This window comes from Streptomyces sp. NPDC026538 (genome assembly GCF_055567535.1).
The window spans coordinates 112,020-169,032 of sequence record NZ_JBVHQG010000013.1 but is presented as its reverse complement, the minus strand read 5'-3'; the positions used below and the strand labels follow the sequence as shown (position 1 = coordinate 169,032).

Genomic DNA, 57,013 nt, shown 5'->3' with positions numbered 1-57,013 from the left:
TTCGACATCGCCACGCTGCGCCGGGCCGTAGAGGGGAACACGGGGAACACCCTGCTGGCGCTCTACGCGGACGACGCGGAGATCCGTATCGTCGACCGCACCACCCAGCCCAGCCACCCCAAGGTCCTGCACGGCCGCAGGGACATAGCCGCGATGCTGGACGACGTCTACAGCCGGGACATGACGCACAAGCTGGACCAGTGCATCGTGCAGGGCGACCAGGCCGCCTACAGCGAGTCCTGCGAGTACGCGGACGGCGTCCGGGTACTCGCCGAGTCGATGATCACGCTGCGCGACGGCAAGATCGCCGAACAGATCATGATCCAGGCATGGGACGAGTAGCCGGACCGCGAGGGTTCAGGTCAGCGCGCGGCTGACCTGGACCTTCTCGGCACGGGCCGGGCTGGGGCACAGGCACCGCACGCCTCGGCGCGCGTCGGTCGTGCTGCTGCGGACGGCCCTGCGGGCGGCGCACCGCCGTGGGAAACGCTGAGCACCTCGGTTACGCTGGGCGCGGGCCGTGACTGGCGCTGAGGTGGAGCACCACCGTGGAGCGGCCCACACTGTCGATGCCGTGCGCCTGGGCGATCAAGGTCTGACCAGCTCAGGAGTGTGCCACATGACCCATGCCCGTCTCATGGACGGAACCGCCGTCGCCCGCCGGATCGTCGAGCAGACCGCGCGGCGGGCCGCCGAGTTCACCGCACGCACCGGCACCACGCCGTGCCTGGCGACCGTGCTGGTCGGCGAGGACCCGGCCTCCGTCACCTACGTCCGGATGAAGCAGAACCGCAGCCGCAAGGCCGGCATCGCCTCCCGGCACGTGGCGCTGCCCGCCACCACGACCACCGGGGAACTCGTCGGCACGCTGCGGGAGTTGTCGGCCGACCCGGCGGTGCACGGCATCCTGCTCCAGCACCCGGTCGGCGAACACATCGACGAGCGGGCCGCGTTCGAGGCGATCGCGCCGGAGAAGGACGTCGACGGCGTGACCTTCGCGTCGTTCGCGACGATGAGCTTCGGCCTGCCGGGCTTCGTCTCCTGCACGCCCGGCGGCATCCTGCGGCTGCTCGACGCCTACGACGTCGACCCTGCCGGGAAGCGGGCGGTGGTCGTCGGCCGCAGCGCGATCCTGGGCAAGCCGGCCGGCATGCTGCTGCTCGCCCGCGACGCCACCGTCACCTACTGCCACTCCCGCACCCGGGACCTGTCGGCGGCCGTTCGCGAGGCCGACATCGTGGTCGCCGCCGTCGGCCGCCCCCGGCTGATCCGGGGCCAGGACATCAAGCCGGGTGCGGTCGTGCTCGACGCGGGCTACAACGAGGGCAACGTCGGTGACGTCGACTTCGACACCGCCGTGGAGAGGGCCTCGCTGATCACGCCGGTGCCGGGCGGGGTCGGCCCGATGACCATCGCCGTGCTTCTGGAGCAGACGGTCACCGCGGCCGCCCGGCAGCTCGGGGTGTGATCAGCGCATCCAGGCGCTGTACTCCATGACGTCACCGGCCCGCACGCCGTACTCGGGGTCGTCGCGGGTGAACGTGGTCTCCAGGCCGAGTACGGCACCGGTGGCCGGGTCCAGGATCAGCATCTGCCGGGCGCCCGAGGCCTCGTCGTGGACGTAGGCCTGCCCGGTGCGGCCGAGCCGGTCGGTGACCTGGCCGGCCGGGCGCAGCCCCTTGGCGTCGGCGAGGAGGCGGGCCAGGGCGGCCGACTCCCGCGCGCCGAGCGTCCAGTTGTCGAGCAGCTCGCCGGTGGCGTCCAGGAGCTCCGACGTGGTGAGGGTGTGGGTGTGGCTGTAGATCAGCTCGGTCAGGTAGGTGCGCAGCTTCGCCGGGTCGTGCGGGGGTGTGCCGAGCGGCGGGCCGTCGCCCCACATCGGCGGGAAGGTGCGACGGCTGAGCACGTGGCCGTCCTCGACCAGCCCCGGCCGGTCACCGTCGTCGGTGAGGACCGGGCGGCCGGGGTGGGACGGGTCGGTGGCCACGACCACTTCGGTGTGGCTGCCGTCCGCCGCCCAGCGCTCCACCCGCTCCTCGGGCAGCGTGACCGGCGGTTTGCCGTCGCTCATGCCGAGGCTCCAGGACTGCACGTGGGTGCCCTGGCGCAGGGTCGGGGACCCGTCCTGGGCCGCCACGGCGGCCAGTTTCGCGACGTCGGCGAGCGGCACGGGCGTGGAGTGGGCGCGGACCGCCAGCGGCCGGGGCGCGGCGACCGCGGGAGTGCCGGCGGGACCGCCCGGCAGCACGGCCAGCGCGGTGGCGACGGCGACGAGGGTCGCGGCGAGCGACCACACCAGTCGCGGCCGGGTCCGGCGCCGGGGGGTCGGAGTGTCGTGCAGCAACCGGGCGAGGTGCCGTTCGGCGGTGTGGTCCAGGGGGCCGTCGCCGAAGTGGGGGCCGTCGGCGGGTACCGGGTCGGCGGCGCGCAGCAGGTCGAGTTCGTCAGCCATGGCGGTGTTCCTCGGAAAGAGCCTCGGCGGCAGGGGGTCGCAGTCGGTCGATCTCGGCTCTGAGCCGGCGGCGGGCGCGGTGCAGCCGCATCGCGGCCGCCCGGCTGCCGCAGCCCAGGGAGACGGCGACCTCGTCGACACCGAGTTCCTCCCACGCGGTCAGCCGCAGCACCTCCTGGTCGGCCGGGGAGAGCCGGCTCAGCGCCTCGTGCACCCAGGAGCCGGGGCGTTCGGTGTCCGGGCCGGCCACGGTCTGCCGCCCGTGGGCACTCTCGTCGTTGCCCAGCCGGTCCACCAGCCGGCGCCGGCGCCCGTATCCGCGTACCGCGTTGGCGAGGCAGTTGCGGGCCACGCCGTACAGCCAGGGCAGCGGGGTGGCCGGCAGGTCGGCGCGCCGGCGCCAGGCCACCGTGAACACCTCTGCCACCACTTCCTCCACCTCGCCGGTCCGCCCGTCCAGTCGCCGCGCGACATAACGGCTGACCGCCCAGTAGTGCTCGCGATAGGCAGCGGCGAAGATCTCGTCGTTGCTCATGTTCGGTTCTTGTCCGGCACCTTCCCGATCGTCACACCCCTTTCCGTGACGCTCGTCGCATCCCTCGAGTGTGACCGGCGCACCTCGCCCGGACACAGGCGGGGCATGAGGAACCTCAAGTGGCTCACGACCACGGATCACAAGACGATCGGCACGCTGTACCTGGTCACAGCGTTCTCGTTCTTCTGCCTCGGTGGCGTGATGGCCCTGTTCATGCGCGCCGAACTGGCTCGGCCGGGCCTGCAGATCATGTCGAACGAGCAGTTCAACCAGGCGTTCACGATGCACGGCACGATCATGCTGCTGATGTTCGCGACCCCGTTGTTCGCGGGCTTCGCGAACTGGATCATGCCGCTCCAGATCGGCGCACCCGATGTCGCCTTCCCGCGCCTGAACATGCTGGCCTACTGGCTCTACCTGCTCGGCTCGACCATCGCGGTGGGCGGTTTCCTGACCCCGCAGGGCGCGGCCGACTTCGGCTGGTTCGCCTACGCCCCGCTCTCGGACGCGGTGCGGACCCCGGGCGTGGGCGCCGACATGTGGATCATGGGTCTGGCCTTCTCCGGCTTCGGCACCATCCTCGGCGCGGTCAACTTCATCACCACGATCATCTGCATGCGTGCCCCCGGCATGACCATGTTCCGGATGCCGATCTTCGTGTGGAACGTCCTGCTGACCGCCGTCCTGGTCCTGCTCGCCTTCCCGGTCCTGGCGGCGGCCCTGTTCGCGCTGGAGGCGGACCGCAAGTTCGGCGCCCACGTCTTCGACGCGGCCAACGGCGGAGCCCTGCTCTGGCAACACCTCTTCTGGTTCTTCGGCCATCCGGAGGTGTACATCATCGCCCTGCCGTTCTTCGGCATCATCAGCGAGGTCATTCCCGTCTTCGCCCGCAAGCCGATGTTCGGCTACATGGGCCTGGTGGCCGCGACCATCGCGATCGCCGGCCTGTCGGTGACCGTGTGGGCACACCACATGTACGTCACCGGCGGTGTGCTCCTCCCCTTCTTCTCCTTCATGACCTTCCTCATCGCGGTCCCGACGGGCGTGAAGTTCTTCAACTGGATCGGCACGATGTGGCAGGGCTCGCTGTCGTTCGAGACGCCCATGCTCTGGACCATGGGCTTCCTGGTGACGTTCGTCTTCGGCGGCCTGACCGGCGTGATGCTCGCGTCGCCCCCGATCGACTTCAGCGTCTCCGACTCGTACTTCGTGGTGGCCCACTTCCACTACGTGGTCTTCGGTACGGTCGTCTTCGCGATGTTCGCCGGCTTCCACTTCTGGTGGCCCAAGTTCACCGGCAAGATGCTCGACGAACGGCTCGGCAAGATCACCTTCTGGACGCTGTTCGTCGGCTTCCACGGCACGTTCCTGGTCCAGCACTGGCTGGGCGCGGGTGGCATGCAGCGCCGGATCCCCGACTACCTGGCGGTGGAGGGTCTCACCACGCTCAACACGGTCTCGACGATCTTCTCCTTCCTGCTGGGATCGTCACTGCTCCCGTTCTTCTACAACGTGTGGAAGACCGCGAGGTACGGCGAGAAGGTCGAGGTGGACGACCCATGGGGGTACGGGCGTTCCCTGGAGTGGGCGACGTCGTGCCCGCCGCCGCGCCACAACTTCGTGTCACTCCCCCAGATACGGAGCGAGTCTCCGGCGTTCGACTTGCACCATCCCGGAGAGCCGCTGAAGGAACGGGAGTTGAGCGCGCGATGACGGCGCGGGAGGAGGAACGGGCGCTGGTCGCCCAGATCGAGGGACATCTGCTGCTGGCGGCGGCACGCGAGGAGTGCCGTGCCGCGGCGACTCGGGCGGCGGACCGTCTGGGCTGGCTGACGGACAGCCAACGGGAGGATGTGGAGGGCCAGTTCAGGATTGAGTACCTGGCGCTGAGCCGCGCATCGTGGCACCGCACGGCCGAACGCGGCGAGGAGTTGAGGCGTGAGTACGAGCAGAGGTACCGGAACTTGCGCCAACGACTCGTGGCCGGCTTCCTGCTCGCCTGCGCCCTGTGGGCGGCGGCCACCCTGATCTCACTGTCGGCCTGAGGGTGGACGCGCCCCAAAGGGGCGCGGGCTGGGTCTGACATGCGGCTGCCGCCGCGTGTGCGCGACCAGCCACAACCCACCCGCGCCCGGACAACTACCGCGTCAACTCCGGCTCCACTGCTGGTTGGTGCCCCCGTTGCAGGCCCAGAGCACCAGCGAAGCCCCGTTACCGGTCGCCGCGCCGTACACGTCCAGGCACAACCCGGCGTTGACGTTCGTGATCGTTCCGTCCGAGTTGACGTTCCACTTCTGGTTGTTCTGCCCGTTGCAGTCCCAGATCACGACCTTGGTGCCGTTGGTGGTGCCCAGGTTGTAGGCGTCCAGGCACTTGTTGCCGTACACCACCAGCTCCTTGCGGGAGGTGTACGTCCAGGCCTGGTTCTGGCCGCCGCCGCAGTCCCAGATCTCCGCCTGGGTGCCGTTGGTGATGGTGTTGTCGTAGACGTCCGCGCACCTGCCGGACTGCTTGCCGACGAGCAGCGTCCCGCTGGTGCCCGGCACCGGACTCACCGCGACGGTACCGAGCGTCGGCAGCGAACTCCCGGTGATGGCGATCGAGTTGCCGGACCCCTTGCGGAGGTCGACCTGCACCGACACGGTTCCCTGCGCGGACCCGGTCGGCGGGAAGGAGACCGTCGTCGAGGTCTGGCCGTTGACCTGGAGCGTGCCGGTGACGGCGGCGGAGCCCGTGTTGGTGTAGGCCACGTCGACCACGTTCAGGCCGGTGCTCGCGGCGCTGACGCCGGTGTACCTGCCGGTGGCGGTGGCGCTGTAGGCGGTGCTCGCCGCCTCCGTGCCGCCGCTCACCTTGAGCATCACCGAACCGCCCGCCGGGACGGATGCGGTGTAACTCGTGGCGTAGGAGCCGAGGTTCTGCTGTGCCCACAGGTCGCGCACGGTCGCCGCGGCGCCGGTCAGGCCGAGGTCGGACCAGCGTACGGTGATGTTCTGGGCGGCGGAGGTGCGGTTGAGCAGCACGACCGCGCGGTTGCCGGTTCCGGAGAGCACCCTGCCGTAGACCTGGAGGCCGGTGGTGTCCTCGGCGACCTTGACGCCCTGCAGACCGCGCGGGTCCTGGTCGACGGCGATCACGTCGGAGTTCTTGAGGATGGCGGCCGTCTCACTGGTCATCGTGGTGAGGTCGTTGCCGGCCAGCAGCGGGGCGCCGGAGATCGCCCAGAGGGCCATGTGGGTGCGGTTCTGGGCCGCCGTGAGGCCGGTCATGCCGACCGTCAGCATGTCGGGGTCGTTGTAGTAGCCGGTGTGCTGGGCGGCCGGGTGCAGGGTCTGGTCGAAGTTGGACAGCACGCTCGCCGGCGACGCCGTGCCGCCGTAGTAGTAGATGTCGGTGCTGGCCGCCACATGGTGCCGACGCCCGGCGCCCAGTTCCACGGGTTCTGGTAGCCCCAGTCGCAGATGGACAGGGTCAGCGGCCGGCCGGTGGCGGCGGTGGCCTGGGTGACCGCCGAGCTCAGCGACTTGTAGGCGGTGGCCGCGTCCAGGCCCTCGGCGTCGCCGCCGCACCAGTCGACCTTCACGAAGTCGAAGCCCCACTCGGAGAACTGGAGCATGTCCTGGTCGTAGTGGCCCTCGCTGCCGGTGTTCGCGGCGGCGGGACGGCCGGTCGGGTAGTAGTAGCCGCAGCCGTTCGCACCCGCGTCGGTGTAGATGCCGGCCTTCAGCCCCTTGCTGTGGATGTAGTCGGCGATGGCGCTCATCCCGCCGGGCCACTCACCGGTGTCGACGGTGATGTTGCCGGCGCTGTCCCGGGTGCCCTGCCACCAGCCCTCGTCGATGTCGATGTACTTGTATCCGGCGGCCGGCAGCCCGGCCGCGACGAACGCGTCGACCTGCTGCTTGATGAGGTCGTAGTCGATCTTCGCGGCGAAGCTGTTCCATGAGGCCCAGCCCATCGGGGCGGTGGGCACGGAGATCTGCCGGGCCGTGGCCGCCTGGGCCGGTCCGGGGGCGGCGAAGAGGAGCGCGGCGGCGGCCGTCAGGGCCAGGGCGAGTGCGCGTACGGCGGGGGCCCACAGGTGTCGTACGAGACCGCTGACGGGCGGTCTGGGCGGGGGGTACATGCGGCTCCTCCACGGGATGCGACGCGAATTCGTTCGTAATCCCGAACAGAGATCGAGGTTCCGAACGTTCTGCGCGCCGAACGTAGAGCCGCCGGAGGGTGAAGTCAACGGATGTGACGGGCGTGAAGTCGCCACTCCCCTACGGGCGTTCACCCCATGCCGGCCCGCACGCCGCCATACTGCCGGTCGTGCGGGTAACGATCACGATCGCGGGTTCGCGGGGCGATGTGGGCCCCTCCACCAGTCTCGGGCTTGGGCTGAGCCGGGCCGGGCCGGGCACGAGGTCACCCTGGCCACCCACGGCTGCTTCGCGGGGCTCGTCGAAGGTTCCGGGGTGGCTTTCCCCCCGGTGGATCCCCCGGACCGAGCTGGAGTCCTCGCGGGGGCGCGGGCCGCGTCGCGGCGTCAGCGGGCCCGGCAAGCCGCTGAGGATGGTGGAGATGGCCCGGCGGCCGGTCGGGCGGATGGCGGACGACCTGGTCGCGGCGGCGCGGTCGAGCGATGTGCTGCCGCTGTCCGGCTCACTGGCCCCGATCGGGCACACTCTCGCCGAGGGTCTGCGACTGCCCAGCATGGGTGTACATCTCCAACCCCTCACCCCGACAAGGGAGTTCGCGCCACCGCTCCTCGGCGGCGGCGCCTGGGGCGCCACCGGGAACCGGATCGTCGGGCACGGGGTGAACCTGGCGGTGGAGCAGGTCTTCGCGTCCACCGTCCCCGCTCTCCGGCTGCCGTGCCCTTGCGGGGGCTCAGCATCGACGCACTGGCGCCGGCGCCGCGTCAAGCGACCCGCGATTTCGAATTCAGCGGGCAGGCACGGGAGTCGGGCGAGCGAATCCGAGTGGAGGACGGCGTCGCTCCGGTCATCGAGGCCATGGACGAGCCGGCCGGCTGAGTACCGGGCGGTCATGCGCCCCTTCAGGGTGCGGGGCTGTGCCAGTTTGCGGCTCCACGCATGGGCGCGACCGGTCACCCACACCCGCGGACGAGCAGCTACCGGGAGCCCCCCGACACCCACCCCTCCGGCCGCAACATCCCCACCAGCAACCGCACCAGCTCCTCCACGACCTCATCCAGACTGGCGTCCACCCACCCCGCGCTCCAGTCGTGCAGCAACCCGTTCACGCTGCCGATGAAGGCCGTCGCCGCCAACCGATAGCCCCGGGGCGCCGCGTCCCCCCGCGCGACGGCCGCGCTCGCCTCCCCGCATATCAGCTCCACCCACCGCGCCCGCCGCGCCAGCCGCTGCTCCTCCAGCCGCGGACTGACGCCGATGATCTCGACGAAGGCGATGCGGATGCGGCGTGGATCGGAGGTGACGTCACGGGCATACGCGCGGAACAGCACCGTCACCCGCTCCACCAGCGGCAGCAGCTGCGCCTCCGCGAACGCGTCCCGCACCGCCTCCTCGGCCCATGCGTTGACCTCCAGATGCAGCGCGGCGAGCACGTCCTCCAGGGTGTGGAACTCCTCGTAGAACTGACGGGTCGACAGCCCCGCCGCCTGGCTGAGCGCGGCGACGGTCGTGGCACCAAATCCCGGCGTGTCACCGAAGAGCTGAAGGGCCGCGTCCAGGAAGCGCCGACGCCGTTCGGCCTTGCGTTCCTCGGCGGACCGGCCGCCGTAGCGTCCCGTCGGTGCCTTGAGCCTGCCCGCCACGGTTGCCCCCTCCGTCATTCGCCCGGTGACCAATTTTGTCGTGTACGCCTCTTGTGGAGTAAGGCGCCCCCTCCTTACTTTTCAGTAAGTTCACTTTGAACGCAGCCGTGTTCAGATTCCAAGACCCCTGGCCTGCGCGCGCCCCCACACCCCCTCAGAGGAGAGAGCAGTCATGCCTGCTTTCAGACCCAGGCACCTTTGCTCCGTAGCCGCCGCCCTCGTCCTGACCGTCGCCGCACCCGCGACAGCCGCCACCGCCGCGGCCGACGCCTCCCTGCGCGAAGTGCTGTTCGTCGGCAACAACTGGGACGGCACCGCGACCGTACTGAACTCGTCCGGAGACTTCGCCAAGGTCGGCCAGATCAACGTCATTCCCGACAAGGACCAGCGAATCGCCGAGATCAACGCCGACCCGATCAAGTGGATCTACTACACGTCCATCCGCAACGAGGTCGGTCAGGGACACGACCAGTACGCCGACGACATGTACTCCACGCCGGACGGCAGGTCCGTGGTCGTCTCCCGTCCGAGCTTCGCCGACGTCGTCTCCATCGACCTGGCCACCGACACGGTCAACTGGCGTTTCCCGGTGGCAGGTTACCGCGCCGACCACATGGCCGTCTCCCCCGACGGCACCAAGGTCGCGGTCTCGGCGTCCACGGCGAACAAGGTGCAGGTGCTGGACATCAACACCGGTAAGGAACTCGGCGAGTTCGACACCGGTGACAAGCCGCACGAGAACGTCTTCACGAACGGCGGCAAGTACATCTGGAACATGTCGATCGGCGAGGTCACGACCTCGCTCGACGACCCGATATGGGACTGGACGAAGGGCGACCGGCACATCACCGTCGTCGACGCCACCACCTACAAGACGGTCCGGACGATCGACATGCGCCAGCGGCTGGACGCGATCGGTCTGACGAACTTCTCCGACGCGGTGCGGCCCGCCGCGTTCACCCCGGACTGGTCGAAACTGTACTTCCAGGTGTCGTTCTTCAACGGCTTCCTGGAGTACGACGTCGCCACCGACAAGATCACCCGGGTGAAGACACTGCCGGCGAACCCGGCGACCAGCACCGACCGCACCACCTGGCTGCTGGACTCGCGCCATCACGGCATCTCGATGAGCCCCGACGGGACCAAGTTGTGCGTCGCCGGGACGATGGACAACTACGCGACCGTCGTCGACCGGGCCACCCTGCAGGAGGGTCCGCTCGTGACCGCGTCGACCCCGTACTGGGCCACGGTGAGCGGTGACGGCAAGGACTGCGTCATCTCCGAGAGCGGCGCGGACCAGGTGACGGCCATCGACTTCGCCAGCGGCGAGAAGGTGACCTCGGTCGCGGTCGGCGACCACCCGCAGCGCGTCCGGCTCGGCCATGTGCAGGCCGGCTGGACGGGCCCGTCCTCGAATTGACGGGCTGTCAGGCACTTTCGGCCTCCGGGGTCGCACGGCGTCCCGGAGGCCGAAGCGCGTTGTCAGAACTTCGCCGCCACCCAGGCGGCCAGCTCGGACTTGGCCGCGTTCAGCAGGGTGGAGCCGGGCGAGGTCGCCCCGTTGGTCACCAGCGCGAAGTGCAGTACGCCCGAGTCCGAGTCGCTGAGCAGCAGTCGGCGGCTGCCCGTGCCACCCGGTTCGACCGCCACACCGACCGGGGTCGAGGACGTGTACGACGAGGGTGCGTAGACGGTTCCCAGGTCCGAGACGACCGTGGTGGACGCGGTCGGGAAGGAGGCCGGGAGGTGGAGTTCGGTGGGGGCGGTGGCACTGCCGGAGCGCCAGACCTGGACGGCGTACTGGCCGGAGCCCACCAGCACGGCCACGTTCGGCAGTGAGCTGGGTACCGGGTTCCAGGTCAGGGTCGTGGAGCCGTCCCGGGAACGGTCCTCGTAGGTGAAGGCGAGGGTGGAGCCGGAGGTGGCGCCCGGGTAGATCCGGTCGAGGAGCCTGGCGTCCTGGCGGAGGGTCACCGTGCCGGAGTCGTTCATGGCGACGGCCGAGAGATCCTCGTCGTTCCAGGCGTCACCGGAGGTGAGGACCTTGCCGGGGTTGTCGTTCATCAGCTCGTGGTGGCGGCCGTTGTAGATGTCCCACTGCCACTGGGTACCGGAGAGCACCGGACCGGAGGACGCCGGGGTGGTCCACCAGGTGGACCCGGGGAAGCGGGAGTCGAGGGCCTGGTACATGGCCTTGTCGACGGTAGGCGCCTTGCCCGCGGTGGTCCCGGAGAGCGGATGCCCGAACTCGCTGACGACCGCCGCGGTCCCGGCGGCCGAGGCACGGTCGCGGACGGTGCTGAAGTCGGTGCTGTACTGGCCGTCGGAGGCGTTGCCCCACATCAGGACGCCGGAGATGGCCTTCTGGTCGTAGAAGTGGGTGTTGAAGACGTAGCGCGAGCCGAGCGTGCCCGCGTCCAGCAGGCCGCCCTCCTGCTTCTGGGTGCTGATGTTGGCGTTCCAGAAGAGGTTCGGCTCGACCAGGGCGGGCTTGGCACTCCAGCCGGCCGCGTCCATCCGGGCCCGGAACTTCTGGTAGAAGGGCCACAGCAGGTTCTGCTCCCAGGTGCGGGAGGTCTGGCCGGAGTCGTAGGAGCCGGCGTACGGCTCGTTGTAGGGGTCGAAGCCGACGACGCCCGCGAACTCGTCGGACGTCAGATGCTGGGCCAGGTAGGCCATGGTGGTCTGGGCGGTGGCCAGGAAGGCGTCCTGAAGGCCGTAGTTGTTGTGCCAGAAGTCGTACTGGCCCTTCTGGACGGCCGTGTTCTGGGTGATGTTCTGGCCCCAGAACAGGCAGATTCCGCAGGACTCGGCCGGGTAGTTCCCCAGCGCCACCGCCCATTCGGGGGTGCCGTCGCCCGTGTACCAGCTGCCCGGGTTGAACAGGTAGCGGGAGTACAGGTCCTGGTGGAAGTCGGGGAAGACGCGGATGCCGGCGTCCAGGAACGCCTGCATCTGCGTGGTGGCGGCGGCCAGGTAGGCGGGGTCCACCTGGCCCTTGGCGGGTTCTGCCTGCGCCCAGGAGAGCAGGAAGCGCACGGCGTTGCCGCCGCCGAGGGCGCGCAGCGCGGTGGCGGACTTCTTCGCGTCGGCGACGGAGGCGAACGGCAGGCCGCTGTTCTCCTCCAGCTTGGTCTCGCCGGAGACGTTGTAGCCGCGCAGCACCACCTCACGGCCCTGGCCGTCGACGAAACGGCCGTTCTGCACGGTGAGCGAGGTGCCGTCGAACCAGAGGGAGTCGGACGGGGTGGCGGCGGTGGCGGACGGAGCGCCCGCCACCGCGAGGAATCCGCAGAGGACAACCAGGACAACGATCAAACGCGCCCGGATAGTAGTCATGTCCACTACAGTCCGGTGATTTCCGGACACCGTCAATACTTCTGACTCATGGGTAAGTTGAATACCTGCCTGGCACTTGGGGCTCAGCCACCCGCTCGACCCGTCACGTTCAACAGGTACTCCTTCCGGCTGAGCGGGTTGTGATCGGTCCGTGGGCGTTCGGGGACCGTTCCGTGCGAGACGGGGGCGTAGTGGTCGAACGCGCTCTCCAGTTCACCCTCGCCCCGGGTCAGCCCCGGCAGCAGTTGCTCCAGCCGGTGCACCCGCCCGGCGGGCACCGCGCCCTCCAGCAGGCAGAGCGGCCCCTGCGTCCTGGTCTGCTGGGGCGACGCGCCGAGCCGGGTGAGCACCGGGAGCAGCGCGCCCAGCGTGTCAGCCGGGGCCTCCAGCCGGAACCGGTGCATCGGCTCGTGCACCCGGGTGCCGGCCCGGCGCAGCGCCTCGGTCAGCACGAGCGGGGTCAGCCCCCGGAAGTCGTAGCCCGTGCTCGACATGCTCTTGTCGAAACCCTGGTGGGCATGGCTCTGCCGGGGCGAGTAGCCGGAGTGGGTCATGGTCACCGTGCAGTCGGGGATCCGCCAGCCGTGCAGCCCCTGACCGAGGGTCTCGCGCACGGTGTCCTCGACGGCCTTGAAGAAGGCGTACGGCATCGAGCCCAGCTCCACCTCCAGCCGGAAGCCGATGCCCGTGCCGGGCGGGGCCGGTTCCACCCGCAGGCCGACCGTCGCCAGGAAGGGGTTGCCGTCCTTCTTGTTGAACTCGACCGCGGCCCCGGTGCCCGTGAGCCGTTCGACGCAGATGGTGGTGGTCTCCCGGAAGGTGACGTCGAGGCCGTACTCGTCGGCGAGGGTCGCCTGGACCACCTCCTTCTGCACCTCGCCGTAGAGGGAGACGGAGGTCTCCTGCCGTACCTCGTCGTGCCGGACGTCGATCAGCGGGTCCTGCTCGGCGAGCTGGGTCAGCGCGATGTGCAGGGCGCGGCGGTCGGCGGCCGGTCCGGGGACGACGACGGTCTCCAGGGTCGGAGGCGCGAAGTGGTGCTCGTACCCCCGTCCGGGCACGCCGAGCGCATCGCCGACGCGGATGCCGCCGAGCCCCCACAGCTTGACGATCCGCCCGGCACCGGCACTGTCCTGCCGCAGCTCCGCGCCCCGCTCCGCGACACTCAGCGCGGTGATCCGGCCCTCCGGCCGACCGGCCCGCGCCTCACCGGCAGCCCGGTTCCCCTCGCAGTTTCCGGCCGACCCGTTCACCTCGCGGACGCCGGCCGGTCGGTTCCCCTCGCGGGCGCCGGCCGACCGGCCCTCCCGCGATTCCGGGTCCTCCGCCGCCCCCCGGCCGCCGCTCCCGAAGGGAATGCGGTCGCGGACCCGTAGGACGCCGGTGAAGATGCGCGCGTAGGCGATCTTCTCGCCCGCCGGGCCGCGTTCGACCTTGAAGACCGTGGCCGACAGCGGTCCGGCCGGGTCGCCATCGGCGGCGGGGAGCAGCCGTTCGACGCCCGCGATCAGGTCGGGTACCCCGGCGCCCGTGACGGCGGAGCCGAAGTACACCGGGTGGACCTGGGTCCGCCGGGTCTGCTCGGCGAGCGCGGCGCGCAGCCGGCCGTCGGGGACCCCGCCGTCCAGGTAGGCGGCGAGCAGCGCGTCGTCCTGGTCGGCGAGCACATCCACCGCCCCCGGGGCGAGGCCGGGCTCGAAGCGGGCGGCGCGGGTGCCGAGCGCGACCGGTCGGCCCATCGGGACCAGCGGTACGGCGAGCCTGCGGGCGAGCTGGGCCAGCACGGCCTCGTGCCGGGCGCCGCGCCGGTCGATCTTGTTGACGAAGACCAGGGTGGGGATGCGCAGTCGCCGCAGCGTCCGCATCAGCACGCGGGTCTGGGCCTGGACGCCCTCCACGGCCGAGACGACCAGGACCGCGCCGTCCAGCACCCCGAGGACCCGTTCCACCTCGGCGATGAAGTCCGGGTGACCCGGGGTGTCGATGAGGTTGACGGTCACCCCGTCGAGGGGGAACGACACGACCGCGGACTTGATGGTGATACCGCGCTGCCGCTCCAGGGCGAGGGTGTCGGTCCGGGTGCTGCCGGCGTCGACACTGCCGACCTCGTCGATGACCCCGGCCGCGTGCAGCAGCCGTTCGGTCAGACTGGTCTTACCAGCGTCGACATGCGCGAGAATTCCGAGATTGAGCAGATGCACTGAGCGTGATGTCCTTCGGCATGGGTGGGATTCCTTCCTGGGCGGACATGCACGCAGCGCGCATCGGTGGTCCTCTCGGTGGGCCGTCGGGTCATCAGGTCAGGGAGAAGTGCAGCAGGGCACCTGACCCGACGGCAATGGATTAACGTTCAACGACAGGCCCTGCGCGGCGGACGCCGCCCCACTGGTCCACTCCGGCAGCGGCACCGACCGGGTTCCCGAACCGGTGGGGCGGCGCGGGATGGCGTGCGGCGCGATCGTCGTGCCGCTCCCGGGCGGCTGGGAGCGCGGCGATCCCGAGCCGCTCGGACAGCGGATGCGCCGGCCGGACGCCCTGGCCCACCATGTGGTGTGGGCGGACCCCCGCGAAGCGCGGCCCGGTCACGCAGCGCCGACGGTCTGGACGGCGGCGGCGCTGCCCGGCGTCGACGCCTTCGTCCCAGGTCACCGCCTGGCGGCGCCGGAGCGGCCGGCGGCCGTGGTGCGCGGGACGCCGGCGGACGCGGCTTCGGGGAAGGGAGCGGAACGTGCGTGAGATTCTGCCGACGCTGGCCGGCTGGCACGCGGCCGGGATCCCGTTCGGGCTGGCCACGGTGGTCGCGGTCAGCCGCAGCGCGCCGCGCGGGCCCGGCGCGGCCATGGCCGTGGGGCCGGGCGACGAGGTGGTGGGCAGCGTCTCCGGGGGCTGTGTGGAGGGCGCCGTGTTCGAACTGGCGCAGGAGGTGGTGGCGAGTGGCGAGCCGCGCCTGCAGACCTTCGGCTACAGCGACGAGGACGCCTTCGCGGTGGGGCTGACCTGCGGTGGCGAGATCACCCTGCTGGTGCGTCCGGTGACCGCCGCGTCGGACCCGGCGTTCGGCGCGGTGGCCGCGGCGGTTGCCGCGGGCGAGCCGGTGACCGTGGCCACGGTGGTGGACGGGCCCGCACCGCGCGGTGCCACGCTCGTCGTGTGGCCCGGCCGGGTGGCGGGCACGCTCGGCGCGACCGGTCTCGACGTCGCCGTCACCGCGGACGCGCGCGGTGAACTCGCGCTCGGCGCCTCGGCCTTGCGGCACTACGGCCCGCACGGGGAGCGCCGCGAGGACGCGGTGACGGTGTTCGTGGAGTCGTTCGCGCCGCCGCCGCGGCTGCTGGTCTTCGGGGCGATCGACTACGCGGCGGCGGTGGCCCGCATCGGTGAGTTCCTCGGCTACCGGGTCACCGTCTGCGACGCCCGACCGGCCTTCGCCACGCCCAAGCGCTTTCCGGCCGCCGTCGAGGTGGTCGTGGACTGGCCGCACCGCTATCTGCGCGGCACTGCGACCGACGACCGCACGGTGATCTGTGTCCTCACCCACGATCCGAAGTTCGACGTGCCGCTGCTGGAGGAGGCGCTGCGCCGGCCTGCCGCCTACATCGGGGCGATGGGCAGCCGCAGGACCCACGCGGAGCGGCGCGCCCGCCTGTCCGAGGCCGGGCTCACCGAGGCCGAACTGTCCCGGCTGCGCTCACCGCTCGGCCTCGACCTCGGCGCCCGTACCCCCGAGGAGGTCGCCGTGTCCGTCGCCGCCGAGATCGTCGCCCTGCGCTGGGGCGGCAGCGGAGCGCCCCTGGCGACGACCACCGGGGCCATCCACACGGCCGCCGTGCACTGACCGCCGGGAGGAGTGAGTGCGGTGGAGCGGGATCGACGGGGTGGGGATCGCCCCCTGACGGGTCCCGGGTCGTTCTCCGGCACCGGCGTGGTCCACGGCGTTCCGGCCGCTCAGCCCACGGGAGGGGCATCGGGTGTGCCGGAGTCGGAGATCATCCGCGCGTCCCGTCGGGGTGCCGTCGGCGCGGCGGCAGCCGGTGGAGGGTCACCTCCGTCAACGCGCCGTCGGCGACGGTCGCGGTGAGGTAGGTGCAGTGCGGCTGGCGGCGGCGGTCGGTGGGCGAGCCGGGGTTGAGGAGGCGCAGGCCGGCCGGGGCCGTGGTGTCCCAGGGGATGTGGCTGTGCCCGAAGACCAGGACGTCCAGGTCCGGGAAGCGGGCGGCGCAGCGGGCCTCGCGGCCCTGGGCCGGGCCGGTCTCGTGGATCACCCCGAAGCGCAGGCCGCCCAGGTCGGCGTAGGCGACCTCGGGGAGCCGGGCGCGCAGGCCGGGGCCGTCGTTGTTGCCGTAGACCGCGATCAGCCGGCGGCTGCGGCCCTCCAGCAGGTCGAGGGTGGCCTCGTCGACCCAGTCGCCGGCGTGGAGGACGACGTCAGCCAGCGGAAGTTCGGCGAGGAGTTGGTCCGGGAGCCGCTTGGCGCGCACCGGGAGGTGCGTGTCGGAGGTGAGGAGCAGGCGCACCCGGCCAGCCTACGACCGCACGAAATCTTCAGCCCGAACTTAACAGTTCCGGCTGGACAGTTTTCCCTGACGGTCCTAGGGTGGCCCGCATGGTTCAGATCTCGGACTCCGCGACCCGCACGGCGCGCAATCTGCGCGTGGCGTTCAGCAGGCTGCGTCGCCGTATCCGGGAGGTCGCGCAGGACGCGGACCTCACCCCGTCCCAGGAGTCGGCGCTCACCCTGGTCTCCAAGCACGGTGCCGCCACGGCCAGTGCGCTGGCCTCCGCCGAGGGGGTGCGGCCGCAGTCGATGGCGACCACGCTGGCCGCTCTCGACCAGCAGGGGCTGATCCGCCGCAGCCCCGACCCCACCGACGGCCGCCGCCAGCTGGTCACCCTCACCGAGGCCGGGCAGGCCCGGGTCGAGGGCAACCGGCAGGTGCGCGACGAGTGGCTGGCCCGCGCCTTCCAGGAGCGCTACACCGAGGAGGAACGCCAGACCCTGCTCACCGCGTTCGAACTGCTGGAACGGCTCTCCCGGCCGTGATACCGAAGCTCACCGGACGCACCCCCCAGGACACCCGCCCGGCCCCCGCAGGTTTCGACCGGCGGCTGATCGCGCCGATGATCCTGGGTTCCGTACTGAACCCGATCAACTCCTCGATGATCGCCGTGGCCCTGGTGCCCATCGGCATCGCCTTCGGGGCGCCGCCCGCCGAGACGGTGTGGCTGGTCTCCGCGCTCTACCTGGCGACGGCCGTGGGCCAGCCGGTGATCGGCCGGCTGGTGGACGTGTACGGGCCGCGCCGGCTCTACCTCGTCGCCACCGCCCTGGTGGGGGTGGCCGGCCTGATGGGCGCGCTGGCGCCCTCGCTGGGCGTGCTGATCGCCTCCCGGGTGCTGCTCGGCTTCGGCACCTCGGCGGCGTTCCCGGCGGCGATGCGGCTGACCCGGAGCGAGGCCGAACGCACCGGGCGGGACAGCCCGGCCGGGGTGCTCACCGCGCTCGCCGTGTCCGCGCAGACCGTGGCCGTGATCGGCCCGACGCTGGGCGGGCTGCTGATCGGCGCCGGCGGCTGGCACTTGGTGTTCACCGTGAACGTGCCGCTCTCGGCGGCCTGTCTGGTCCTGGGCCTGCTGTGGCTGCCGAAGGCCGAACCCGCCGAACGACGCCGGCGCATGGATCTCCCCGGCATGGCCCTCTTCGCGGTCCTGCTGGTCTCCCTGATGCTCTTCCTGATGGACCCGCGGCTCGACCACTGGTACCTGCCGGCCCTGACCCTGCTCGCGGCCGTCGCCTTCGGGGCCCGGGAACTGCGCGTCCCCGACCCGTTCGTCGACCTGCGCGTCCTCGGCGGCAACGGCCCGCTCATCGCCACCTACGTACGGCAGTTCCTCGGCAACGTCACCTCCTACTCCGTCCTTTACGGCTACACGCAGTGGCTGGAGCAGGGCCGCGGGCTCAGCGCCTCCACCGCGGGGCTGGTGCTCCTGCCGCTGTCGGTCGCCGCGCTGGTCGTCTCCACGCTCACCGGCCGCCGCGAGGCGATCCGCACCAAGCTGCTGGCCGGTTCCGTGCTGCAGATCGCGGGCTGCGCGGCGCTGCTGGTGTTCGACGCCCACAGCCCGCTCTGGTTGCTGCTCGGCACCGGAGCGCTGCTGGGCGTACCGCAGGGCCTGCTCGGCCTCGCCGCGCAGAACGCGCTGTACCGGCAGGCCGACAAGGAACGGATCGGCTCCGCCGCCGGGCTGCTGCGCACCTTCACGTACCTCGGCGCGCTGGGTGCCTCCGCCGCCACCGCGGCGTTCTTCCCGCACCGCGCCGACACGGGCGGGCTGCACGGCCTGGCCCTGTTCATGCTCGCCGGCTCCGCACTGCTGCTGGCGATCACCCTGCCGGACCGCTCCCTGGCCCGGCTCACCCCCTAACCCCGTCAAGCCCCCCGAAAGGCCTGATCCACCTCATGTCCTTGAGCACCCTCGACCCGCGTACCGCCCTTGTCGTCATCGACCTCCAGCAGGGCATCGTGGGCATGCCCACCCAGCCGTACTCCGGAACCGAGGTCGTGGCCCGCAGCGTCGAGCTCGCCGACGCCTTCCGCGCCCAGAACCTGCCCGTGGTCCTGGTCCGGGTGTCCTTCGCCGCCGACGGCGCCGACGCCGTCCCGGGCCGCACCGAGCGGCAGCCGCGCGGTCTCGCCTTCCCGGAGGGCTGGGACATCGTCGTCGACGAGCTCTCCGGCCACGACGGCGACATCCACATCACCAAGCACAACTGGAGCGCCTTCCACGGCACCGGCCTGGACGTCCAGCTGCGCCGCCGGGGCATCACCCAGATCGTCCTGACCGGCATCGCCACCAGCATCGGCGTGGAGTCCACCGCCCGCGACGCCTACGCGCACGGCTACCACGTGACGCTCGCCACGGACGCCATGGCCGACGCCGACCCCGAGGCGCACCGCGGCAGCGTGGAGCGGGTCTTCCCGCGGCTCGGCGAATCCGGCAGCACGGCCGAGGTCCTGGAGCTGCTCGCCAAGACCCACGGCTGATCAGGGGTTTTGACGCACGGCTGACCCTTCACGACCCGGTCTTGACCAAGGGGTGAGAAACACCTGGGGGCAAGACCGGGTTAGCATTCGGCCACATGTACGTGCCGTCCAGAGGAACGGACGGCTTATCCAGGGGGCTAGGAAGCCGGATGCCGGTCAAGGTCAGTGTTGTCGTCCCTGTCTACAATCCGGGGCCCTATATCGAGGACTGCATCGCGTCGGTGCTGCGGCAGTCGCTGCCGCGCGACGAGTACGAAGTGATCTTCGTGAACGACGGCTCCAGCGACGGGACCCCGGCCCGGCTCGACGCCCTGGCGGCCGAGCACCCGCACATCCACGTCATCCACCAGGAGCCCTCCGGCTGGTCCGGCAAGCCGCGCAACGTCGGCATCGAGGCCTCCAAGGGCGAGTTCGTGATGTTCGTCGACAACGACGACTTCCTCGGCGACGAGGCCCTGGAGCGGATGTACAACTACGGCGTCGAGAACGAGGCCGACCTGATCATCGGCAAGATGGCGGGCAAGGGCCGCCCGGTGCCCGTGGAGCTGTTCCGCCACAACCACCCGCGGGCCACCGTCGAGAACGCCCCGCTGATGGACAGCCTCACCCCGCACAAGATGCTGCGCCGGTCCTTCCTGGACCGCATCGGGCTGCGCTTCCCCGAGGGCCGCCGGCGCCTCGAGGACCATGTCTTCGTGGCCGAGGCATACCTGCGCGCGTCGAACATCTCCGTGCTCGGCGACTACGTCTGCTACTACCACCTCAAGCGCGACGACGCCTCCAACGCCGGCTTCCAGCGCTTCGACCCGGTCGGCTACTTCGCCAACCTCCGTGAGGCCCTCGACGTCGTCGAGCGCTACACCGAGCCCGGCCCCAAGCGGGACAAGATGTTCCGCCGCTGGCTGCGCAGCGAGATGGGCGAGCGGCTGCGCGGCAACCGCTTCCTCAAGCTGCCGGACGACTACCGCAGGGAGCTCTTCGACGAGATCCACAAGGTGATCGCCGAGCGCATGGGCCCCTCCGTGTTCGCCCTGCTGGAGCCGGCCCACCGGGTGGTCACCGAGCTGGCCGGCGCCGGCCGCTACGAGGACGTGCTCGCGCTCGCCGAGTGGGAGGCGTCCATCGGCCCCTCGACGGCCCTGGAGAGCATCACCTGGGACGGCGGCGCGCTGAAGATCGACTTCACGGCCGAGTACGCCGCGAACGGCGCGCCCAAGACCTACCCGGCCGACACCGCCGTCGTCCCGCTCGACGGGCCGCCGGAGACCGTCGCCGACGCCATCGCCTGGCTGGAGCGCGGCACCGCCGCCCGCTTCGGGAAGGCCAACGCCGACCTGATGATGCGGGAGCGCGAGACCCACGCGCAGTTCTTCCAGCCGGTCGAGATCACCCGCGAGACGCTGCCCGTCGAGGGCGAGCCCGGCCGCGTCCGGCTCGTGGTCAGGGCCACCGCCACCGTGGACCCGGCCACCGCCGCCAGCGGCACCCCGCTGCCGGCCGGCCTGTGGGACGCGTTCGTCCGCCTGACCATCGGCGGCTGGACCCGGGAGTACCGGCTGTTCCCGGTGTCCAGGGAGCCGTTCCCGGCGATGCCGTCGCCCGGTGTGGTCGGCGGCCGCCGGGTGCTGCCGTACTGGACGGTCAAGGACAACTTCGCGCTCGACGTCGACATGGCCGGCAAGCGGCTGGGCTTCGGCGCCTTCCAGCCCGAGGACTTCACCGTGGCGGGCGACCGACTGCGCGCGGTGCTGCCGTTCCATGTCGCCGGTGACGTCAAGGCTTCGGTCCGGCTGACCGGCCCGAAGCCCGCCGTGGAGGTGCTCGAGGTGCCGGCCACGCTGTCCCCGGCCGGGGACGGCGGAGCGGTGCTGGACGCCCCGCTGCCGGTGCGGTCGCTCCAGGAGGGCCGCTGGCGGCTCGCGCTGTGCCTGGTCGCGGACGCGCCCGAGCCCCGCTTCTTCACGCTGCCGCTCGCCGTACGCAACTCCCCCGAGGGCCTGAAGGTGGTCAAGCCGGCCCCGAAGAAGCCCGCGGCGGCAGCGCCCAAGCCCGCCGCCAAGCCGAGGCCGAGCGCGGCCCGCCGCCTCGCCCGCAAGCTTCCGCTGCCGGTGCGCCGCGTACTGGTCAGGGCCCTGGGCAAGGGCAAGCCCGCACGACAGGAAGGCAAGTAAGAACCGTGCGACCGCTGGACATCGAAGGCGCCTGGGTCCAGGAACCCAAGGTCTTCCCCGACGACCGGGGCAGCTTCCACGAGTGGTTCAGGGCCGGGGAGTTCCGTGAGGCCCTCGGTTACGACCTCGACCTCGCCCAGGCCAACTGCTCGGTCTCGCGGCGGGGCGTGCTGCGCGGCATCCACTTCGCCGACGTGCCGCCGAGCCAGTCCAAGTACGTCAAGTGCGTGCGCGGGGCCGTGCTGGACGTCGTCGTGGACATCCGGGTCGGCTCCCCCACGTTCGGCCGCTGGGAGGCGGTGCGGCTGGACGAGGAGAACCGGCACGCCGTGTTCCTCTCGGAGGGCCTCGGGCACGCGTTCATGGCGCTGACCGACGACGCCACGGTGGTGTACCTGTGCTCGGCCGGGTACGCCCCGGGTCGTGAGCACGGCATCAACCCGCTCGACCCCGCGCTGGGCATCGAGTGGCCCGAGGGGCTGGAGCCGGTGCTGTCGGAGAAGGACGCCGAGGCACCCACCCTGGCCGAGGCGGAAGCGTCGGGGCTGCTGCCGGCCTACGCGGACTGCCTGGCCTACTACGAGCAGTTGCGGGCCTGAACACACCCCGAGGGGGGCCGAGCCATGGCTCGGCCCCCCTCGGGTGAGTGGTGTCAGGACTTGGCGTAACGCTGCTTCAGCGCGCTGCGCTTGTTGCTGCCTTCGGCATTCCTGCCTTTTTCGATGATCACCAGGTTGTGGTAGAAGTGCACGCCGACCACATTGAGGTCCGTGTACGTCGGCTGATAGTTCTCGACGACGAATTCCTCGTAATTCAGCCCGTCCACCAGCCGCTTGAGCATCCCCATACTGGTGTGCGCGGCGTCGAGATCCTCGCTGCCCTGCCATTCGGGCCAGTACGACGACTGGGTGTCCTCGACGATGTAGATGCCACCGTCCTTGAGCCGGGGGAAGAGCGTGGCGAAGGTCGTGAGGACATGCGGACTACGGTGACTGCCGTCGTCGATGATGACGTCCAGGTCACCGATCTTGTCGGCGACGGCGTTCAGGGACGACGGATCGGACTGGTCTCCGATGAACGTGGTGATGCGGTCCTCGTCGACAAATGACTTGTCCTGGATGTCCATTCCGAAAATCCGCGCCTTCGGGAAGAACTGCTTCCACATGCGCAGCGAGGCACCGCCCTGACCTGGCCTGTTGTAGCCGCCGATGCCGATTTCCAGCAGGTTGAACGAGTCGTTCTTCAGGTGCCCGAGATGGCGCTGGTAGTGCTGGGTGTAGCGGTGTATTCCCCACTTGTCCGTCTTGAAGTGCTGGGCGAGTTTGTTGAGATCGCCGGAGATCGCGTCCAGCCCCGTCGGTTTGGCCGGTTTGGCCGGCTGGGCGGACAGGCGCCGCTTCAGTCGTCGCAGGACCCGCACATTCTTCTCACCCAGTACGGACTTCACGGTCGCTCGCATCGACATCGCGGGGTAAATCCTTTCCCTACCCGACCCACAAGACATTCAAAGCATCATCGTAGTGAACCGGGGCCAACCACAAGGGGCTAACACGAGGGCCCGTGAAAAAGGCACGGCGGCTGCGTTATTTCCATACACCACAGGGCGGCCGACATGCTCGGTGAGCCGTCGGCCGCCCTGCGGCAGGTGGGTGCGTAGTGCCTTATGCGGACATCTCCTTGCGGATGTGCGGCAGCCCCTCCGCCAGGGCCTGACGCCAGTCCCGCGGCGGCTCGAGACCGACCTCGGCCCACCGGTCGTGGCCGAGCACGCTGTACGCGGGGCGGGGTGCCGGCCGGACGAACGCCTCACTCGTGGTGGGGCGCACCCGCTCCGGGTCGGCGCCGAGCAGACGGAACACCTCCCGGGCCAGCTCGCACCAGGTGGCCGCGCCGGAGCTGGTGCCGTGGAAGACGCCGTGCGCGCGGTCGTCCCGCCCGAGGCGGGGGCCGAGGTCGGCGATCCGGGCGGCCAGGTCGGCGCTCCAGGTGGGCTGTCCGCGCTGGTCGTCGACGACGTCGAGGGTGTCCCGGCGGGACTCCAGCTCGATCATCGTGCGCACGAAGTTCTTTCCGTGCGTGCCGTACAGCCAGGCCGTGCGGACCACCGCGCTCGCGCCCGGGAGCTCGGCCAGGACGGCCCGCTCGCCGGCGAGCTTGGTGCGGCCGTAGGCGGTGCGCGGGTCGGTGGGGTGGTCCTCCGGGTACGGGGTGGCGCGGGCCTCGCCGTCGAAGACGTAGTCCGTGGAGACATGGACGAGACGGGCGCCGTGCCGGGCGGCGGCGCGGGCCAGCAGGCGCGGGCCCTCGCCGTTGATCAGCAGGGCCCGCTCCTCGTCGGTCTCGGCGTCGTCGACGGCCGTGTACGCGGCGCAGTTCACCACCAGGTCGGGCCGGTGTCCGGCGAGTGCGGACGCCACCGAGTCGGCGCTGGTGACGTCGAGGTCGGCGTGGCCGAGGGCCACCACCTGCGCACCCCGGCGGGTGAGTTCCTCGACCATGTCGTGGCCGAGCATTCCGCCCGCGCCGGCGACGAGCCACTTCATCAGTGCTTCTCCTGCTCCTTGCGGGATTCGAGAGCGGCGCGTTCCTTCAGCGGCTCCCACCAGCCCCGGTTGTCGCGGTACCAGGCGACGGTGGCGGCGAGGCCGGAGGTGAAGTCGTGCTTGGGGGTGTAGCCCAGCTCGTCGCGGATCTTGCTCCAGTCGACGGAGTAGCGCTGGTCGTGGCCCTTGCGGTCGGCGACACGGTCGACGCGGTCCCAGTCGGCTCCGCAGGCTTCCAGGAGCAGGCCGGTGAGTTCCTTGTTGCTGAGCTCGGTGCCGCCGCCGATGTTGTAGACCTCGCCGGCCCGGCCGCCGGCGCGGACCAGCTCGACGCCCTGGCAGTGGTCCTCGACGTGCAGCCAGTCGCGGACGTTGCTGCCGTCGCCGTAGAGGGGCACGTTCTTGCCGTCGAGGAGGTTGCTCACGAAGAGCGGGATGACCTTCTCGGGGAACTGGTGCGGCCCGTAGTTGTTGGAGCAGCGGGTGACGCGGACGTCCAGGCCGTGGGTGCGGTGGAAGGCCAGCGCGAGCAGGTCCGAGGAGGCCTTGGACGCGGAGTACGGCGAGTTCGGCTGGAGCGGGTGGGTCTCGGGCCAGGAGCCGGTCTCGATGGAGCCGTAGACCTCGTCGGTGGAGACGTGCACGAACGGGCCGACGCCGTGCCGCAGGGCCGCGTCGAGGAGGGTCTGGGTGCCGACCACGTTGGTGCGGACGAACGCGCCGGCGCCGTCGATGGAACGGTCCACGTGCGACTCGGCGGCGAAGTGCACCACCTGGTCGGCCTCGGCCATCAGCCTGTCGACCAGCTCGGCGTCGCATATGTCGCCCTCGACGAAGGTCAGGCGGGGATGCGACTCGGGCAGGTTGGTGAGGGTGCCCGCGTAGGTGAGCTTGTCCAGCACGGTGATGTGCGGCGCGTCGGGGGCGCTGTCGGCGAGCAGGCCGCGGACGTACGTGGAGCCGATGAAGCCGGCGGCGCCGGTGACGAGGAGGTTCATGAACGGATCTGCACCTTGCTGTGGTCTCCGAGGACGAGGCGGTGGGCACTGGGGGTGCCGGCTGCGGGGGTCACCTCGACATGCCGGCCGATCAGCGAGGACTCGATCCTGCCCACCCCGTCGATGGAGGAGTCCCGCAGCACTATGGAGAACTCCAGCTCACTCTCGGTGATCCGGCAGTTCTCGGCGATCGACGTGAAGGGACCCACGTAGGAGTCCCCGACGACGGTCCCGGCGCCGATCACGGCAGGGCCGACGATCCGCGAGTTGGTGACGCGGGCGCCGGCCTCGACGACCACCCGGCCGACGATCTGGCTGGCCTCGTCGACCTCGCCGTCGATGCGCGGCTCCTGAGCCTCCAGGACGGTCCGGTTGACCTCCAGCATGTCGACGACGTTGCCGGTGTCCTTCCAGTAGCCCTTGATCACCGTGGAGCGCACGTCGGCACGCTGGTCGATGAGGTGCTGGATGGCGTGCGTGATCTCCAGCTCGCCGCGCCAGGACGGCTTGATGGCACGCACGGCGTCATGGATGGCCGGCGTGAACAGGTAGACGCCGACCAGGGCGAGGTCGCTCTTGGGCTCCTGCGGCTTCTCCTCCAGGCCGACCACCTGGCCGTCGGCGTCGAGTTCGGCGACACCGAAGGCCCGCGGGTTGGGCACATGGGTGAGCAGGATCTGCGCGTCGGGACGGGTCTCGCGGAACTCGTCGACCAGTCCGGTGATGCCGCCGACGATGAAGTTGTCGCCGAGGTACATGACGAAGTCGTCGTCGCCGAGGAAGTCCCGCGCGATCAGCACCGCGTGGGCCAGACCCAGCGGGCGCTCCTGGGGGATGTAGGTGACGTCCAGCCCGAACTTCGACCCGTCGCCGACCGCTTCCTCGATCTCGGCGGCGGTGTCGCCGACGATCATCCCGACCTGGGTGACGCCGGCGTCGGCAAGGGATTCGAGCCCGTAGAACAGCACTGGTTTGTTCGCCACCGGCACGAGCTGTTTCGCCGATGTGTGGGTGATCGGCCGAAGCCGTGTGCCGGCACCGCCGGAGAGCACCAAAGCCTTCATTCACTACACCTTATAGGTGAACATCCGGTTGAGACGTTCTTCTGTTTTCCTGATGGGTTACGACAGTATGGCCCTGGCGCGGATGTCATGTGACCACGAGGTGCCTCGAAGCGGCCACTCGTCTGTTTTTTGCGATAATTTGGGCGCACGTTTTGAAGCGGCTCAGGAGTCCTCCGGCCAGCCCGCCGCCCGCTCCACCTCCGCCTCCACCTCGGACCGCGGCCGGCCCTCGTCGCGGGCGTATTCGCTCACCGCGGTCAGTTCGTCGCGGGCCAGGTCGCGCCAGGCGCGCAGGGCGGTCTCGTAGGTCTCGGACTGGGCGCCGCCCGGCTGCTGCAGGGCCGGTGGTCCGTAGGCGTCCCGCAGTTCCAGGACCTTGTCGTGGGCCGCGTCGGCCGCGCGGTGCTTCGCCACGAGTTCGTCGAAGGTATGTGCCACATCAAGGACATTAAGGACGGTCGCCGCACCCCGCCTCCCGAGACGGCCGGGTGCCCACCCACGTGACCCCGGTCCGGCGGTCAGTCCTCCAGGACGAGGTCCGCCCAGACCTGTTTGCCGCCGCTGACCGGCACGGTCCCCCAGGCGGCCGACACGGCCTCCACGAGCAGGATGCCGCGCCCGCCGGTGGCCTGCCAGCCGATGTTCGCGGGTTTGACCGGGCTGCGCGGCGAGGCGTCGGCGACGGCGATCCGCAGCCGGTGGTCGACCAGAGTCAGATCCAGCCGGACCGGGCCCTCGGTGTGGATCAGGGCGTTGGTGACGAGTTCGGAGACCACCAGCAGGCCCGCGTCCATGGCCTCGTCGGTGACGCCCCAGGAACGCAGCGTGCGGCGGCTGAAGCGGCGGGCGTGCCGGGCCGCCTCCGGGACCCGCCACACCGTCCAGCTCTCCCGCAGCGGGCGCACGGCCATGCCGTCGTAGCGCATCAGCAGCAGCGCGACGTCGTCGGTGCGGTGGGCGCTGCCGAGCAGGGCGTCGGCGACCAGCCCGAGGTGGCTGGGGTCGCAGGCGCCGAGGTCGCGGGCGAACCGGGCCATGCCGTCGTCGATGTCGGTGTGGGGGGACTCGACCAGACCGTCGGTGGTGAGCGCGAGCAGGGTGCCCGGGCTCAGGCTGAGCTGGGTCAGGGGGAAGTCGGCCCGGGCCACCACGCCCAGCGGAGGGCCGCCCTCCGTCTGGGTGACCTCGGTGGTGCCGTCCGGGTGACGCAGGACCGGCTCCAGGTGTCCGGCGCGCACGCACCAGGCGGTGCCGGCCTCCATGTCGACGTCGACGTAGCAGCAGGTGGCGAAGAGGTCGCTCTCCATGTCCATGAGGAGCCGGTTGGTGTGTGAGACGACCACGTCGGGGGTGTGCCCCTCGGCCGCGTACGCGCGCAGCGCGGTGCGCATCTGGCCCATCAGGGTGGCGGCCGCGGCACTGTGGCCCTGGACGTCGCCGATGACCAGGGCGACGTGGTTGTCGGTCAGCGGGATCACGTCGTACCAGTCGCCGCCCACCTCCAGGCCCTCGGTGGGGGGCAGATAGCGGGCGACGGCGACCGCCCCGGGCAGCCGGGGCAGCCGGCGGGGCAGCAGGGCGCGCTGGAGCATACCGACCAGTTCGTGCTCGGCGTCGAAGGCGTGGGCGCGCATCAGGGCCTGTCCGGCGAGGCCGGCGGCGGCGGTGAGCAGGGCGCGCTCGTCGGGGCCGAACTCGTGCGGGCTGTCCCAGCCGATCAGACAGGCCCCGGCCATCCGGCCGCCGGCGGGCAGCGGGAGGATGGCGAGGCCACCGGGGCCGACCTCGGCGAGGGCGGGTTCCAGGGCGGTCGTGACAGGCCAGATCCGGGGGCGGCCCTCGCGCAGGGCGGCGGCCAGGGTGGGCATCGCGCGCACCGGCGCGTCCGGCCATTCCGTGCGCCATTCGCTGCGCCACAGCTCGGGCCAGGCCTCGGCGTCGGGCGGGTCCAGGACGGTGACGACCAGGCGCTCGTTCTCCAGTTCGGCCAAGGCGATGCGGTCGGCCTTGAGCGGTCCGCGCAGGGCGGTGACGACGGCCTGGCTGACGTCCTTGACCGTGCCGGCGGTGGCCAGCGCGGCCGCGAGCCGCTGCACCCGGGCCACGTCGGTGACGTCGGAGCGGAGCGTGGAGGCGTCGGCGACGGTGCCGGCCAGCCGGGCGGGGCGCCCCTCGGCGCCCGGCACCATGCGGCCACGCAGCCGCAGCCACTTGGGCGAGCCGGAGGGCTCCAGGATCCGGAACTCCAGCTCGCGGTCGCCGATGGACATGTGGTCGGCCTCGACCACGGACATCAGGGCGGGCACGTCCTCGGGCACGGTACGGCCCAGGAGTGTCTCGACCTTGCCGTCGAACTCGTCCCGGCCCATGCCGAAGAGGCCGAGGATGGCGTCACCGACCTCGATCCGGCCGGTGTCCATGGCGAGGCTGAACGCGTCGGCGGGCAGTTCACCGGTGTCGGAGACGGCGGGGAGCGGGGCGGGCAGGGCGATCGCGTCGGCGATCAGTTCCAGGCAGGCGCGGTCCTCGGGGCCGAACCCGCCGTCCCGTTCGCTGACCACGACCAGGAGTCCGGCACGGCCGGGCACCGGCAGGACCGCCAGCGAGAACTCCTGGGACGGGGTCCGCCGCGCCTCCGGGCAGTCGGCCAGTTCCTCGGGTGCCAGCCAGACGGGCCGCCCGGTGCCGTAGGCCTCGGCGGCCGGGGACCGCCCCACGGCCGGGTAGGAGTCACGCAGGCCGAAGATGGTGCGGGGCACTCCGGCCGACTCGGCCAGTCGCAGCACGGTTCCGTCGTCGCCGGGTGTGTACACCCCGGCGAACGCGGCGCAGGCGAACACCAGCGCCTGTTCGAGGACACGCCGGAGCCGGTCGGGTGCGCCGGGCTCGCCCGTGAGCGTTTCGAGGGCTATTTCGGCGCGCTCCGTTCTGATTCCGCGTACCGCAGCGCCCTCACTGACCACGCCGCCATTACAGCGCTTATGAGCCGTCTGCGCAGCCCCTGTGACCGTTCCGTGGAGGCGGGGGCCCGTTGCGCTCGAAAGGCACCGAACATGACTTGACCCGTGCGTTCCGCACGGTGACCTCGTGACAGACATGACTGTCCGCGACCGTGCGGCGCCTGCGAGTGTCGGGGCCGGGCCACGGAGGAGGAGGCGGATGGACAGGCGGTACGAGGTGTACGCGCTCGCCGACGGGCATTTCTACGAGACGCCCGACCGGCTCGGAGCCGACGAGCCGCAGACGCAGCCGCTGTTCGCGACGGCGCGTCGCACGGTGCCGGAGGGCTGGCACGCGGCGCGCTCCGGAGACTGGCTGACCATGACGCCGGTGGGTCCGGACGGTGCGCCGCTGCCGTCGCCGGCCCAGGGCTGGAAGATCCACTCCTCGGCGACCCGGGCGAACGCGGAACGGATCGCCGCGATCGTGTGGGACTACTGCGTGCCGCGCCGCATCCCGTTCAAGTTCGTTCCGGGACCGCATCTGCTGCATCTGCGCAACGCCAAGTACGCGGGCCGCGACACCAGCGGCAAGTTCGTGACGGTCTACCCGGCCGACGAGGACCGGCTGCAGGAGGTGCTGCGCGAGCTGGGCGCGCTCCTGGAGGGTTTCGAGGGTCCGTACATCCTGACCGATCTGCGCTGGCACGAGGGGCCGCTGTACGTCCGCTACGGCGCGTTCGCGCGCACGTACGTCGTCGACGAGCGCGGTTCGCTGGTGACGGCGGTGCGGGACGGCGCGGGCAGGCTGGTGCCGGACCGGCGGGCGCCCTCCTTCCAGGTCCCTCCGTGGGTGACGCTCCCGGAGTTCCTGGGGCCGCAGCTGGCCGCCCGGGACGCCACCACGGTCGGCGAGCTGCCGTACCGGATCGAGAAGGCGCTGCACTTCTCCAACGGCGGCGGGGTGTACGCCGGGACCGACACGCGGGACGGGCGGCGGGTGGTGCTCAAGGAGGGGCGGCCGCACGCGGGGCTCGCGGCCGACGGCGCCGACGCCGTCGCCCGGCTCGCCCGGGAGAAGACCGCGCTGGAGGCGGCGGCCGGCACCGGGGTGGTGCCCGAGGTCCGGGACTGGTTCACGCTGGGCGACCACCGGTTCCTGGTGATGGACTTCCTGGAGGGCCGTCCGCTCAACGCCTTCTTCGCCGAACGGCATCCGCTGCTCACCCCCGACCCGGATCCGGCGGTCGTACGCGCCTACACACGGTGGGCGCTGCGCATCCACCGGAGGGTGACGGCGGCCGTCGAGGCGGTGCACGCGCGCGGGATCGTCTTCAACGACCTGCATGTCTTCAACATCATGGTCGGGCCCGACGAGGAGTCGGTGTTCCTCATCGACTTCGAAGCGGCCGCGCCCGTGGAGGAGAACGGCCGTCAGGTGGTCGCCCACCCCGGCTTCTTCGCCCCGCCGGACCGCAGGGGCGTCGACGTCGACCGGTACGCGCTGGCCTGTCTGCGGCTCGCCCTGTTCCTGCCGGTCACCACCCTGTTCGTCGTCGACCGGGGCAAGGCGGCCCATCTCGCGGACGTGATCGCCGGGCAGTTCCCGGACGTGCCGCGGGCCTTCCTGGACGAGGCGGTCGCGGAGATCACCCGGGGCGCCCCGGCCGCGCGTCCCGTCGTACCGGCGGACTGGCCGCACAGCCGCGACTCGATGGTCAAGGCGATCCTCGCCTCCGCCACCCCCGAGCGCGACGACCGGCTCTTCCCGGGGGACATCGCCCAGTTCGGCGACGGCGGCGGACTCGGCCTCGCGCACGGCGCGGCCGGCGTGCTGTACGCCCTGGACCGGGCGGGCGCCGAACGCTACGACGAGGGCGAGCGCTGGCTGCTCGACCACACCGCACCGCCACCGCCCGGCACCCCGCTCGGCCTGTACGACGGTCTCGCGGGCGTCGCCCACGTCCTGGACGGACTCGGCCACCGGCAGCGCGCCCTGGACCTCGTGGCAGGGATCCTCCGGGAGAACTGGCGCAACCTCTCCTCCGACCTGCATGGCGGTCTGGCCGGTCTGGGCCTGGTCCTCGACGCCCTCGCCGACTCGGCCGGGGAGCCGGAGCTGCGCGAGCGGGCCGCGGAGGCCGCCGAGATCCTCCTGCGCCGGCTCGCCGAACCGCTCCCGGACACGCCCGGGCGGCGCGCCGGGCTGCTGCGGGGCGCGACCGGGCCCGCGCTGTTCCTGCTGCGGCGGTACGAACGGACCGGCGAGCCGGCCCTGTTGGCCGCGGCCGGCGAGGCGCTGCGCCGGGACCTGGACCGCTGTGTGGTGCAGAAGGGCGGCGGTCTGGAGGTCGACGAGGGCTGGCGCACGCTCCCCTATCTCGGCGACGGCAGCGCGGGGATCGGGCTGGTCCTCGACGACTGGCTCGCCCACGGCACCGACGAGAGCGGGGTCTTCGAGCGGGCCCGCGCGGCCGTCCTGACCGCCGCCACCTCACGCTTCTACGCCCAGCCCGGCCTCTTCCAGGGCCGCGCCGGGATGATCCTGCACCTCGCCCGGACCGGCGCCGACCCGGTACGGCTCGCCGCCCAGGTCGACGGGCTCGGCTGGTTCGCGATGGCCTACCAGGGCCAACTCGCCTTCCCCGGACACCAGATGATGCGGCTCTCCATGGACCTCGGCACCGGAACCGCCGGGTGCCTGCTGGCGCTGACCGCCGCCCTCGACGGCGGCCGCGCCGCCCACCTGCCGTTCCTCCCGCCGCCGCCACCGGCGGCCCCCGCACGCGGCTCCGCACACTGACGGAGCCGTGACACAACCCCGTCCCCAACAACACCGGGGGGACCGCTCGGTCCCCGGAAAGGACACGCTATGGCCCTTCTCGACCTGCAGACCCTGGAGTCCGAAGAGCGTCACGACGGCGGCGGCGCCAGCACGGTGAGCCTCCTGTCGTGTGTGTCGGCGGCGAGCGTCCTGCTCTGTCTCTGACCAGCACCGCGAACCCGGCTCCGGGCGGCCCTCTCCTGCGGGAGGGGCCCGTCCGGGGCCTTCGCCCGAAGCCGTCGACCGAGGCGAGGCCCCCGCCCGATGACAGCACCTGCACCTGCACCTGCACCGGAACCGGCACCAACCCCTTCTCCTCCCCCAGACCTTGTGCGCACCGCCATGCGCCACGCCCGGGTGCGCTGTGCCGTCCTGTGCCTGGTGAGTACGGCCGCCACCGCGGCGGGGCTGCTGCTGCCCGCCGTGCTGGGCCGGACCCTGGACCTGCTGCTGGCGGGCGATCCCGCGGCCGGCTGGGTGGGCCGGGCCGCCGCCCTGGTGCTGCTGCTCGCCCTGCTGGACGCCTGCGCGAGCGTGCTCGCCGGGACCGTTGACGCACGGGCCACCGCCGGGCTGCGCGGCCGGGTGACCGCGCATGTGCTGGCCCTCGGGCCGCGCGCGCTGACCCGGTTCGGCGCCGGGGACCTGGTCGCCCGGCTGGTCGGGAACGCCGCACAGGCCGGCACCGGGCCCGCCGCGCTCGCCGCGCTGCTGGCCGCGTTCGCCGGTCCGGTCGGGGGCGTGGTCGCGCTCGGCGTCGTCGACCCGTGGCTGGCGGCCGTGTTCCTGGCCGGGGCACCCGTACTCGCCCTGCTGCTGAGGGCGTTCACCCGGGACACCTCGGCGTGCGTGGCCGAGTACCAGCGGGAACAGGGCCGGATCGCGAGCGGGCTGGCGGAGGCGGTCGACGGCAGGCGGACCATCGCGGCGGCCGGCCTCCAGGACCGGGAGACGGCCCGGGTCCTTCGACCGCTGCCCGCACTCGGCCGTGCGGGGCACCGGATGTGGCGGGTGCAGGGCCGGGCGGCCGCCCAGGCGGTCACCGTGGGCCCGCTGCTCCAGCTCGCCGTCGTGGCGGTGGCGGGCTTCCTGCTCGCCCGGCACCGGATCTCGGTCGGCGAGGTCCTCGCCGCCTCCCGCTACGCGGTCCTCGCGACCGGTGTCGGCGTGCTGGTCGGCCGGCTCGCCGCCCTCACCCGGGCCCGCGCGTCGGCGCGGCGCCTGGCCGAGGTGACCGGGTACCCCGCGCCCGCCCACGGCACCCGCCCGCTCCCGCCGGGCCCCGGCCGCCTGGAACTGCGCGGGGTCGCGGCCCACCGGGGCGGCCGCGCCGTCCTCGACGGCGTCGATCTGACCGTCCCCGGCGGCACCGTCCTCGCGGTCGTCGGCCGCTCGGGCACCGGCAAGTCCCTGCTGGCCGGGCTCGCGGGCCGGCTCACCGACCCGGACGCCGGAGAGGTCCTCCTCGACGGCGTTCCGCTGCCCGCGCTCCCCCACGACGAGCTGCGCCGGGCCGTCACCTACGCCTTCGCCCGCCCGGCCCTCCTCGGTACGACCGTCGGGGACACCATCGCCTTCGGCCTCACCACCCCCTCCCCCGCCGAGGTCGGCTCCGCCGCCGGCCGGGCCCGGGCCGACGCCTACATCCGCCGACTGCCCGACGGCTGCGCGACCCGGCTCACCGACTCCCCGCGCTCCGGCGGCGAGGCCCAGCGTCTGGGCCTCGCCCGGGCCTTCGCCCACCCCGGACGGCTGCTGATCCTCGACGACGCCCTCTCCAGCCTGGACACGGTCACCGAACACCACATCACCGAGTCCCTGCTGGCCCCGGGCCCCGGACCGACCCGCCTGATCGTCGCCCACCGCGCGGCGACGGCGACCCGCGCGGACACGGTGGCCTGGCTGGACGGGGGGCGGATCCGGGCGCTGGGAACCCACGCGGAGCTGTGGCAGGACCCGGAGTACCGGGCGGTGTTCGGGACGCGGCCGGCCGAGGAGCCCACCCGATGACCGGCCGACCGCTCCGGGCGCCCGACCGCGTTCGCGGCACGGCTGCCCGAGCAGCCCACCCGATGACCGGCCGACCGCGCCGGGCGCCCGACCGTGTACGGGGCACGGCTGCCCCTGCAGCCGGCGCGGCGACCGGCCGACCGCTCAGGGCGCACGGCCGCGTTCGGATGCCCGTGAGCGAGGAGCCCGCGACATGACCGGCCGGCTGCTCCAGCTGCGTCCGGCCGTGCTGGCGCGGCTCGCGTTCTGGTCGGTGCTGGAGGCCGGGCAGACCTTCCTGCTCGGATACGCCCTGGCCCGCGCGCTGGACGCGGGGTTCCTGGCCGGGGACGCCAGGACCGGCCTGCGGTGGCTCTTGACGGCCGCGCTCGGCGTGGGTGTCGGGGCGTTCGGGACCCGCCGGGTGTACGGGGTGGTCGCCGACCTGGTGGAGCCGGTGCGGGACCGGCTGGTGGCGGGGGTGGTGGCGCGCGGGGTGCGGGACGGGGACCGAGGGGCGCTGTCGGGGCTGACCCAGCAGGTGGAGATCGCCCGGGACACCCAGGCGGGACTGGTGATGGTGTCCCGTTCGTTCGTGTTCACGGTCGCCGGCGCCCTCGCCGGGCTCTGCGCCCTCGCGCCGCCGCTGCTGCTGGTCGTCGTGCCCCCGCTCCTCGCCGGCCTGGGCCTGTTCGCGGCGGCCCTGCGCCCGCTGGCCCGCAGGCAGGAGGCCTTCCTGGTCGCCGACGAGGCCCTAGCGGCAGAGCTGGGCGAGGTGTGCCCGGGGCTGCGGGACGTCACGGCGGCGGGCGCCGAGGAGTACGTGGCCGAGCGTGTCGGGGAGCGCGTCGACGGCGAGTTCCGGGCCGCGAGGGCGCTGGCCCGGTGGAGCGTCGTACGGGTGGCGGCACTGGCGGTCGGCGGCCAGCTGCCCCTGGTGCTGCTGCTCGCCACCGCCCCCTGGCTGCTCGCCCACGGCGTGACCGCGGGTGCCCTGGTCGGCGCGCTCGCCTACGTCACCCAGTCCCTGCTGCCCGCCCTGCAGAACCTCGTACACGGCCTGGGCACCAGCGGAGCCCGCCTCACGGTGGTGCTGCGCAGACTCCGCCCACCCCCGGACGCCGGCGCCCCCACCGGCGCCACCGACACCGCGGCCTCCGACACGTCCGACGAGGCCCCAGCTGCTCCGTACGCCGGCAGGTCCGTCAAGGCCGTCGGCACCCCGGATGCCGATCCACCCGCCAAGACCCCCGGCACCTCGGACTCCGGCAGATCGACCGAAGCCCCCGGCACCCCGGACTCCAGCACATCCGCCAAAGTCTCTGGCGCTCCGTACGCCTACACGTCCGTCAAGGCCGCCGGTGTCCCGAGCTCCGGCGTCCCGGGCGCCGGTGTCCCCGCGCTCGCCCTCGCCGCGGTCAGCTTTGCCTACGGGCCGGCGAGCACCCCTGTCCTCGACGGGCTCGACCTGTGTGTCGCGCACGGTGGTCACCTCGCCGTCGTGGGGCCGAGTGGGATCGGCAAGTCGACGCTCACCGCGGTGGCCGCCGGGCTGCTGACCCCGGCCCACGGCGAGATCCGGGTGTGCGGGCACCCCGTGCCCGGGGCCCGGGCGGCCGCGCTGAGGGTGCTGATCCCGCAGGAGGCGTACGTCCACACGGGCACCTTCGCCGAGAACCTCGGGCTGCTGCGGCCGGACCCCGTCCCGGAGCCGGAGCTGCTGGCCGCCGCCGAGGCGGTCGGGCTCACCTCGCTTCTGGAGCGGTGCGGCGGCCCGGACGCCCCGGTGCACCCGGCGGAGCTGTCGGCGGGCGAGCGGCAGCTGATCGCCCTCACCCGCGCCTACCTCTCCCCCGCGCCGCTCGCCCTGCTCGACGAGGCCACCTGCCATCTCGACCCGGAGGCCGAGGCCCGTGCCGAGCGCGCCTTCGCCCGACGGCCCGGCGGCAGCCTGGTGGTGGTCGCGCACCGGATCTCCTCCGCCGGCCGTGCCGAGCGGATCCTGGTGATGGACGGCCCGCGCACCGCGTACGGCACCCACGAGGAACTGTTGCGCACCTGCGCCCTCTACCAGGACCTGGTGGCTCCGGCCCGGCCGCCCGCGCCCCGCTGAACAGGGTTCACAGCCACCCCTCGCCCTGGGAGATCCGGATCGCGTCGACGCGGTTGCGGGCGCCGGTCTTGCGGGTGATCGCGGCCATGTAGTTGCGGACCGTCCCGTGGGACAGGTGCAGGCTCCCGGCTATCTCCGCGATGGACGCCCCGCCGGCCGCCAGCTCCAGCACGCTCAGCTCCCGTCTGGTGAGCGGGATCTCGGCGGCCTTGAGGAATCCGAAGCCCAGCGAGTCGTCGACGAAACGTTCCCCCTCGGCGGCGCACCGAATCGCCCGCACCAGCCGTTCCGGCGCGCCTTCCTTGTCGACGTAGCCCAGCGCCCCCGCCTCGGCGGCCCGTTTCAGCAATCCGGGTCTGTTCGCACCGGCAAGCACGACCAGCCGCGGCGGGCTGGTGCCGGGGTCCCCCGGACGCAGGTCGGCCAGCGGTGGCACACCGTGGGTGCCGGAGCTGTCGAGGTCCGCCGCGCACACGTCCGGCCGGACCGCCCGGACCCGCCCCCGTGCGCTGTGCCACGGCGTGTCGTCCACACGGAGCCCCGGTTCCCGGCGTAACCACTCCGCCAGGACCGACCTCACCAGACACGCGTCGTGCACCAGAAGTACCCGGATCACCGCCGCCCCCTCAGCCCTTCTTCGGCTCTTCGGTTCATGGTGTTGAACGCGTGCCCCATTCTTGGCGTCCGCGACCGTTCATGGGCACGAAGTTCCGGCCATCAAGGTGCGCGGGGGCGCACGCCCGGCGCAGTTACGCCGCCGCGCGCTTCGGCTGCGGGGGAATGTGCCGGGGCGAACGGGGTACGCGGAGGCGGCCCGGCGCGGGGGTCTGTACCGCTCCCGCCGTGCACCGGTCGCCACTACGAGGGAGTCTTGACCCCGAGGACGTGACGCGCGGCCGGACGAGGAGGTGGTCGGGCGTGTCCGACAGGATGGGGGCCCCTCCCGCGCCGGTGCCGCCGGGCCTGGAAGGCGCGGCGGCCGACGCGACCCGGTCCGGCCGGCCGCCGCTGCTGTCGTTCGCGCTGGCCTCGTTGCTGGAGGAGGTCAGGGCGCAGTCCGGCGCGATCTATCTCCTCGCCGCCGACGAGCCGGTCCTGGAGATGGCGGTGACGGCGGGGCTGCCCCGGGCCTTCGTGGCGCCCTGGGAGCGGGTCGGGCTGAGCACACCGATCCCGGTGGCGGAGGCGGTACGCGAGCGGCGTTTGGTGTGGGTGGGCGGCGAGGAGGACATGGCGCGCCGGTATCCGCGGATCGCGGTGGTGCTGCCCTATCCGTTCGCGCTCGCCGCGCTGCCCGTGGCGACGGCGGACACCGTGTACGGAGCGCTGTACGTGACCTGGCCCGGTTCGCATCCGACGGTGCTCTCCGACCGCGAGCGGGCGGAGCTGACCGCGGCGGCCGACCGCCTGGCGAAGCGGCTGGCACGGGCCGCCCGGGACCACCGTGCGGCGCGGGCCGAGCCGGATCTGCTGGCGGCGCCGGCCTCCGGGGTGGCGGGCACGCTGGGCACGGTGGAGGCGGCGCGGATGGTGGCGCGGCTGCCGTACGGGCTGGTCTCGCTCGATCTGCACGGGCGGGTCGCCTTCGCCAACGCGGCGGCGGCCGAGCTGCTCGGCGTCCAGGTCGGCGATCTCCTCGGCACCCAGCCGTGGGTGTCGGTGCCCTGGCTGAACGACCCGATGTACGAGGACCGCTACCGGGCGGCGCTGTTCAGCCAGCATGTGACGTCGTTCGTGGCGCTGAAGCCGCCGGGCGACTGGCTGTCGTTCCGGATGTATCCGAGCAGGGCCGGGCTGACCACCCGGATCAGCCGTGCGCGGGCGGTCGCCGAGATGGTGGGCGGACTGCCGCGTGCGGACGCGGCGCCCGGTTCCCGGCTGGTCACCATCTCGCAGGTGCTGAGCCTGGCCGGGGCGCTCACGGAGGCCGTCGGCGTGCAGGACGTGGTGCAGCTGGTGGCCGACGAGGTGGCCCCGGCCGTCGGCAGCCAGGCTCTGGTGGTCCTCGGGTCCCGGGGCGGGCGGCTGCACGTCCTCGGGCAGCGCGGGTACGACGATCCACGCACCGTCGAGCGCTTCGACGGCCTGCCCCTGGCCGAACGGACACCCGGCACCCATGTCCTGAACACCGGCGTGCCCGCGTTCTTCGAGTCGAAGCAGCAGCTGGAGCGGTTGTATCCGGGCCGGAACGAGGCCCCGGACGGGTTCGCCGCCTGGGCGTATCTGCCGCTGATCGCGTCCGGCCGGCCGGTGGGCACCTGTGTCCTCGCCTACGCCGAGCCGCATGCCTTTCCCGCGGACGAACGCGCGGTGCTGACCAGTCTCGGCGGGCTGATCGCGCAGGCGCTGGAGCGGGCCCTGCTCTACGACGCGAAGAACCAGCTGGCGCACGGACTCCAGGCGGCCCTGCTGCCGCACTCCCTGACCCCGCCGGCCGGCATCGAGGCGGCCGCGCGCTATCTGCCGGCCATGCACGGCATGGAGATCGGCGGCGACTTCTACGACCTGGTGCCGACCCGGCCGCTGGCGGCGGCGGTGATCGGGGACGTCCAGGGGCACAACGTGACGGCGGCCGGGCTGATGGGCCAGATCCGCACCGGGGTCCGGGCCTTCACGACCGTCGGACAGGCGCCGGAGGAGGTGATGCGGAGCACCAACCGGCTCCTCATCGACCTCGGGGCGGATCTGTTCGCGAGCTGTCTGTACCTGCGGCTGGATCCGGAGCGGGGGCGGGCGGTGATGGCCCGGGCCGGGCATCCGCCGCCGTTGCTGAGACGCCCGGACGGGCGGGTGCGCGTGCTCGACCTGGCCGGCGGCCCACTGCTCGGCATCGACGCGGAGGCGACGTACCCGACCACCGAGGTGTCGCTGGCGCCGGGCTCGGTGCTCGCCCTCTACACCGACGGGCTGGTCGAGTCGCCCGGTGTGGACATCGAGGACGCGCTGGTCGATCTGGGCGAACTGCTCGCGGAGAACGGCGACCAGCCGCTGGACAAGCTCGCCGACACGCTCGTGCGGCACAGTGCGGCGGCGCACGAGCGTGTCGACGACGTTGCGGTGCTCTTGCTCAGAGCACGTCCCCTCGGCTGACGGCGGCGGGGTGCGATGCGGTCCGGCCCTCCCGCCGGAGGGCCGGACCGTCCACCACCGGCCGGAACCGCTTGCGGGACTGGCGGTGGGTCAGTGGGACGACGAACCGTCGTTGACCGACGAGCCGTCGTTCGCACCGGTCCCGGACTGGTCACCGGCGCCGGTCTCGTCGCCGGTGCCCGTCTGGTCGCCCGTGCCGCTCTGGTCGCCCACGCCGCTCTGGTCACCGGCCGTCGCGGACGGGTCGGCGGTGCCGCCGATCTGGTCGCCACCGGCCTGGTCGCCGGCGCCGGCGCCGTTCTCGTCGCCGGCCGTGGCGGACGGGTCGGCCGTGGCACCGGCGTCACCGGCGCCCGCGCCCGCGTCGCCGAGGGTCGCGCCGGTCGCCTGGAGGGCGGTGGTCACCGGCTGGAAGAAGGTCTCGCCGCCGGAGGTGCAGTCGCCGCTGCCGCCGGACGTCATGCCGACCGCGCCGCCGTCCTGGGTGAACAGCGAGCCGCCGCTGTCGCCGGCCTCGGCGCAGACGTTGGTCTGGATGAGACCGGTGACGGTGTCGACGCCGTTGGGGTCGGTCTCGCTCTGGAAGTTCACGGTGGCGTCGAGGCCGGTGACCTGACCGTCGTGCAGACCGGTGGTGGAGCCCATCCGGAACACGGTCTCGCCGACGGTGGCGTCGACGGCCTGGTTGATGGCGACGGTCTGGCCGTTGCCGACGTTGACCTCGCTCGGCGCCTGGGTGGTTGCGTCGTTGTACTTGACGAGCGAGAAGTCACCGTTGCCGGGGAACTGCGCCTGGTCCACGGTGGCGATCGGCTGGCCGGTCTCGGAGTCGGACCAGTCCTTGGCCGCGACGCCGCAGTGACCGGCCGTCAGGAAGGCGGGACTGCCGTCCGAGGCAGTCACGTTGAAGCCGAGGGAGCAGCGCACGGTGCCGTCGGCGACCTGGGAGAAGATGGCGTCGCCGCCGGAGACGAGGGGCTTGAAGGTGCCCGACGACTTCTTGAGGGTCGCCATGTTCGAGCCGAGGCTCTGCACCGTCGACTCCAGCGTTTCCCACTTGGTGCCGGTGACGGTGCTGTCGGCGGTGACCACGACCTTGTTGGTCTTCGGGTCGACGGCCCAGGCGGTGCCCGGGATGGTCGCCTTGGACTTCAGGGTGCCGGCGACCGCCGCCAGCTCGGAGTTGCTGTTCTGCACCTGGCGGACGACCGCGCCGGCCTTCTCCGCCTGGACGGCTATGTTGTCGTCGCCGTTGATGACGTTGACGACGAGCTGCTGCTTGCCACTGTCGTAGTAGGAACCGGCGAAGGCCTGGCCGAGCAGGCCCTGGAGCTGCGTGGCAAGATCCGAGGCGTCGGTCGCCGACTTGAGCGTCTTGGGAGCGGTGGCGCCGGAGGCGTTGTCCTGAGACGCGTTGGCCATCGGCAGCAGGAAGGCCGCGGCTCCGAGCGCCGCGACACCGCCCACCGCGATAGCGGCCTTGCGCTTCGGAATTCGCTTGTGACTCAAACTTCTCGACCTCCAAGGACGGAGTGTCTGCCGTGTTCGGGCAGTCGTTCGTGAGCGGCGCCTGGATGGCCATAGGTACGGGCGGGTCACGTGGTGCGTTCAATTCCGTTTCTTGACTTCCTTTGACCGAAGGCGAATCGGCCACGCCGCGCGGGTCCCGGGCCGGTAGCGCGTGCCTGCCGCGGGCCCGGGAACTTTCCCTCATATGGCGATGACCACCACCGAAGCCGACAGGATCCTCTCCGCCGACTTCGCCCCCTGGGTGTTCGATCGGGGGCTGTTCGTCGAGGCGGCGGGCGAGGACCGGGCAGTACTGCGTCTGCCCAGGTCGGACCGGTTGTCCCGGGAGGGCGGCGGCCTGTCGGGGCGGGCGCTGACGGCGGCGGCCGACACGGCGACGGTGATCGCGGCCCCCGTGGCCCGGTGCGGCTCCGTGCCGATGACGACGGTTCAGCAGTCGACGTCGTTCCGGCGCGCGGTGACCGGTTCGGATGTCCTGATCGAAGCGGTGCTCGCCGAACTCGGGCACCGGACGGCGTTCGCCGACATCACGATGAGCGACGAGCGGTCGGGGGCGCCGGCGGTCCGGGCGAGCACGGTCTACGCACTCCTGGGGTGACCACCCGCACCCCGAAACGACACGATCGGCATTCGATCACTCACTTTCCGTAGCGATCACGTACCGGAATCCTTGCTTCAGGGAATCTGCACATCCCATACCCAAGCAAGTCACGGGGAGCGGCGTATCTGCACAATCCCGCGCCCCCTGCCGTGCCTTTGGCGCGGAGTGTCGGATTCGCCGCCGGCCGGGCAAGCCGTGCGGCAGCGGCGAAGTCGTGCGGTGTGTGAAGGAGTCGCCGACAAGACGTGCCCGCGCCTGCACGGATAAGCCCCTGTGGGACACAAGTGCCCAGGTGAGACGCATGGTTGATTGGATGCGCGGACCGCGGGCGTGCTTTGATCCATCGCACCGCGGGGTCGCCACGGTCTCCCGGAGACGGGCGCCCGGCGCCTGCGGTCGCGGCCATCCGTACTGTCCCCATAGGGCCGTTGGGGGGCCGCTCTCCCCCTTGTGAATATCCATATGAAGGGAAGTTCCATCATGAACTCCACCCCCCAGGTTGAGACCGTCGAGATCTCCGACGCCGAGCTCGACAACGTCTCCGGCGGTCTGGCCCTGAACGCCCTCGGCACCGTCACCGGCCTGGTGGACGGCGTTGCCCCGGTTTCCGGCCTGGTCAACACGGTTGTCGGCACCGTCGAGGGTGTCACCGGCCTGAACACCCAGCCGGTCACCAACCTGGTCGCCGGTCTCTGACCGCACCTCGTTGCCGCTGAGTCCCGGAGCCGTACCCCGGCCCCGGGGCTCTCGGGTGTTTTGAGGCACCCTCCGAGACACCCCTTTCACCAGCGTCTCTCCCACAGGTGAGGGAAGTTCCGTGCAGTTCCGCCAACAGGCCCTCGCCAAGCTCCAGTCACCGGAGGAGCTCGATCTTCCGGTGCGTTTCGCCCGTCCGCAGGGCTGGCTCGCGCTGTCCGTCTCGGTCGTCGTGATGGCGGCCGCCTCGGTGTGGGCGGTGACCGGTTCGGTCGCCTCCACGGTGAGCGCGCAGGCCATCCTGACCCACGGTCAGGGCAGCTACATCCTGCAGAGCCCGGTCGCCGGGCAGGTCACGGCCGTCCTCGCACGGCAGGGCGAACGGCTGCCGGCCGACGCCCCCGTCCTGAAGGTCCACACCAGCCAGGGCGACTCGGTGGTGCGCACGGTCGCCGCGGGCCGCATCAGCGCACTCGCCGCCACCATCGGGCAGATCATCCAGACCGGTGCGAACGTCGCCGCCGTGGAGAAGATCGCGCACGCCTCGGACCCGCTCTACGCGACGGTCTACGTCCCCGCCGAGAACGCCTCCGCCATCCCCGCGAACGCCCCGGTCGACCTGACCGTGTCGTCGGTGTCGACACAGGAGTACGGAGTGCTGCGCGGCCATGTGAAGTCGGTGGACCGAGCCGCCCAGTCGGCCCAGTCGATCTCCGCGTTCCTCGGCGACAGCCAGCTCGGCGAGCAGTTCAGCAAGAAGGGCCGCCCGGTGGCGGTCCTGGTCCGGCTGGACCCGTCGAGGAAGACGAAGAGCGGCTACAAGTGGTCCTCGGCGGACGGACCGCCGTTCACGCTCGACTCCATGACCCTGGCCTCGGGTGCGATCCGGCTGGCCGACCAGCACCCCGTCGATTGGCTGCTCCCGTGACCACCGCCCAGGAGACCCAGGAGACCCGCGGCCGCCGGCGCGCCGCGCCGCCCAAGCGACCGGTGCCCAAGGGCCGCGGCCGCACGGTCCGCACCCCCAGCGTGCTGCAGATGGAGGCCGTCGAGTGCGGCGCCGCCTCTCTCGCCATGGTCCTCGGCCACTACGGCCGCCATGTCCCGCTGGAGGAGCTGCGGATCGCCTGCGGTGTCTCCCGCGACGGCTCGCGCGCCAGCAACCTGCTGAAAGCGGCGCGCAGTTACGGCCTCACCGCCAAGGGCATGCAGATGGACCTGGCCGCCCTCGCCGACGTTCAGGCCCCGGCGATCCTGTTCTGGGAGTTCAACCACTACGTCGTCTACGACGGCATGGGCCGCCGCTTCGGCCGCCGCGGCGTCTTCGTCAACGACCCCGCCAAGGGCCGCCGGTTCGTGCCCATGGAGGAGTTCGACGGCAGCTTCACCGGCGTCGTACTGGTCCTGGAGCCGGGCGACGGCTTCGAACGGGGCGGCCGCAAGCCCGGTGTCCTCGGCGCGATGCCGGCCCGGCTGCGCGGCACCGCGGGCACCATGCCGGCGGCGGTGCTGGCCAGCCTGCTGCTGGTGGTCGTGGGCGCGGCGGTGCCCGCGCTCAGCCGCCAGTACATCGACATGTTCCTCATCGGCGGTCAGACCTCGCTGCTCGGCGTGCTGTTCGCCGCGATGGGCACCTGTGTCCTGCTCACCCTGGCCCTGACCTGGCTGCAACAGGCGAACCTGCTGCACGGCCGGATCGTCTCCTCCACCCTGTCCAGCGCCCGCTTCCTGCGCCATCTGCTGCGGCTGCCGGTGACCTTCTTCTCCCAGCGCAGCCCGGCCGACCTGGTCCAGCGCCTGCAGTCCAACGACCAGGTCGCCGAGACCCTGGCCCGTGACCTCGCGGCGGCCGGCGTGGACGCGGTGGTCGTCATCCTCTACGCGGTGCTCCTCTACACCTACGACGCCCAGCTCACCTACCTCGGCATCGGCGTGGCCCTGCTGAACATCGTGGCGATGCGGTTCGTCGTACGGCTGCGCGCGACCCGGACCGCCAAGCTGCGCGCGGACACCGCCCGGCTCACCAACACCTCCTACACCGGCCTCCAGCTGATCGAGACGATGAAGGCGACCGGCGGCGAGGACGGCTACTTCCGCAAGTGGGCCGGGCAGCACGCGAGCACGCTGGAGGAACAGCAGCGGCTGGGGGTGCCCAGCGCCTGGCTCGGGGTGGTGGCCCCGACGCTCGCCACCCTCAACAGCGCGCTGATCCTGTGGATCGGCGGGATGCGCGCGGTCGAGGGCGGTATCTCGGTCGGCCTCCTGGTCGCCTTCCAGTCCCTGGTCACCCGCTTCACCGCACCGCTCACCCGGCTGAACGGCGTCGCGGGCCGGATCCAGGACTTCGCGGCGGACGTGGCCCGTCTGAAGGACGTGGAGAGCTTCCAGGCCGACCCGATCTACGCCCGTCCCGGCGCCGGCGACTCCACCCGTCGGCTGCAAGGCCATGTCGAGCTGGAGAACATCACCTTCGGCTACAGCCCGCTCGACAAGCCGCTGCTCACCGGCTTCGACCTGACCGTCGGGCCGGGCCGCCAGGTGGCCCTGGTGGGCGGCTCGGGCAGCGGCAAGTCGACGGTCTCCCGGCTGATCTCGGGCCTGTACGCCCCCTGGGAGGGCGTGATCCGCATCGACGGGCAGCGCCTGGAGGACATTCCGCGCGGCGCGCTCGCCGCCTCCGTCTCCTTCGTCGACCAGGACGTCTTCCTCTTCGAGGGCTCGGTACGCGACAACGTGGCGCTGTGGGACCCGTCGATCCCGGACGAGGCGGTGGTGGAGGCGCTGCGGGACGCGGCGCTGTACGACGTGGTGACGCGCCGGCCCGGCGGCATCCACAGCAGGGTCGAGCAGGACGGCCGTAACTTCTCCGGCGGCCAGCGCCAACGCCTGGAGATCGCGCGGGCGTTGGTGCGCAGGCCCAGCATCCTCGTGCTCGACGAGGTGACCAGCGCGCTGGACGCGGAGACCGAGCTGACCGTCATGGACAACCTGCGCCGGCGCGGCTGCGCCTGTGTGGTGATCGCGCACCGGCTGAGCACGGTCCGCGACAGCGACGAGATCGTCGTGCTCCAGCACGGCACGATCGTGGAGCGCGGGCGGCACGACGCGTTGGTGGCACACGGCGGGGCGTACGCCGCGCTGGTCAGGGAGCGATGAGATGACGACCGCAGACGACGGCGACCTCGTTCTCGGCGCGCTCGGCTCACTGGGCGCCCGGATCGACTGCACCGGTTTCAACCGGCTGGACCTCGAAGGGCCGCAGGTGCTGTGGCTGGTGGTGTCCGGCGCCCTGGACCTGTTCGCGGTGGACGCCGAACAGCAGGGTCAGTGGCACCACCTGGGCCGGCTGGAGGCGGGCGCTCTGCTGCTCGGTCCGGTCGCCGGACCCCAGCACACCCTGGTGGCCCGCCCGTTGCGGGACTGCGTGGTCCACCGCATCGGCCTGCGCGAGCTGTACCAGCCCGCCGCCACCCAGACCTGGTCCTACGACGAGTACGGCAACCCCCAGTACGTGCCGCCGACCACCAGCCCCCTGGAGTACGCACTGGCACTGGGCGTCGGCCGCGGCCTGTCGATCCTCTTCCAGGCCCCGATGGCCGCCGGCGAGCGCGCCGCGGCCCCCACCGACGACGACGTCTTCTGGATGCAGGTGCCGCCGGGCAGTGCGCAGTACGGCTCGCTGTACGGCGCGGAGGCGGCCGCCGACCTGCTGATGGACCCCGCCCTGTGGCAGAGCATGGTCGACCAGCAGTACCGGCTGCTCACCACGCTGGACCGATGGATCGAGCAGCTGGAGCGCACCCACGAGACCCGCACCGCGGCCGGTATCAAGGCCGGTGAGGCGGTCCGCGCCCAGGCCGACCGGACGCTGCTGGCCTCCATCGGCAAGGCGGCCAAGCGTACGACCGCCGCCGATGCCGACGCTTCCTACGCGGCCTGCAAGCTCGTCGCCCAGGCGGCCGGCATCACCCTCGCCGAGCCCGCGCAGAGCGGCACCGAGAGCGACCGTGTCGATCCGGTCGAACGGGTGGCCCTGGCGTCCCGGGTGCGTATCCGGGCGGTACGCCTGGACGGCCGCTGGTGGCGGGAGAACGTGGGCCCGCTCGTCGGTCATCGTGCCCTGTCCGGGGCCCCGGTCGCGTTGCTGTGGCGGCGCGGCGGCTATGTCGCCGTGCATCCGGCGACCGGCCGGGAGACGCCGATCGAGAAGGCGAACGCGGCGGAGTTCGAGCCGCGCGCGGTGATGTTCTACCGCCCGCTGCCCGACAAGGCGCTCACCCCGCTCGGCCTGCTCCGGTTCAGCCTGCGCGGCACCCGCGGCGACCTCGGCGGTCTGCTCCTGGCCGGGCTGGTGACCGTCGCGATCGGCTCACTGGTGCCGATCGCGACCGGCAAGGTGCTGGGCGAGTACGTACCGAAGGCCCAGACGAACCTGATCGTGCAGGTCTGTCTGGCGGTGATGATCAGCGCGGTGGTGTCGGCCGCGTTCACGCTTCTGGAGAACCTCACCATCCTCCGTCTGGAGGGCCGGATCGAGGCCACCCTCCAGCCGGCCGTGTGGGACCGGCTGCTGCGGCTGCCCACGAAGTTCTTCACCCAGCGCTCGACCGGTGAGCTGGCCAGCGCGGCGATGGGCATCAGCGCCATCCGCCGGCTGCTGGCGGGCGTCGGCCCGGTGGTCGCCCAGTCGGTGACGGTCGGTGCGATGAACCTGGGCCTGCTGTTCTGGTTCAGCGTCCCGATGGCGCTGGCGGCGCTCGGCATGCTCGTCGTCATCGGCGCGCTGTTCCTGGGGCTCGGGCTGTGGCAGGTGCGCTGGCAGCGCAAGCTCGTGGTGCTCGGCAACAAGCTGAACAACCAGGCCTTCCAGACCCTGCGGGGCCTGCCCAAGCTGCGGGTGGCAGCGGCCGAGAACTACGCGTACGCGGCCTGGGCGGGCGAGTTCGCGCGCAGTCGTGAGCTCCAGCAGAAGGTGGGAAGGATCAAGAACCTCACCAGCGTGCTGGGGTCGGTCTACCTCCCGGTCTGCACCCTGCTGATGTTCATGCTGCTCGCGGGCCCGGCGAAGGGCGCCATGGACGCGGCGGCCTTCCTCACCTTCAACACGTCGGTGACGATGCTGCTCACCTCGGTCACCCAGCTGACCGGTTCCTTCGTGTCGGCGGTGGCCGCGCTGCCGCTGTTCGAGGAGATCAAGCCGGTCCTGGAGGCCGCCCCCGAGGTGCGCACCGCCAGCACCCGCCCCGGCCCGCTGTCCGGCGGCATCGAGGCCCGCCGGCTCTCCTTCCGGTACTCCGACGACGGTCCGCTCGTCCTCGACGACGTCTCCTTCGAGGTGCGGCCGGGCGAGTTCGTGGCGGTCGTCGGCCCCAGCGGCTGCGGCAAGTCGACGCTGCTGCGGCTGCTGATCGGCTTCGACAAGCCGGTCTCGGGGAGCGTGCTGTACGACGGTCAGGACCTGGGCGCGCTCGACCAGTCCGCGGTGCGCCGGCAGTGCGGGGTGGTGCTCCAGCACGCCCAGCCGTTCACCGGTTCGATCCTGGACGTCATCTGCGGCACCGAGCCGTACACGCCCGAGGAGGCGATGGCGGCGGCCGAGATGGCGGGCCTCGCCGAGGACATCAAGCGGATGCCGATGGGGCTGCACACGATCGTCGCCGGCAGCGGGGCGATCTCGGGCGGCCAGCGGCAGCGGCTGATGATCGCCCAGGCGCTGATCCGGCGGCCCCGCATCCTCTTCTTCGACGAGGCCACCAGCGCCCTGGACAACGACACCCAGCGCACGGTCATCGAGAGCACCCGCAAGCTGAACGCCACCCGGATCGTGATCGCCCACCGGTTGTCGACGGTCATGGACGCCGACCGGGTGGTCGTGATGGAGGACGGCAAGGTCGCCCAGCAGGGCCCGCCGGCCCAGTTGCTCGCCGACACCGGCGGGCGGCTGCACGAGCTGGTGCGGCGGCAGCTGGCGTGACGGGTCAGGCGTCGAGGCCGGGGATGGGGGCGCCGGAGGGGATCCCGGCGTCCAGATACGCGTCGTAGAACTCCCGCCAGTCGGCGGCGTCCTCGGAGTGCGGACCCGCGTGTCCCTCGCCGCGGGCCAGAGCGTCCAGGGCGAGCAGGCACACCTCCCAGCCGGCGCCGTTGCGGGCGGCCGCGTTCTCCTCGGCCAGCACCTGGGTCAGGGTGAAGCGGGTGCGCTTCTCGTCCAGCGCCTCCAGGTCGAAGCGCAGCTCGTCGCCGCCCCAGGTGAAGGACAGGTGCCGCGGTTGGTCGGCGGCGAGCACCGTGCCCGTGGCGTTCGCCTGGCGGGGGTCGCCGCTGAACCGGACGGTGCCGCCGTCGCGCGGCTCGATGTCGAGGCGGGACGGGAACCAGTGAGCGGACTCGTCCGGGTCGGTGACGAACCACCAGACGCGCTCGGCGGGGTGGTCGTAGGTACGGGTGAATCGGACGGCCGGCCGGCCGTCGTCGAGGGTGACATAGGTGCCGGTGAGTTCGGCGGCCATGGGGATCAGTCCTTCGAGGAGTGGGCGCTCGCTACCGTATTCCCGCTCTGACCTGCGGGTAACAGCCCCAGTCCGGACCGCGTGCGGGGCCTCGCCGCCGCCTCGTGGGGATCCCCGCCTTGCCCGTGCCGCGTGACCGGCGCAGTCTGGTCCCATGGGCGCTCAGGACGGCCCCACTCTCATCGCGTCCGTGCAGCGGGCCCTGCGCCTGCTGGAGGCGGTGAGTGCGCACGAGAACGGCGCGCCGGCGAAACAGCTGGCACGCGAGACGGAGCTGCCCCTGGCCACCGCCTACCACCTGCTGCGCACGCTGGTGCACGACGGGTACGTGCGGAAACTCGATGACGGCGGCTTCATCCTGGGCGACAAGGTGGAGTCCCTGTATTCGGCGGGCCACGTGCAGACGCAGCTGAGCCGTGTCCGTCCGGCGCTCGCCGCCCTGCGGGACGAGCTGTCCGCTGCCGCCTATCTCACCTTCTACGAGGACGGTGAGATCCGGGTCGCCGAGATCGTGGACGGCCCCCGTACTCCGCGGGTGGATCTGTGGGTGGGGTTCGAGGACGCCGGACATGCCACCGCGCTGGGCAAGTCCGTGCTGCGCGAGCTGGGCGCGGATGCCCGCCGGGACTATCTGGCCCGGCACCATCTCCCCGATCTGACACCGCGCACGATCACCAGTGTTCCGGAGCTGCTCCGCCGGATCGAGTCGTCCCCCTCGGCGCCGGCCGTCACAGACCTCGAGGAGTACGCGCTCGGTACGGTGTGCGTCGCCGTGCCCGTGTACTGCGGGGACATACTGGGCTCGCTCGGCGTCTCTCTGCCGGTGGAGCGCCAGGCCCAGCTGCGGGAGATTCCGGCGCGCCTGCTCCCGATCGCGAGCCGTGTGACCAGAAGTCTCTCGCTCACTATCTGAAATTCCGCTCCTTGTGGCTGCCACGCCCAACCCGTTTGCTTGATGAAACGGACATTCCGGATGTAACTGAGGCGAGGACTGCGGACGGAAACATGAGCCAGGCCCCCCATCACGACGGCGAACACACGTCGAGGCGCCTGTTCGGGAACCGTGTGCCCGGTGCCCGGCGACCGGGGCGCCGATGTGCCACCGGGCAGCCGGTCCCGGGACTGTCCCTGCTGCCGGTTCTGGTCGTCGCCGTCATCGTGCTCGTCGACAACACCGGAGGGGCGGGGATGATCTGGCTGCCCCTGCTGGCGGCGGGACCTGCGCTGGCCGCCGCCACCAACGGGCCGAGCGGGGTGCTCGGCGTCGGATTTCTCGCCGTGGTACTGGGCTCGACGCTGGGCATGGAGCAGGACGTTCCGGCTGGGGAGGCGGCAGCCGTACTGTCCGCCCTGCTGGCCGTCACCGCGGCGAGCGCCCTGGCCAGCGGGCTGCGTCGCCGTCGGGAGCGCGTGCTCGCCGCCGTACGCTCGGTCGCCGAAGCCGCCCAGCACGCACTGCTCCAGCCCGTCCCGGAGACCGTCGGTCCGTTCCGGGTGGCCGTCCGGTACAGCGCCGCCGCCGCGGAGGCCCGGATCGGCGGGGACCTCTACGCCCTGGTGTCCACCCCGCACGGCATCAGGCTGATCGTCGGCGACGTGCGCGGCAAGGGGCTGCCCGCGGTGGGGACCGCCGCACTCGTGCTCGGGGTGTTCCGCGAGGCCGCATACGACGAGCCCGACCTGCTGGCCGTCGTCGGCAGGATCGAGCGCAGCCTGGCCCGCAATCTCGGCCCGGACGACTTCGTCACCGCCGTGGTCGCCGGATGCCCCCGGTCGGGCCATCTGGAGGTCGTCAACTGCGGACACGCTCCCCCGCTGCTGATATCCGCCGCCGGAGACGTCACGGCGGTGGAACCCGCTCATCCCGCGCCCCCGCTCGGGCTGCGCGACCTTTCGGGTGAGGCGCCCCGCCTCCAGCACCTGTCCTTCACGGTGGGAGACCAGCTGCTGCTCTACACCGACGGGGTCACCGAGGCCCGCGATCACGCTCGCGCGTTCTATCCACTGGCCGAGGGCGTGGCGCGCCATGCGTCGGAGGACCCGGCGCACATGCTCACCGCGCTCCACAACGAGCTGCTGACCCACGTGGGCGGCCGGCTGCACGACGATGCCGCCCTGCTTCTGCTCCGCAAGCAGACCGCGGACGGCCAGATATCCGTGCCGGCCCCGGTGGAGGCCGCGCTCTAGAGGCCCTGCCCGGGGGCGATGTCGGCCCACCGGGTGATCCCGCCGGGGTGGACATGTATCCCGTGACGGGCCGCCAGGGCGTGGACGATCGTCTCGCCCCGGCCGTGCTCGTCCGGATCGATCCCGGCAGGGCACCACCCCGAGGGGAGCGCGGGCCCCGCGTCGGACACCTCGATACGCAGGGCGCGCTCACCGTCACCGGGTACCCGGGACAGCCGCAGCATGGCCGGGGGGCACGCGTGGATGATCGCGTTGGTCACCAGTTCGGACACCACCAGCAACGCGTCCTCGACGATCTCGGCGGACACGTTCCAGTCGGCGAGTACGGCCGCCGCGCGTCGGCGCACGGTCGAGACGGCCCCGGCGACGGGCGGTACCGGACACACGTGTTCGTATACCGGCCGATGGGGCGCCTTGAGTTGTACCGCCATGGTCTCTCCCGGTGGTCTGTCTGCCGGTACGGCGTCATATTCACGCATTCCGGCCTCATTGCAAGCTAAGGACTCAAACCAGGGCGGTCAATGAACGGCGGTCGCCATTACCGAACGCGGATCTTCCCGATGCCTCGGCGGCGGCCTCCCGCACGTGAAGCGAAGCGTCCGTGACGGTAATAGGCTCGCTTCATGGCCGGCCCAGTCCAGTCGATCGAACGGGCGGCGGCGATCCTGCGCCTGCTCGCCGGTGGGCCCCGCCGACTGGGGCTCGGCGAGGTGGCGGCCTCGCTCGGGCTGGCCAAGGGCACAGCCCACGGCATCCTCCGCACGCTCCAGCACGTCGACTTCGTCGAGCAGGACGCGGCGACCGGGAAATACCAGCTCGGAGCCGCCCTGCTGCACCTCGGCACCAGCTATCTGGACGTCAACGAGCTGCGCTCCCGCTCCCTGAACTGGGCGGATGCCCTCGCCGCCCGCAGCGGGGAGTCGGTTCGCCTGGGGACGCCCCTGGAAGGCAGCGTGCTCGTCGTTCACCACGTGTTCCGGCCGGACGACACCTTCCAGACCCTGGACGTGGGCTCGCTGCTGCCCCTGCACGCCTCCTCGCTCGGCAAGGTGCTGCTGGCCTACGGGACGGCGACGATCGACCCCGACCGGCATCCGGGCCTGGATACCTACACCCGGCACACCCTGGCCGATCGCGAGCAGCTCGCCCGCGCTCTCGCCGAGGCCCGGGAACTCGGTTGGGCCGCCGAGATCCAGGAGATGACCATGGGCGAGGCCGGGCTCGCCGCGCCGATCCGGGGGCACGGCGGCCTCGTCGTCGGCGCCATCGGGCTGTCCGGGCCGGTCGAACGGATCTGCGACAGCCAGGGCCGGCCCCGGCAGAGCCTGATCACCCTGACCCGTGATGCCGCGCGGGCGATCTCCAAAGATCTGGGAGCCGCCCGCTGGTAGGCCTGGCCGGCCGCCCCATCGCCCCGTCGGAAGGCAGACCCGATCATGGCCGAACGGTATGTAATGTCCATCGATCAGGGCACCAACTCGACCCGATGCATCCTGTTCGACCACCGCGGCCGACTGGTCTCGGTCGCGCAGAAGGAGCATCAGCAGCATTTCCCGAGGCCCGGCTGGGTCGAGCACGACGCCGTCGAGATCTGGCAGAACCTGCGGCGCATCGGACCCGAGGCGCTGGGCGGCGCCTGTGTCGACACGGAACAGATCGCCGCCATCGGCCTGGCCAACCAGCGGGAGACGACCGTGCTCTGGGACCGGCGGACCGGGGCCCCGCTCGGCCGGGCGATCGTCTGGCAGGACACCCGCACGGCGTCACTGGTCGAGGAGCTGAGACAGCGCCCCGGCGAGGAGTTCTTCCTGGAGCGGTGCGGTCTGCCGCCGTCGACCTACTTCTCCGCGCTGCGCATCCGCTGGCTGTTCGACCATGTCAAGGGTCTCGAGCAGCGCGCCGCGAACGGCGAGGTGCTGTGCGGAACGATGGAGAGCTGGCTGATCTGGAACCTCACCGGAGGGGCCGACGGCGGCCTGCACATCACCGACGTCACCAATGCCAGCCGCACGATGCTGATGAACATCCGCACGCTCACCTGGGACGACGAGTTGCTGGCCTTCTTCGGGGTGCCCCGCTCGATGCTGCCTGAGATCAGGTCTTCCGCCGAGACCTACGGCGAAGCCCGCTCGCTCTTCCCGGGTGTCGCCATCACGGCCACGCTCGGCGACCAGCAGGCCGCGCTCTTCGGCCAGACCTGCTTCTCCCCGGGCGAGGCGAAGTGCACGTACGGTACGGGCAGCTTCCTGCTGCTCAACACCGGCAGCGACATCGTGCGGTCCCGGCACGGACTCCTCACCACCGTCGCCTACAAGATCGACGACCAGCAGCCGGCCTACGCCCTGGAAGGGTCGATCGCGGTCACCGGAGCGCTCGTCCAGTGGTTCCGTGACCGCCTGGGTCTGATCAGCAGCGCTCCGGAGATCGAGACCCTGGCGCGGACGGTCGAGGACAACGGCGGCTGCTACATCGTCCCCGCCTTCTCAGGTCTGTTCGCACCGCACTGGCGCAGCGACGCACGCGGGGTCATCGTCGGACTCACCTCGTACATCACCAAGGGACACCTGGCGCGCGCGGTCCTGGAGGCCACCGGATGGCAGACACGTGAGGTCGTCGACGCCATGAACGCCGACTTCCCGGTCCCCCTCCGGCAGCTCAAGGTGGACGGCGGCATGACCGCGGACAACCTGCTCATGCAGTTCGTGGCGGACGTGCTCGACGTGCCTGTGGTGAGGCCCATGGTCGCCGAGACGGTCTCCCTGGGCGCGGCCTACGCCGCCGGGCTCGCCGCGGGCTACTGGCCGGACCTGGAAGTCCTGCGCCACAACTGGCACCGGGCCGCGCAGTGGCTGCCCGGCATGGACCCCGAGCGGCGGGAGGCCGAGTACGCCGACTGGCTGCGGGCCGTGGAACGGTCCCTGGGGTGGGCCCGCCCGCCGCGATCCGCCGACCCGGACCCGCCGTGACCGCCGGTCCCGGCGCTGTGGCGCTACGCGACGCGGTCGCCGTCGTCTGTCCCGCGACACGCGCATCCTGGCTGCGCCACGCCCGGACCCACCGAGTGCGTCCGCCGGGAGTGGCAGCGGCCCATGTGGCTCTGGAGTGCCGTTCGCACACCACCCTGCGCATGGGCGACCGCACCCTGGTCTTCGGCCGGGTGCCGCATGCCGCGGTGGACGAGGACTACCTCGCCGACGGCCGCCCCAGCAGTGAGTTGCTGCGTCCGCTCACCAAACTCGGCGGCGACGAAGGAGGCACCCTCGGCGAGGTCCTGCACCGGAACCGCATCCCCTCCGAGGAGCCAGGCACCGACTGACCGGGGGGACGACGAACGGAGCCGGGTGGCGCAGGGGTGCCGTCCCGGCCGGTGCTCCCGCGCGTGGCCGATCACCAGCAGCGCCGGGCCGACGCCCCCTTGCCTCGCCGGACAGCTCCACGGCGGCCGTCGCGGGCCTGCCGCGACCCATGATCGATTTGCGTCCCCAACGAAACGTTGCCGTTTCGCTGGAACTGGACTAGTCTCGATGTGTACGAAACCGTTTCGTTCGCGGCCGGGGGACGGTCGTCGCGCCTAAGCGCTTTCCCGGTAGATCCCGAACGACTTCCCTGGAGTGGTTCCCCCATGTCTGAGAAGACTCTGACCGACGACGCCCGCGTCGGTGCCCCGGCGGCACCGCCCGCCGACGCCTCCTCCAAGCGGTGGTGGATCCTCGCGGTCATCGCCGTCGCCCAGCTGATGGTGGTGCTCGACGCCACCATCGTGAACATCGCCCTGCCGTCCGCCCAGGCCGACCTCGGGTTCTCCGACGGCAACCGGCAGTGGATCGTCACCGCCTACGCCCTCAGCTTCGCCTCCCTGCTGCTGCTCGGCGGACGCATCGCCGACCTGTTCGGCCGCAAGACCGCCTTCCTCGTGGGAGTCGTCGGCTTCGCCGCCGTGTCGGCACTGGGCGGTGCCGCGAACGGCTTCGGGATGCTGGTCACCGCCCGCGCCCTGCAAGGCGCCTTCGGCGCGCTGCTCGCCCCGACCGCCCTCTCCCTGCTCAACACCACGTTCACCGACGCCCGTGAGCGGGCCCGGGCGTTCAGCGTCTACGGCGCCATCGCCGGCGCCGGCGGCGCGGTGGGCCTCCTGCTCGGCGGTGTCCTGACCGACACGTTCGACTGGCGCTCGACGCTGTACGTGAACGTCGCGATCGCCGTCGTCGCCTTCGCGGGCGGCATGGCACTGCTCCACAACCACCGCGACGCCGGGAACTCCAAGCTGGACGTGCCGGGCACGGTCCTGGTCGCCGCCGGTCTGTTCTCGCTGGTCTACGGCTTCTCCAACGCCGAGACGCATGACTGGGGTTCGCCGCTGACCTGGGGCTTCCTGCTCGCCGGCGTCATACTCCTGGCGGCCTTCGCCTGGTGGCAGACCAAGGCCAAGTACCCGCTGCTGCCGCTGGGCATCCTGCTGGAGCGCAACCGGGCCGCCTCGTTCCTCGCCGTGCTGATCTCCGCGGGCGGCATGTTCGGCGTGTTCCTCTTCCTCACCTACTACCTGCAGCTGAACCTCGGCTTCAGCCCGACGAAGACCGGTCTGGCGTTCCTGCCGATGATCGGCGCCCTGATGGTGACCGCACAGGTCGGCACCCAGGTGCTGGTGCCGCGGATCGGCCCGAAGGCGGTCGTCCCGCTGGGCTTCGCGGTCTCCGCGCTCGGCATGGCCTGGCTGACCGGGATCGGCGTCGGCTCCAGCTACGTCAGCGCGGTACTGCCGCAGCTGATCGTGACCGGCCTCGGCCTCGGCCTGGTCATGCCGGCGTCCATGCAGCTGGCCACGGGCGGGGTGACGGCCGACGAGGCGGGCGTCGCCTCCGCGACGGTCAACGCCATGCAGCAGGTGGGCGGTTCGATCGGTACGGCGCTGCTCAACACGCTCGCGGCGAGCGCGGCGACGGACTACCTGGCCGGGCGGGACGCGACGAGCAAGCTGGTACAGGCCCACGCGACGATCGAGAGCTACACGACCGCGTTCTGGTGGTCGGCCGGCATGTTCGCGGCGGGCGCGGTGATCGCCTTCCTGCTGTTCCGCAAGGGGGTACCGCAGCAGGACGCGGACGCGGCACCGGTCGTTCACATGTGACGTGAACTTCGGAGCCGCCGAAGACCGAGGGGTCGCCGTCAGCAGGGAGACGGCGGCCCTTCGCCTTTCACGAAGTGCTTCCAGTCAAGTCATTTGAGAGAAATTCACCGGGTCGAGTGAACCTGATCTTGCGCCGCCCGCATCAGGGATGGCAGGCGCCCCCGACGGGTACCAACCGGTCCCGTACGCGCCCTGTGCCAGGGGGAGCAGAGATGACGCCGGAAGCGGACGAACCCGGGCTGCCCGCCGCCAACTCCTGTGCGCGAAGCCGCCGGTGCGGGACGTATCTCGTCGTCGAGGTCTTCGGCGAGGTGGACATCGCCACCGAGGATCTGGTCGCCGAGCATCTGCTCGCGGCCACCGCCGGGGCCGAGCCGGATGTCCTCGTCGATCTGCGGCGGCTGGACTTTCTCGACTGCTCGGGCTTGCGGGTGCTGTGCCGGGCCGAGGCGCGGGCCAGGGAGCGGGGCGGGCGGCTGCGGCTGGTGTGCGAAGGGCCCCGCGTTCCGCGGCTGCTCAGGGCCGCGGGTCTGCTGGGGCGATTCCCGCCGCTCCCCGGGCTTCCCCGGGACGGGAGCGCCGGGGAGCGGCGGTGATGCCGGGGGGCGGCGGGCAGCCCCACACTGCCCGCCGACCCCCGGCGCGAGATCGCAGGTTCCCCGTTCCAGGGGCCGCACTCCCCAGTTGCGGACCTGTTCCGGCAGTCACGAGGACCGTGCGATCCCGGGCTCAGAAGGAGAAGACGCTGACGCCGTAGGCGTCCCTCATGCACTGGTTGCCGAAGGTGCGTTCGTAGGAGACGCGCTTGCCCTGCCAGACGCCCTCGACCGTCACCACGACGGGGTCGTAGAGCTTGGTACACCACACGTCGGTCCTGGGCGCCAGGGCGTCGAAGTCGCCGCCGGCGCCGCTCAGTTCGGCGCAGGCCTGGGCGGCCGCCGGGTGGGTGCCGGACGCGGCGGGGGCGCAGTTCAGGGTGACGGCGCGCTCGGGCGTGGCGGTGGCCGCGTCAGTGCCGTGGCCGGTGGTGAGCACCAGGGCCGAGGGCGCGTAGAGCGAGCTCGGGGCGGCGACGGCGGCCCCCGTCAGGGGTCCGCAGACGGCGGCGGCCGTGAGGCCGAGGGTCGCTGCCCAGCGCGCGGTGGTTCGCATTGTGTGCATCCTTCCGCTTGATTCGACGGGTGCCACCCACGACCCGGTGGGTGCCGGGGCGGCGGGCGCCACTCTGCCGAGTCCGTCGGCGAAACACACATCGAACCCACAGGTTTCAGTAACCTTGCGTATTGAATCAGTGGCGTGAAGTCACGGAGTTCAGGCGCGTCGACCGCCCAACAGAGCGGTTCTTGATCGCTCGAAACGGCCCGATGGCCGGTTCTCAGCGCCTCGTTAATCGTCCTGAAACATTCCGCTTCCGCTGTCGGCGGACTTCTCCGCAAGCCCTTGCCTTCGCGATGCAACGGAGTAATCGTCATTACAT

47 protein-coding genes, 1 pseudogene and 1 riboswitch (2 of these 49 only partly in view) are annotated in these 57,013 nt (G+C 71.8%); of the genes and pseudogenes, 30 read left to right on the top strand and 18 right to left on the bottom strand.

From position 1 onward, the window contains the following. On the top strand, window positions 1-342 hold the 3' portion of the coding sequence (locus ACZ4N4_RS39065; RefSeq protein ID WP_450756768.1) for a nuclear transport factor 2 family protein. 24 nt of this gene lie to the left of the window's left edge; 342 of the gene's 366 nt are visible here — the last part of the coding sequence; the start codon falls outside the window, past its left edge; its stop codon occupies window positions 340-342. A gap of 168 nt (window positions 343-510) precedes the next feature. Beyond that, a riboswitch (ZMP/ZTP riboswitch) is annotated at window positions 511-593 on the top strand. 26 nt (window positions 594-619) lie between these two features. Next, on the top strand, window positions 620-1,468 hold the full coding sequence (locus ACZ4N4_RS39060; protein ID WP_450756764.1) for a bifunctional 5,10-methylenetetrahydrofolate dehydrogenase/5,10-methenyltetrahydrofolate cyclohydrolase: 849 nt from the start codon (window positions 620-622) through the stop codon (window positions 1,466-1,468). On the opposite strand, the gene ACZ4N4_RS39055 is transcribed toward ACZ4N4_RS39060, so the two are convergent. Together ACZ4N4_RS39055 and ACZ4N4_RS39050 are read right to left on the bottom strand one after the other, a co-directional pair. Continuing rightward, window positions 1,469-2,452, bottom strand: a complete 984-nt coding sequence (locus ACZ4N4_RS39055; protein WP_467597929.1) for a CU044_5270 family protein — start codon at window positions 2,450-2,452, stop codon at window positions 1,469-1,471. Beyond that, window positions 2,445-2,987 carry an RNA polymerase sigma factor gene (locus tag ACZ4N4_RS39050; protein ID WP_453566906.1) on the bottom strand — a complete coding sequence of 181 codons (543 nt, stop codon included), beginning with the start codon at window positions 2,985-2,987 and terminating at the stop codon, window positions 2,445-2,447. Before ACZ4N4_RS39050 ends, ACZ4N4_RS39055 begins: the two co-directional genes overlap by 8 nt. Before the next feature lie 105 nt (window positions 2,988-3,092). Between ACZ4N4_RS39050 and ctaD the strand changes: the two genes are divergently transcribed. Both ctaD and ACZ4N4_RS39040 read left to right on the top strand, forming a co-directional pair. Beyond that, a complete protein-coding gene (ctaD, locus tag ACZ4N4_RS39045; protein ID WP_467597926.1) occupies window positions 3,093-4,700 on the top strand; it encodes an aa3-type cytochrome oxidase subunit I in 1,608 nt (535 codons plus the stop codon). Then, the gene (locus ACZ4N4_RS39040; RefSeq protein WP_467597923.1) at window positions 4,697-5,032 is read left to right on the top strand and encodes a hypothetical protein; all 336 of its coding nucleotides are present in this window, start codon (window positions 4,697-4,699) and stop codon (window positions 5,030-5,032) included. The genes ctaD and ACZ4N4_RS39040 overlap by 4 nt, the downstream gene beginning before the upstream one ends. Window positions 5,033-5,134: 102 nt before the next feature. Here ACZ4N4_RS39040 and ACZ4N4_RS39035 read toward each other — a convergent pair. Continuing rightward, window positions 5,135-7,113, bottom strand: a pseudogene (locus tag ACZ4N4_RS39035) (ricin-type beta-trefoil lectin domain protein). A 993-nt stretch (window positions 7,114-8,106) separates the two neighbouring features. After that, the gene (locus ACZ4N4_RS39030; protein WP_467597920.1) at window positions 8,107-8,772 is read right to left on the bottom strand and encodes a TetR/AcrR family transcriptional regulator; all 666 of its coding nucleotides are present in this window, start codon (window positions 8,770-8,772) and stop codon (window positions 8,107-8,109) included. Between the two features lie 172 nt (window positions 8,773-8,944). Here ACZ4N4_RS39030 and ACZ4N4_RS39025 point away from each other — a divergent pair, with 172 nt between their 5' ends. Then, complete coding sequence (locus tag ACZ4N4_RS39025) at window positions 8,945-10,192, top strand: YncE family protein (protein ID WP_467597917.1); 1,248 nt, start codon at window positions 8,945-8,947, stop codon at window positions 10,190-10,192. 62 nt (window positions 10,193-10,254) lie between these two features. On the opposite strand, the gene ACZ4N4_RS39020 is transcribed toward ACZ4N4_RS39025, so the two are convergent. Then, the gene (locus tag ACZ4N4_RS39020; protein WP_467597915.1) at window positions 10,255-12,111 is read right to left on the bottom strand and encodes a cellulase family glycosylhydrolase; all 1,857 of its coding nucleotides are present in this window, start codon (window positions 12,109-12,111) and stop codon (window positions 10,255-10,257) included. Window positions 12,112-12,194: 83 nt separating this feature from the next. Then, the gene (locus ACZ4N4_RS39015) at window positions 12,195-14,312 is read right to left on the bottom strand and encodes a GTP-binding protein (protein ID WP_467597912.1); all 2,118 of its coding nucleotides are present in this window, start codon (window positions 14,310-14,312) and stop codon (window positions 12,195-12,197) included. Between the two features lie 241 nt (window positions 14,313-14,553). Here ACZ4N4_RS39015 and ACZ4N4_RS39010 point away from each other — a divergent pair, with 241 nt between their 5' ends. Both ACZ4N4_RS39010 and ACZ4N4_RS39005 read left to right on the top strand, forming a co-directional pair. Further along, entirely contained in the window at window positions 14,554-14,847 is a 294-nt protein-coding gene (locus ACZ4N4_RS39010) for a VWA domain-containing protein (protein WP_467597909.1), read from the top strand. Beyond that, window positions 14,840-15,946 carry an XdhC family protein gene (locus tag ACZ4N4_RS39005; protein ID WP_453566926.1) on the top strand — a complete coding sequence of 369 codons (1,107 nt, stop codon included), beginning with the start codon at window positions 14,840-14,842 and terminating at the stop codon, window positions 15,944-15,946. The genes ACZ4N4_RS39010 and ACZ4N4_RS39005 overlap by 8 nt, the downstream gene beginning before the upstream one ends. Before the next feature lie 151 nt (window positions 15,947-16,097). Here ACZ4N4_RS39005 and ACZ4N4_RS39000 read toward each other — a convergent pair whose 3' ends face one another. Continuing rightward, a complete protein-coding gene (locus tag ACZ4N4_RS39000; RefSeq protein ID WP_453566928.1) occupies window positions 16,098-16,625 on the bottom strand; it encodes a metallophosphoesterase family protein in 528 nt (175 codons plus the stop codon). An 89-nt stretch (window positions 16,626-16,714) separates the two neighbouring features. Between ACZ4N4_RS39000 and ACZ4N4_RS38995 the strand changes: the two genes are divergently transcribed. From ACZ4N4_RS38995 to rfbC, 5 genes are all read left to right on the top strand, one after another. Continuing rightward, complete coding sequence (locus ACZ4N4_RS38995) at window positions 16,715-17,152, top strand: MarR family winged helix-turn-helix transcriptional regulator (protein WP_453566930.1); 438 nt, start codon at window positions 16,715-16,717, stop codon at window positions 17,150-17,152. After that, the gene (locus tag ACZ4N4_RS38990) at window positions 17,149-18,534 is read left to right on the top strand and encodes an MFS transporter (protein WP_467597906.1); all 1,386 of its coding nucleotides are present in this window, start codon (window positions 17,149-17,151) and stop codon (window positions 18,532-18,534) included. Before ACZ4N4_RS38995 ends, ACZ4N4_RS38990 begins: the two co-directional genes overlap by 4 nt. Before the next feature lie 35 nt (window positions 18,535-18,569). Beyond that, window positions 18,570-19,154, top strand: coding sequence for a hydrolase (locus ACZ4N4_RS38985; protein WP_453566934.1), 585 nt, complete (start codon window positions 18,570-18,572; stop codon window positions 19,152-19,154). Between the two features lie 149 nt (window positions 19,155-19,303). Next, complete coding sequence (locus ACZ4N4_RS38980) at window positions 19,304-21,325, top strand: glycosyltransferase family 2 protein (RefSeq protein ID WP_453566936.1); 2,022 nt, start codon at window positions 19,304-19,306, stop codon at window positions 21,323-21,325. A gap of 5 nt (window positions 21,326-21,330) precedes the next feature. Beyond that, the gene (gene rfbC, locus ACZ4N4_RS38975) at window positions 21,331-21,924 is read left to right on the top strand and encodes a dTDP-4-dehydrorhamnose 3,5-epimerase (RefSeq protein WP_453566938.1); all 594 of its coding nucleotides are present in this window, start codon (window positions 21,331-21,333) and stop codon (window positions 21,922-21,924) included. A 53-nt stretch (window positions 21,925-21,977) separates the two neighbouring features. On the opposite strand, the gene ACZ4N4_RS38970 is transcribed toward rfbC, so the two are convergent. From ACZ4N4_RS38970 to ACZ4N4_RS38945, 6 genes are all read right to left on the bottom strand, one after another. Beyond that, window positions 21,978-22,772, bottom strand: coding sequence for a class I SAM-dependent methyltransferase (locus ACZ4N4_RS38970; protein WP_467597902.1), 795 nt, complete (start codon window positions 22,770-22,772; stop codon window positions 21,978-21,980). 214 nt (window positions 22,773-22,986) lie between these two features. Next, window positions 22,987-23,868, bottom strand: coding sequence for a dTDP-4-dehydrorhamnose reductase (rfbD, locus tag ACZ4N4_RS38965; protein ID WP_467597899.1), 882 nt, complete (start codon window positions 23,866-23,868; stop codon window positions 22,987-22,989). Then, entirely contained in the window at window positions 23,868-24,866 is a 999-nt protein-coding gene (rfbB, locus tag ACZ4N4_RS38960; RefSeq protein ID WP_467597896.1) for a dTDP-glucose 4,6-dehydratase, read from the bottom strand. Before rfbB ends, rfbD begins: the two co-directional genes overlap by 1 nt. Next, entirely contained in the window at window positions 24,863-25,930 is a 1,068-nt protein-coding gene (locus ACZ4N4_RS38955; protein WP_467597893.1) for a glucose-1-phosphate thymidylyltransferase, read from the bottom strand. The genes rfbB and ACZ4N4_RS38955 overlap by 4 nt, the downstream gene beginning before the upstream one ends. Before the next feature lie 162 nt (window positions 25,931-26,092). After that, window positions 26,093-26,368, bottom strand: a complete 276-nt coding sequence (locus ACZ4N4_RS38950) for a hypothetical protein (RefSeq protein WP_360478815.1) — start codon at window positions 26,366-26,368, stop codon at window positions 26,093-26,095. An 80-nt stretch (window positions 26,369-26,448) separates the two neighbouring features. Then, entirely contained in the window at window positions 26,449-28,893 is a 2,445-nt protein-coding gene (locus ACZ4N4_RS38945) for a SpoIIE family protein phosphatase (RefSeq protein ID WP_467597890.1), read from the bottom strand. Between the two features lie 196 nt (window positions 28,894-29,089). Between ACZ4N4_RS38945 and lanKC the strand changes: the two genes are divergently transcribed. From lanKC to ACZ4N4_RS38925, 4 genes are all read left to right on the top strand, one after another. Then, window positions 29,090-31,672 (top strand): class III lanthionine synthetase LanKC, encoded by a 2,583-nt coding sequence (gene lanKC, locus ACZ4N4_RS38940; RefSeq protein ID WP_467597887.1) that lies wholly within the window; start codon window positions 29,090-29,092, stop codon window positions 31,670-31,672. 69 nt (window positions 31,673-31,741) lie between these two features. Then, window positions 31,742-31,858 (top strand): SapB/AmfS family lanthipeptide, encoded by a 117-nt coding sequence (locus ACZ4N4_RS38935; RefSeq protein ID WP_351696969.1) that lies wholly within the window; start codon window positions 31,742-31,744, stop codon window positions 31,856-31,858. A gap of 99 nt (window positions 31,859-31,957) precedes the next feature. Beyond that, entirely contained in the window at window positions 31,958-33,703 is a 1,746-nt protein-coding gene (locus ACZ4N4_RS38930; protein ID WP_467597884.1) for an ATP-binding cassette domain-containing protein, read from the top strand. A 193-nt stretch (window positions 33,704-33,896) separates the two neighbouring features. Beyond that, window positions 33,897-35,795, top strand: a complete 1,899-nt coding sequence (locus ACZ4N4_RS38925; protein WP_467597881.1) for an ATP-binding cassette domain-containing protein — start codon at window positions 33,897-33,899, stop codon at window positions 35,793-35,795. Window positions 35,796-35,802: 7 nt separating this feature from the next. Here the strand turns inward: ACZ4N4_RS38925 and ACZ4N4_RS38920 are convergent, their stop codons facing one another. Next, window positions 35,803-36,411 carry a response regulator transcription factor gene (locus tag ACZ4N4_RS38920; protein WP_453566955.1) on the bottom strand — a complete coding sequence of 203 codons (609 nt, stop codon included), beginning with the start codon at window positions 36,409-36,411 and terminating at the stop codon, window positions 35,803-35,805. A 314-nt stretch (window positions 36,412-36,725) separates the two neighbouring features. On the opposite strand from ACZ4N4_RS38920, the gene ACZ4N4_RS38915 reads away from it, so the two are divergent. Next, window positions 36,726-38,885 carry a PP2C family protein-serine/threonine phosphatase gene (locus ACZ4N4_RS38915; RefSeq protein ID WP_467598175.1) on the top strand — a complete coding sequence of 720 codons (2,160 nt, stop codon included), beginning with the start codon at window positions 36,726-36,728 and terminating at the stop codon, window positions 38,883-38,885. Window positions 38,886-38,975: 90 nt separating this feature from the next. Here the strand turns inward: ACZ4N4_RS38915 and ACZ4N4_RS38910 are convergent, their stop codons facing one another. Next, window positions 38,976-40,394, bottom strand: coding sequence for a S1 family peptidase (locus tag ACZ4N4_RS38910; RefSeq protein WP_467597878.1), 1,419 nt, complete (start codon window positions 40,392-40,394; stop codon window positions 38,976-38,978). A gap of 205 nt (window positions 40,395-40,599) precedes the next feature. Between ACZ4N4_RS38910 and ACZ4N4_RS38905 the strand changes: the two genes are divergently transcribed. From ACZ4N4_RS38905 to ACZ4N4_RS38885, 5 genes are all read left to right on the top strand, one after another. After that, the gene (locus ACZ4N4_RS38905) at window positions 40,600-41,013 is read left to right on the top strand and encodes a hotdog domain-containing protein (protein ID WP_467597875.1); all 414 of its coding nucleotides are present in this window, start codon (window positions 40,600-40,602) and stop codon (window positions 41,011-41,013) included. A 483-nt stretch (window positions 41,014-41,496) separates the two neighbouring features. Further along, the gene (locus tag ACZ4N4_RS38900; RefSeq protein WP_351696982.1) at window positions 41,497-41,712 is read left to right on the top strand and encodes a type A2 lantipeptide; all 216 of its coding nucleotides are present in this window, start codon (window positions 41,497-41,499) and stop codon (window positions 41,710-41,712) included. Between the two features lie 121 nt (window positions 41,713-41,833). After that, window positions 41,834-42,640, top strand: coding sequence for an HlyD family efflux transporter periplasmic adaptor subunit (locus tag ACZ4N4_RS38895; protein WP_453566961.1), 807 nt, complete (start codon window positions 41,834-41,836; stop codon window positions 42,638-42,640). 62 nt (window positions 42,641-42,702) lie between these two features. Then, on the top strand, window positions 42,703-44,868 hold the full coding sequence (locus ACZ4N4_RS38890) for an NHLP family bacteriocin export ABC transporter peptidase/permease/ATPase subunit (RefSeq protein ID WP_453567421.1): 2,166 nt from the start codon (window positions 42,703-42,705) through the stop codon (window positions 44,866-44,868). Between the two features lies 1 nt (window position 44,869). Continuing rightward, complete coding sequence (locus ACZ4N4_RS38885; RefSeq protein ID WP_467597872.1) at window positions 44,870-47,686, top strand: NHLP bacteriocin export ABC transporter permease/ATPase subunit; 2,817 nt, start codon at window positions 44,870-44,872, stop codon at window positions 47,684-47,686. A gap of 4 nt (window positions 47,687-47,690) precedes the next feature. Here the strand turns inward: ACZ4N4_RS38885 and ACZ4N4_RS38880 are convergent, their stop codons facing one another. After that, window positions 47,691-48,221, bottom strand: a complete 531-nt coding sequence (locus tag ACZ4N4_RS38880; RefSeq protein WP_453566965.1) for an SRPBCC family protein — start codon at window positions 48,219-48,221, stop codon at window positions 47,691-47,693. Window positions 48,222-48,375: 154 nt separating this feature from the next. Here ACZ4N4_RS38880 and ACZ4N4_RS38875 point away from each other — a divergent pair, with 154 nt between their 5' ends. Both ACZ4N4_RS38875 and ACZ4N4_RS38870 read left to right on the top strand, forming a co-directional pair. Next, window positions 48,376-49,134 carry an IclR family transcriptional regulator gene (locus tag ACZ4N4_RS38875; protein WP_467597869.1) on the top strand — a complete coding sequence of 253 codons (759 nt, stop codon included), beginning with the start codon at window positions 48,376-48,378 and terminating at the stop codon, window positions 49,132-49,134. 92 nt (window positions 49,135-49,226) lie between these two features. After that, the gene (locus ACZ4N4_RS38870; RefSeq protein ID WP_453566968.1) at window positions 49,227-50,408 is read left to right on the top strand and encodes a PP2C family protein-serine/threonine phosphatase; all 1,182 of its coding nucleotides are present in this window, start codon (window positions 49,227-49,229) and stop codon (window positions 50,406-50,408) included. Here the strand turns inward: ACZ4N4_RS38870 and ACZ4N4_RS38865 are convergent. Further along, on the bottom strand, window positions 50,405-50,839 hold the full coding sequence (locus tag ACZ4N4_RS38865; protein ID WP_467597866.1) for an ATP-binding protein: 435 nt from the start codon (window positions 50,837-50,839) through the stop codon (window positions 50,405-50,407). The two genes, ACZ4N4_RS38870 and ACZ4N4_RS38865, sit on opposite strands and share 4 nt — an antisense overlap. Window positions 50,840-51,031: 192 nt before the next feature. Here ACZ4N4_RS38865 and ACZ4N4_RS38860 point away from each other — a divergent pair, with 192 nt between their 5' ends. From ACZ4N4_RS38860 to ACZ4N4_RS38840, 5 genes are all read left to right on the top strand, one after another. Continuing rightward, on the top strand, window positions 51,032-51,799 hold the full coding sequence (locus ACZ4N4_RS38860; protein ID WP_467597863.1) for an IclR family transcriptional regulator: 768 nt from the start codon (window positions 51,032-51,034) through the stop codon (window positions 51,797-51,799). Between the two features lie 45 nt (window positions 51,800-51,844). Next, window positions 51,845-53,374, top strand: a complete 1,530-nt coding sequence (gene glpK / locus ACZ4N4_RS38855; RefSeq protein WP_467597860.1) for a glycerol kinase GlpK — start codon at window positions 51,845-51,847, stop codon at window positions 53,372-53,374. Then, window positions 53,371-53,724 carry a hypothetical protein gene (locus ACZ4N4_RS38850; protein WP_467597857.1) on the top strand — a complete coding sequence of 118 codons (354 nt, stop codon included), beginning with the start codon at window positions 53,371-53,373 and terminating at the stop codon, window positions 53,722-53,724. The genes glpK and ACZ4N4_RS38850 overlap by 4 nt, the downstream gene beginning before the upstream one ends. Window positions 53,725-54,030: 306 nt before the next feature. Continuing rightward, complete coding sequence (locus ACZ4N4_RS38845; protein WP_467597854.1) at window positions 54,031-55,536, top strand: MFS transporter; 1,506 nt, start codon at window positions 54,031-54,033, stop codon at window positions 55,534-55,536. Window positions 55,537-55,748: 212 nt separating this feature from the next. Further along, complete coding sequence (locus ACZ4N4_RS38840) at window positions 55,749-56,132, top strand: STAS domain-containing protein (RefSeq protein WP_467597851.1); 384 nt, start codon at window positions 55,749-55,751, stop codon at window positions 56,130-56,132. A gap of 133 nt (window positions 56,133-56,265) precedes the next feature. On the opposite strand, the gene ACZ4N4_RS38835 is transcribed toward ACZ4N4_RS38840, so the two are convergent. Continuing rightward, window positions 56,266-56,688, bottom strand: a complete 423-nt coding sequence (locus tag ACZ4N4_RS38835) for a subtilase-type protease inhibitor (RefSeq protein WP_450756688.1) — start codon at window positions 56,686-56,688, stop codon at window positions 56,266-56,268. A gap of 323 nt (window positions 56,689-57,011) precedes the next feature. On the opposite strand from ACZ4N4_RS38835, the gene ACZ4N4_RS38830 reads away from it, so the two are divergent. Continuing rightward, window positions 57,012-57,013 carry a 2-nt sliver of a hypothetical protein gene (locus ACZ4N4_RS38830; protein ID WP_467597849.1) on the top strand. It continues 529 nt past the right edge of the window, so just 2 of its 531 coding nucleotides fall inside the window; the start codon is cut by the window's right edge — 2 of its three bases fall inside, at window positions 57,012-57,013; the stop codon falls past the right edge of the window.

Bases quoted from the DNA above. Each gene is read 5' to 3' on its own strand.
- ACZ4N4_RS39060 (WP_450756764.1), top strand. From the start codon at position 620: ATGACCCATGCCCGTCTCATGGACGGAACCGCCGTCGCCCGCCGGATC.
- ACZ4N4_RS39055 (WP_467597929.1), bottom strand. From the start codon at position 2,452: ATGGCTGACGAACTCGACCTGCTGCGCGCCGCCGACCCGGTACCCGCC.
- ACZ4N4_RS39050 (WP_453566906.1), bottom strand. From the start codon at position 2,987: ATGAGCAACGACGAGATCTTCGCCGCTGCCTATCGCGAGCACTACTGG.
- ctaD (WP_467597926.1), top strand. From the start codon at position 3,093: ATGAGGAACCTCAAGTGGCTCACGACCACGGATCACAAGACGATCGGC.
- ACZ4N4_RS39040 (WP_467597923.1), top strand. From the start codon at position 4,697: ATGACGGCGCGGGAGGAGGAACGGGCGCTGGTCGCCCAGATCGAGGGA.
- ACZ4N4_RS39025 (WP_467597917.1), top strand. From the start codon at position 8,945: ATGCCTGCTTTCAGACCCAGGCACCTTTGCTCCGTAGCCGCCGCCCTC.
- ACZ4N4_RS39020 (WP_467597915.1), bottom strand. From the start codon at position 12,111: ATGACTACTATCCGGGCGCGTTTGATCGTTGTCCTGGTTGTCCTCTGC.
- ACZ4N4_RS39010 (WP_467597909.1), top strand. From the start codon at position 14,554: ATGGCGTGCGGCGCGATCGTCGTGCCGCTCCCGGGCGGCTGGGAGCGC.
- ACZ4N4_RS38995 (WP_453566930.1), top strand. From the start codon at position 16,715: ATGGTTCAGATCTCGGACTCCGCGACCCGCACGGCGCGCAATCTGCGC.
- ACZ4N4_RS38985 (WP_453566934.1), top strand. From the start codon at position 18,570: ATGTCCTTGAGCACCCTCGACCCGCGTACCGCCCTTGTCGTCATCGAC.
- ACZ4N4_RS38980 (WP_453566936.1), top strand. From the start codon at position 19,304: ATGCCGGTCAAGGTCAGTGTTGTCGTCCCTGTCTACAATCCGGGGCCC.
- rfbD (WP_467597899.1), bottom strand. From the start codon at position 23,868: ATGAAGTGGCTCGTCGCCGGCGCGGGCGGAATGCTCGGCCACGACATG.
- rfbB (WP_467597896.1), bottom strand. From the start codon at position 24,866: ATGAACCTCCTCGTCACCGGCGCCGCCGGCTTCATCGGCTCCACGTAC.
- ACZ4N4_RS38955 (WP_467597893.1), bottom strand. From the start codon at position 25,930: ATGAAGGCTTTGGTGCTCTCCGGCGGTGCCGGCACACGGCTTCGGCCG.
- lanKC (WP_467597887.1), top strand. From the start codon at position 29,090: ATGGACAGGCGGTACGAGGTGTACGCGCTCGCCGACGGGCATTTCTAC.
- ACZ4N4_RS38935 (WP_351696969.1), top strand. From the start codon at position 31,742: ATGGCCCTTCTCGACCTGCAGACCCTGGAGTCCGAAGAGCGTCACGAC.
- ACZ4N4_RS38930 (WP_467597884.1), top strand. From the start codon at position 31,958: ATGACAGCACCTGCACCTGCACCTGCACCGGAACCGGCACCAACCCCT.
- ACZ4N4_RS38925 (WP_467597881.1), top strand. From the start codon at position 33,897: ATGACCGGCCGGCTGCTCCAGCTGCGTCCGGCCGTGCTGGCGCGGCTC.
- ACZ4N4_RS38915 (WP_467598175.1), top strand. From the start codon at position 36,726: ATGGGGGCCCCTCCCGCGCCGGTGCCGCCGGGCCTGGAAGGCGCGGCG.
- ACZ4N4_RS38905 (WP_467597875.1), top strand. From the start codon at position 40,600: ATGGCGATGACCACCACCGAAGCCGACAGGATCCTCTCCGCCGACTTC.
- ACZ4N4_RS38900 (WP_351696982.1), top strand. From the start codon at position 41,497: ATGAACTCCACCCCCCAGGTTGAGACCGTCGAGATCTCCGACGCCGAG.
- ACZ4N4_RS38885 (WP_467597872.1), top strand. From the start codon at position 44,870: ATGACGACCGCAGACGACGGCGACCTCGTTCTCGGCGCGCTCGGCTCA.
- ACZ4N4_RS38880 (WP_453566965.1), bottom strand. From the start codon at position 48,221: ATGGCCGCCGAACTCACCGGCACCTATGTCACCCTCGACGACGGCCGG.
- ACZ4N4_RS38875 (WP_467597869.1), top strand. From the start codon at position 48,376: ATGGGCGCTCAGGACGGCCCCACTCTCATCGCGTCCGTGCAGCGGGCC.
- ACZ4N4_RS38870 (WP_453566968.1), top strand. From the start codon at position 49,227: ATGAGCCAGGCCCCCCATCACGACGGCGAACACACGTCGAGGCGCCTG.
- ACZ4N4_RS38865 (WP_467597866.1), bottom strand. From the start codon at position 50,839: ATGGCGGTACAACTCAAGGCGCCCCATCGGCCGGTATACGAACACGTG.
- ACZ4N4_RS38860 (WP_467597863.1), top strand. From the start codon at position 51,032: ATGGCCGGCCCAGTCCAGTCGATCGAACGGGCGGCGGCGATCCTGCGC.
- glpK (WP_467597860.1), top strand. From the start codon at position 51,845: ATGGCCGAACGGTATGTAATGTCCATCGATCAGGGCACCAACTCGACC.
- ACZ4N4_RS38845 (WP_467597854.1), top strand. From the start codon at position 54,031: ATGTCTGAGAAGACTCTGACCGACGACGCCCGCGTCGGTGCCCCGGCG.
- ACZ4N4_RS38840 (WP_467597851.1), top strand. From the start codon at position 55,749: ATGACGCCGGAAGCGGACGAACCCGGGCTGCCCGCCGCCAACTCCTGT.
- ACZ4N4_RS38835 (WP_450756688.1), bottom strand. From the start codon at position 56,688: ATGCGAACCACCGCGCGCTGGGCAGCGACCCTCGGCCTCACGGCCGCC.